This window comes from Herpetosiphon sp. (genome assembly GCF_003512625.1).
GTDB lineage: Bacteria > Chloroflexota > Chloroflexia > Chloroflexales > Herpetosiphonaceae > Herpetosiphon > Herpetosiphon aurantiacus.
The window spans coordinates 1-48,247 of the sequence record NZ_DOPT01000109.1 but is presented as its reverse complement, the minus strand read 5'-3'; the positions used below and the strand labels follow the sequence as shown (position 1 = coordinate 48,247).

Below are 48,247 nucleotides of genomic sequence, written 5' to 3'. Positions count from 1 at the left end.
TGTACGGATCAGGTACATCGTCGGTGAATCCATCCACATCGTCGGTATGGTCAGTCGGGTGTTCTAGCCTTGATTAAACACCGATAACTGCATCGCCGATGATGTCCCTGATCCATGTGACGATGTACCTGATCAGCACAGCATGCCAATCGACGCTGAATCCAACCCCATGATTGTTAAAACCTACCCTTGTGAGGTCATGGATCAGGGGTCAGAAGCCTATAGCCTAATTACTCCGGGGGCTTCGTGCCCTTCGTGGATCAAAACTGACCCCTGACCTCTAGCCCCTGATCCCTATGCTATGTTCTATGCTCTTTGCTCTATGTTCTGCATAATCTACCACTAGACTATGATTTTATGGCATAATAGGGCTACTCCACGTTTGAGCAGCGACATCGACCAGTAGCAGCATTTCCCCCATGCTTGTGGAAAGGCTACCACCCCACGTATCCGCAGCGGTCTGACACTATCAAGAATTAGGGGGTTTGATATGGCCTCAATCGGACGGATTGGTCGGAATGTTTCGAGTTTGCCTCGCCCAGACGAATATCCACCATCAAGTATCACCTTTGATTTTATGTCAATGGTCTTTGCAGCGTGGTGGCTGATTGGCTTGTTCGCTGATGGCGCAGCCCATGCTGCTAACGCCGTGGATACCTTCTTCACCCCATGGCACTTGATTCTCTACTCAGGCTTTTTGGCGGTAGCCTTGTGGATCGGTGGGCTGCAACTGCGCAATATGTACAAAGGCTATACACTTTGGCGAGCCTTGCCGCGTGGCTATTTGCTGGCACTCGTGGGCATCATTTTATTTGCGATTGCCGCCCCACTTGATTTTATTTGGCATGATGTGTTTGGCTTTGAGTTGCGGCTTGATGCTTTGCTCAGCCCGCCGCACTTGATGCTAATTTCTGGCGCGATGTTATTTGGAACCGCTCCATTGCGCACCGCCTGGATTCGCATGCAGCAAGGCGAAAAATTAGCAGGCTGGAGGGGCGGATTAGCGCCAATGGTGATGTCGCTGTTTTTTCTCATGGTCACGACTGCCTTTATGACTCAATATGCCCATCCTTTGGCCTCACCCAAATGGCTCTCATTGCCCTATGTTGGTGCACCAGAAATTGAGATGTATCGGGCTGACCTGTGGGGCATCGCCTCAGCCCATATCAGCACCTTCGTCTTAATTAGCATTTTGCTGCTATCGTTGCGTTTCTGGCCCTTACCATTTGGCTCGATCACGCTGCTGGTCGGTGGCAGTATGTTCTTGCTGTGGGCGATGCGGGCCTCCCGCGTTATGCAATATTGGCCTGTTTTAGTGTGGGCCGTGGTGATTGGCCTTGCTGCCGATTGCGCTATGCACTATTGGAAGATCGATCGTCATAATCGCTTAGGCATTCGCTTGTTATGTAGTTTATTGCCCGCTGGCTTCTTCCTAGGCTATTACCTAATTATTATGGCTGGGCCTGGCCTCACCTGGATTACCCATATGTGGACAGGCATGATTTTCGAGGTAGCAATTGTTGGCTTGATTCTGAGTTTCTTGGTGGCTCCACCCTACGAAGCACCGAGCAAAGCTGCCTAAATCAATCGGTTAGAAAGTTCAAACGCACTCCATTCGTCGATGGAGTGCGTTTAATTTAAGTGTAGGAAAACTAGGCTCAATAGCACCTTTTGGTTTACTTAGCGTTTACCTTTTGGCTATCGCCGATTGTTGAATCTATGCTACTATTGGCATATCTTATGACAAGGCGGTCGAGCCATTCTTGCAATTAGCATCCAAGCTGCTAGCTCTTTATCGCCGCCGCACTATCAACCTCAAGGAGGCCAAGAATGGCAACGGTCGGCCCAACCAAAACCACTGCATCACGGCTGAATCCGGCCCCTACGGGCTATCCGCCATTCAGCAAGCGCCTTGATGTTTTGTGCATCGTCTTCAGCATTTGGCTACTGATTGGCCTGTTTATTGATGGTTTGGCCCATGCCGAGCAATTGATCGATACGTTTTTCTCGCCGTGGCATGCCGTGCTTTATTCGGGTTTTCTGGGCATTACAACCGTGATTGGCACAGTCCAAATTCGCAATATGTACCGCCAATACCCGCTCACCAAAGCACTGCCGCAAGGCTATTTCCCCGCACTGCTTGGGATTATCCTCTTTTCGTTTGCGGCTCCACTCGATTTGATGTGGCATGAATGGTTTGGTTTTGAGTTACGGCTTGATGCCTTATTCAGCCCACCGCATTTGATGATTATCAGCGGCGCGATGTTGTTTGGCACTGCTCCGTTACGCACTGCCTGGCTCCAAACCCAAGCGGGCGCAAATCTGCGGGGCTGGCGTGATTTGGGCACAATGGTGATGTCACTGTTTTTCTTGATGGCTGCCGTCAGTTTCTTTACCCAATATGCTAGCCCCATTGTGAATGCGCCATTTCTCTCCGAACCGTACCTTGAATCAACCATGTCGAATATTGATATGCGCGGCATCAGCACTGGCATTATCACCACGCTGGTGTTGATTGGAATTTTGCTGCTCTCGCTGCGTTTCTGGCCCTTACCATTCGGGGCAATGACGTTATTAATTGGTGGCAGCACTGGCCTGATTTGGTTTGTCCACAATCAAAGTTCGCAAGCCTATTGGCCAGTGGTCGTTTGGGCAGCAATTGTCGGCTTGCTCGCTGATATTGCAATGCATACGTGGCAGATCAATCAACAGCGACCCTTGGCGGTGCGCTTGGTCTGTAGCCTGCTGCCAGCAAGCTTGTTTCTTGGTTACTACTTGATCATTATGGCTAGTATGGGTCTAAACTGGATTACCCATATGTGGACTGGCATGGTCTTTGAGGTGGCTATTTTGGGCTTTTGCTTGAGCTTAATCGCGATTCCACCCTATTCGAAGAACATAGCACATAGAACATAAACCATATTTGATTTGGCGATTGGCTTTATAAGTATAACCTTTCGAGCCAATTGCCCTCTATAATTTATACTCTCTATGCTTGCTTACTCTACATCTTTTAAAGTACGCGAAGCCAAGGTCAATAAAAACAAGCCATAGCCAACCAGAATCGCCATATTCGTCCAAATCACACTGCTCGTAGGGGTTTTACCAATGATTTCTTGAATTGCATCGTTGGCATAAAACAATGGGAAGGCATGACCCAGCCAATTGGCCCATGTTGGCAGTTGTTCAGGATTAATCAACAAGCCCGAAAGAAACACCGACGGCAAGATAATCATCGGAATAAAGGGGAAAACTTGGCCTTCATGCCGCGCAAACGTCGAGATAAACATCCCGAGCATCACTGAGGTAATCGCCAGCAGCCAAATTACCCCAAACAACATCGCCAAATCGCCCCACGCATAACTCAAATCGAATAACCACAAAGCTTGCGCCAAGGCAATTGCCGCCTGGAAAGTGGCGAGCAGAATATAACCCAGCACATAGCCACCAATAATTTCAATGCGCCGAAAGCCGTTGATAAACATACGTTCTAAAGTTCCGGCGGTGCGCTCTTGCACCAACACAATTGCACAGAGCAAAAATGCCAAAAAATGCACCATAAAGGCCGTGATCGGCATAATGTAGCGGGCATTATTAAAGCCCTTGGGCATGGTATCAAAGAAAATTTTCAACAGATAAATAATCAACAACGGAGCCATAACCGACAAGCCAAGTAACCGCTTGTCATGGCGAAGTTGGGTTAATACCCGTTTGGCAACAACTAAAATTCGGCTCATTGCGATACCTCGCTTTTTTGTAGCATGCGCAGCACAATCGTTTCCAACGAATCGGGGTGCAAGGTCAAAGCTTGGATCGTTGGATTCAGGCCATAGCTGTGCAAGGTTTCGGCTAAAGCGTTGGGTGTGCTGGCAATCTGCTGTTCGCTGGTTTGCTCAGCCTGTTTGATAGTTAATCGGGTTTGGCCATGCTCCAAAATCGCTTGCGGCGTATCAACAATCAAAATTTTGCCAGTTTGTTGAATAGCGAGGCGGTCGCAGAGCAAAGCTTCATCCATCAGGTGCGTGCTGATAAATAAGGTTGTGCCAGCGTTGGCTAATTCGCGAAAGAGCTGCCACGAACGCACCTTAAGATGCGGATCGACTGCCGCAGTCGGTTCATCGAGAAAAAGCATGCGTGGTTTGTGCAACAGAGCGCAGGCTAACGAAACCCGTTTTTTCATCCCGCCCGAAAAACCATAGACTGGATGATCAGCGCGGCTGGTTAATTCGGTAAATTCAAGTGCTTCCTGAATCCGTTGCTCCAACGCGGGCACGCCGTGAGCACTGCCAAAAAATCGTAAATTTTCGCGGGCCGAGAGATCTTCATACAGTGCGACACCCTGCGGCATATAGCCAATCAAGGCGCGGAGCTTGGCTTGATCGCGCAATGGGTTAAGACCAAGCACCTGCCATTCACCGCTATTGGGCTTGAGTGCACCAACCAAAGCCTTAATCAAGGTGGATTTACCTGCGCCGTTCGAGCCAAGCAAACCAAAAATCATGCCTTCAGGGACGGTCAAATCGACACCTTGAAGGGCTTGGACATTGCCGTAGCGTTTGGTGAGTCCCCGAACTTCAACTGCGTTCATGGGTTTACTCCTCTGGCTTAAGTCCATTCAGAAAAATATCAATAACCGTGGCAATATGTTCGTCATCGGTTAATCCATCGGCCTGCAAACTTGGCAAAATCACTTTGCTCAACATTTGGGGCATGAGCATCCCCAAAAAAGCTCGGGTGCTGGCGCGGGTATCGTGCTGGCGCATGCGGCCAAGCTGAATTTGATGAACCAAGTAGCGCTCAAGAAATTGCTTGATCTGCGGCACAATCTGTTGATTAAGCAACTCGGTTGGGTTGCGGCCCAGTAGCATTTCGCCCAAGAGCACCCGCATCATTTGCACAGTATGCGGATTATCACCTGCTTGCAGGTAGCCTTTGGCCAACATGCCCAGCAATTGCCGTGGCTGCTGATCGAACAACCCATCAAGTGATTGCATCTGTTGAAGCAGCGGCAGTTGGCCTTGCATCACGGCTTCCAGCAAAGCATCTTTATTTGGAAAGTACCAATAGATCAAGGCAGGCGACTGAATCTTGGCCCGTGCTGCAATCGATTTGATCGTAGCTCCGCGAAAGCCTTTTTCAGCAAATTCGGCTCGCGCCGCCTCCAGAATTGCCTCGCGCCGCTCACGTTGTTCATCAGTCATACCATACCCCAAAAACTTGATTGAACGTTCAATCAAGAGTATAACTAAACCAAGTTTGACTGTCAAGGGGGATTTTTGGGCAAACAAAAACGCGATCAACCAAGTTAAGTTGATCGCGTTTTTAGTCAGGCTTCGTTTATTTGCTCGCCCATGGTATCCAAACATCATACTCGTTTGTAACCGCTGTCGTGGTCACAGTTGGCAGATTGGTGGGGGTTGGCGAGTTGGTTGGTGTATTGGTCGCCGTGTTGGTTGGCGTATTGGTTGGCGTGTTGGTTGGCGTATTCGTCGCCGTGTTGGTTGGTGTATTGGTCGCCGTGTTGGTTGGCGTGTTGGTTGGTGTATTGGTTGGTGTATTGGTTGGCGTATTGGTTGGCGTGTTGGTTGGCGTATTCGTCGCCGTGTTGGTTGGTGTATTGGTCGCCGTGTTGGTTGGCGTATTTGTTGCGGTTGCTATAGCGGTTGGGGTTGGAGTTGGCGTACCGCCGCCAGTAGCTTCACGCAATGGGCCAGCGACTGACAAGCCATAGGCTTGGCTAGAAATAGGTACATTATGGGCAGTAACTTCAATCTGATATGCACCAATTTGGGGATTATTAATGATCACACCTTCGGTATTATTCGTGCGATCGCCAGTGCTCTGATTATTGCCATAATAGCGCGTACCATCAGGCCCAATCAACACCAAATCAAGATCGTTAACCAATTGTTGGGTGGCTGCCAACGAAGCTGGTGGATCAGTCCAGTTGAGCATAACTCGCAGCGGTTGGGTATTGGTCAACACGGTTAGGGGTTGGCTGGCAGTATGGTTATAGCTTACCATCTGGCCTGTATTCAAGCCAGTCGTCTGATCGGCAACCCACAAATGATAGGGCGCTGGTTTGGTAATAAAACTCAAATTGCTACGCCCCCAACCAGCCACACTATTGGGGCGGTTGTAAGGAATTTCTTGAGTTGCACCAGTACCATATTGGCCGGGCGCAATATCAACGGTCGTATTCAGAACAATTGATTTGATGACTGCGGCACTAGGATTAGGCAAGCCTTGGATACCCAGCCACTGGCGGATGAGGGCAACCGTACCAGCAACCAACGGAGTGGACATCGACGTACCACCCGAATAAAGGTAATTGGCATTGGTTTCATGAACACCCCATAAGGCACCAGCCCCACTGCCATATGAGCGAGTTGAAAGAATATTCGTGCCAGGGGCAACCAAATCAGGCTTGATCCGGCCATCATCAGTTGGCCCACGTGATGAGAATGCCGCTATCCCATTAGCATCATCAGAAAGAGTATCCGTGTTAATTGGCGCGGTGGCAAAGCAAAAACTCAATAAAAGCCAAGGCACACCCGTATAACCACCCGTTGGGCGCGGGCTTTCACTAGCCCCAACCGTAATCACATTCTTGGCAGTCCCAGGTGCGAGCAACGAGTCCGGGTCAACAACGCCATTACCACCAGTACAAAAGATTGCTTGGCTCGGGGTTCCATCGACCCCACTATTACCAGCCCCAAACAACATTGTATAATCGGGGTGTTCCCACAAAAACTGGTCGGTGCGTTGCGCATTATAGGGGTAGCCCCCAAATGCAGCTTCTGTATCACTGACTGGCCCGGTTGCATCGCCCCAGCTATTGCTATGAATCCGTGCTCCAGCATCATAGGCTTGCTGATACATTGGGTAGAGGTCGGTTGGCAAGCCAATAATATCGCCGGTCGCAGTTGCTTCAAACGCTTGGACAACCAACTTGGCCTCAGGCGCAATCCCTGCCATCGAGTTGGTATAGGTATGGGTAGCTGGGTTTGAGCCAGAAAGTGCGCCGTTACCAGCAATCGAGCCAGCAACGTGCGTGCCATGGCCATGGTTATCATCCCAATGCCCCCCAGCCGAGAGCACTTGGGTCGCAAGAATCCGATTGGTAAAATCGTTGTTGAGGGTTGTCAAGGAGCCAGTATCCAAACCTGTGTCAGTGTAGGCCACAATTTGATTTTGGCCATACAACTGCCGATCAGTCCAAACAGGCTCAACTTGCTGAACTTGCCGCGCATATTGGTCGAATAATTTCGGCGTACTCGCCACTTCGATCCAGCGCACTTCATTAATTTGGGCCAACTGAATCAGTTGATCGATCGTGCTAATGGCATCAAGCTTCAAGCCTTGGGCTTTGACTGCTTGTTCAGCAGTGGTCAGTTGGTTATCCCAACCAATCGTCTGCAACGCCAAACCTTGATACGCACCAGTGCGCATCAGTTTCAACAACCCAGGATGAAACTTATCGGCCAACGTCCAATCGCCACGCGCATAAAAACCATCAATTCGGCTGGCAGCAGCTTGTTGGGCAGCTGAGCCACGAACTAAATAGGCGTAATCAGGGAGATACTCAATAATGCTCAACCCCGTAGCTTCAAGTGCTTGCCGCTGCTTGAGCAACACAGGCCCACTAAATTGAATAACCGCATACCCCCCAACTGTCTGCAATAATGGATCAGCCTGGTTGGCTTGATTAACCACTTTGAGATCGATCGTGCCGCGTTGTAAATACAACTTGGGTGGAATTGTGGTGCTAGGTGGTTTGCTAGCAGCACCGCCGAAGCTTAGCAAGACTAAGCTCATCAGTAAAAGACCATGAAATAATCGCATGCCGACCTCCAAGTGGTTGTGGTAGGGGTGTGCCCCGAGAGAACTATGAATATTGCACACCGTTGAGGGAAAATCAATTATATAATTATAAAAAATTTTTACTCAAATTGCTAGGGGGTAATTTGAGTAAAGGTAAAGGATGAAGAGCGAGGGTTCAGGGGCTAGGGATCAGGGGTCAGGAAGTGAGTGGGTTAGGTTTTAACGCAGCGGCGCAGAGGATGATAGGGGTTAGCTGTTGGGGGCCAGGGGTCAGAACTTTGGAATAAGCAGCCTTCGCGATCTTCGTATCCTTCGCGGTTTCAGCTTTCGTGTGAATTTATATCTTGCGAGGTTTAATCTGGGTCAAGTAACCTATCCCAACCAAGCAGAGAACGTGCTATCATAGGCGCACAATTCTACCCAGCCAATCTAGATAGGTTGCATCGTATTATGACATCTGCGCCATCAACTGGCACGACCTCGCTGCGTCGCCAAACCAAAATTGTGCTAGGAGCCAGCCTCGTGCTGCTGGTAGCGGTACTCATTTTTCCGCTGCGTATCTTGTTGCTCCAATCGTTTGCCGAGCTAGAAACAACCTCAATGCAAACCGACCTTGATCGGGTGTTGAATGCTTTGCAGTTTGAGCAAAATCGCCTCGACACGGCCTTGGTTTCATGGTCAACCTGGGATGATACGTATGCCTTTATCGAGGCTCCCGATGCTGATTACATTAGCAACAATGCTGGCGATGATGTTTTCGCGACCTATAAATTTAATATTATGGCCTTTCTCAACCAGCAACAAGCCTTGGTGTATGGACGAATGGCCGAGGCAGATACATTTAATGATTTACCAGCAAACTTTTTGCCATTTGTGCAGCAAATTCCGCAACTAACGACGTTTAGTGACCCCAGCCAACGTAATTTAGGCATTGTACGTTTTCAAGAGCGCATTGTCTTGGTTGCTGCCCGCCCGATTATTGATAGCCAAGGCCAAGGGCCAATTCGCGGCACAGTGATTTTTGGGCGCTATCTTGATCAACAGGTGCTTAATGATTTAGCTGCGGTCACTCTATTTCCTTTCAGCTTGGAAGATGTGCTGAATCCACCAAGCGATCTGACAAGCAGCATTCAGCAATTGAGTGATGTCAATCCCCGCCAAATCATCCCAATCGATGAGCATGCCTTGCGTGGCTTACAGCAAATCAACGATCTCCAAGGCAACCCAGCCCTGATTATCAACATTATTCGGCCACGCACAATCTACAACCAAGGCCATCATGCCTTGCAGTTTGTAGTAATTTTGACCTTTCTGGTAACCGCAGTTGGTGGCTTTGTGTTGTACTTTTTGCTCAATCGAGTGGTCATCAGCCGTGTGTTGCGCTTGAGCAGCGAAATCAAACACGTTGCCAATAATCTGAATGAACGGGTAGCAGTGGTGGGCAACGATGAGGTTGCGGGTTTGGCGACCAGCATTAATCAAACCTTGAATGTGCTCGAACAAGCGCAACGAGCAACCGCAGCCGCTGAAGCCGAGCGCAACCAACTGCAAGCGAATACCCTGGCAGCCCAAACTGAACAACTAGCACTCCAAGAGCAATTAATCAAAGCCCAAGAATTTGTAATCGCCGAACAAGCTACACCGTTGATTCCCTTCCGCGATGATATGTTGGTGATGCCCTTGGTCGGCGCGATCGATCAGGCACGGGCTAACCACATTTTGGGCACATTATTGCAAGGAGTTGAGCAACAACGCGCTCGGATCGCGATCATCGATATTACTGGAGTCGCTCAAATTGATGGCTTTACCGCCGAAATGTTGCTCAAGGCCGCCAAGGCTGTGCGCTTGCTTGGTGCTCAATTGGTGCTAACCGGCCTCAGCCCAGAGATTGCTCAATCGTTAGTTGCCTTCGGCCAGCAGTTGAACCAACTTACTACATTTAGCAGCTTGCAGGCAGGCATTGCTTGGAGTATTCGGCGCTAAATTCGCTCTTCTCAACCAATTTTGGCCATGCTATGATGGGGAACAGTGTTGTTCCCCATTATTAATGCTTGCCCCAAGCCAACCAAGGAGCAGAAACATGGCCGATTATCATGTTCCGCAAGCAGATCAAACCCACGCCAGTTTTGCTTGCCCTGAGTGTGGTAGCAAAAAACAGTCAATGCAACCGTTGCTGACATCTGGTATTCACATGTTCCGTTATTTTGTTCAGTGCATTGACTGTGGCTACGAATATACCTACAAAAAGCCCTTGCCCAATTTGAATCGTCAATTGCGCAAGGACCCTTTAGCATGGTTTATGTTAGCGGCAATGCTATTGCTTTTGGCCTTTATGCTCTTTGGTTAGCGTCGTAGCAAGCGCAAGCCGTTGGCAACCACCAACAAGGTGCTCCCTTCATGGCCAACCACGCCCAACGGCAAGGCAATATTGCCAAACAAGGCTGAAGCAATCAGCACCACAATCACGCCGCCAGCAAAGGCAATATTTTGCCAAACAATCCGTTGGGTGCGGCGGCCAAGCCGTAACGCTTCAGCCAATTTCAGCAAATCGTCGCTCAGCAACAACACATCGGCGCTTTGCACGGCTACATCAGTACCAGCAACGCCCATTGCCACACCAAGTTGGGCCGTGGCCAAGGCTGGGGCATCATTCACGCCATCGCCAACCATCGCAACTGGGCCATAGCGTTGTTGTAATTCTTCGATGATCTGGGCTTTATCGCCAGGCAACAGTTCGGCACGCACATCATCAATGCCAATTTGGCTGGCCACATGCTGTGCTACGGCTTGATTATCACCAGTCAACAGCACCACTCGTTCAACACCCGCAGCGTGCAGCGCGGCAATCGCTTGCTTGGCATCAGGCCGAATCGTATCAGCCAAGGCAATTAAGCCCCAGGCTTGTTCGGTTGTGCCAACCCCGATCACGGTTGCGCCTTGAGCTTCGAGTTTGGCAGCTTGGGCTAGCACAGCCTCACCCCACAAACGGGGCCGACCAACTTGCACCAATTCGCCATGCACATCCGCTTGGGCACCCATCCCAGTGATCGATTGGAAATCAACCGCAGTTGGGACATTCAGTTTCTGATCTTGAGCATGGGCGACAATCGCTTTGGCCAAGGGATGTTCTGAGAAGGCTTCGACCGCTGCTGCGGCGATTAGCCATTGTTCCGTTGGGCGTTGACCAAGATCCACAGTTTGCATCACGCTCAATTGGCCTGTGGTCAGCGTACCAGTTTTATCCAAGGCCACGACCTTAATTTTAGCGGCAGCTTCAAGATAGCGCCCACCTTTGAACAACATCCCGTGGCGGGCAGCATTGGCCATGGCCGAAAGCATCGCCGCTGGAATTGAAATCACCAAGGCACAGGGCGAGGCCACAACCATCAGTGCCATTGCGCGGTAGAGCGTGGTTTTAACGCTCCAATCGAGAAATAGCAAGGGAATCGCAATCGCCAACAAGGTCATCACGACGACAGCATAGGCATAATATTGACCAATCACCCGATCGGTAAAATCTTGGGCTTTGGCTTTTTGACTGCGAGCTTCAGCTACGGTCTCGATAATTCGCGCCAAGGTCGTATCGCCAACTGCTACTGTTACTTCAATGGTGAGAGCGCCAGTAGTATTGAGAGTACCAGCAAATACCTTGCTCCCCGCGCCTTTATCAACTGGCACTGATTCGCCAGTAATTGCGGCTTCGTTAATTGATGAAGCGCCGATCCGCACAATCCCATCAACTGGAATCCGTTCGCCAGGCCGTACCAATACCCGATCGCCAATCGCTAAATCAGCCACGGCCACGACTTGTTGCGTACCATCAGCAGCGATCAGGGTTGCTTGGTCGGGAGCCATCTCCAGCAGGGCATTGACGGCCCGATGAGTGCGACCCATGGCATAGGTTTCAAGCGTATTGGAAAGCGCAAACAAAAACATCAAAATTGCGCCTTCGCGCGGCTGACCAACTGCCGCCGCCCCGATTGCGGCCACAATCATCAAGAAATTAACATCGAATTCGCGTTGGCGCAGGCTTTCCCAGGCATTGCCCAGCGGAAACCAGCCGCCGCTGGCAAACGCTACCACATACAACAGCCAAGGCAACCATGTTGGCACGCCCGCAAAACTCCCCGCAACCCAGCCCAAACCTGTAGCGATCAAACAAATCGCGGTCAGGCGCATCATCCATGGCAATGCTGCGAGTTCATCAAGCTCAGCTTGGGCCTCAGCATGCAGGTGGCGGCTATTAACACTTGTGGTAGTCATGATACCTGCTCCTTAGCAATGAGAATCATTCTAAATTGCTGATAAAAAAATTTCGGCTATTAAACCTGTTTTATTAGTTTTATTTAGAATCATTCTAAATTGAGTGTAAATAAAAAGTGCCGAAGCACTCTTTACTGATTTAATTTTTACAACGTTCGCAACGCCCGTAGACCACCACATTGGCCGCTTCAAAGGTCGCTCCGGCGGTTGAGGCGATCTGCGCCAGCATCAAATCAAGCTGTGGTGCATGACAATCGATAATCGCGCCGCATTGTGAACAGACAAAGTTCATATGCGGAGTTGTATCGAGATCATAGCGGGTATGCTCATCGGTATTCAACGGCATCGACTGAATAACCCCCAGCTTTTCCAAGGTTGTAATCGTGTTATAAACTGTGGCCTGACCAATGCCATGCTGCTTAACGACTTCGACAATCTCGGCAGCAGTAGGATGACCGCCATGGCGAGCCAATGCCCAACAAACCGCCTCGCGCTGCGGCGTTGGCCGATAGCCATGATGTTCCAATTCGCGTAATAGGCGACGCGCCCGCTCTTCAGGTTGCATAATTGCCATTGTGCTTCAACCTTAGAATGATTCTAACTACTATTCTAGCATCAGGATTCATTTTTAGCAATATTTACGGGTAACGTCAAGTTAAGCTTCGACAACAATTGATCAATATTTTGGTTCAGAACCTTAGTCATGCCCCACGCTTGAGAGCAGCATAGACAAAAACCCACCCTACAGTCGGGACTAAGGTATTAGCAAAATCAATTCTATCAGCCATCGTAGCTGAGTACAATAGATGCATCATGGGCATTTGGGAGGGCCTGCTATGCATTATCTTTTCGATCATCCAACATGTATTCGGCGTACATCGCCTCAACATTTAGCAAGTTATGCCTATGGCGTGCGGGCAAGCTGCTCGGTGCGCCATCCGGCTGGCGATGGAGTCGATGACCCACGCTTTTTATTATTTGGCCCCCAACGTGGCAATTATCGCCATTGGTTCGATACCTATGAAATTAAGCCCGATAATGCGCCCGATTGGTATGCCCTGACCTTTCCCAAGCCTACCAAATTAAATGTGGTTTATTGGATGCATGGCCCCATGTTTGATGATCATGGTTGGTGGACTTCGCTCCAGGTCGAATATCGCGATGCTGAGGGCGCTTGGCATAAAGTTGACGATTTGCAGATCACGCCGAATTACCATTTTAGCCCGCAACGCGGCGATCGTAAGCCCTTCAGTGCTTATGCTGCTCATTTCAATCCAGTGCGAACCAGCGCGATTCGACTGATCGGCCAGCCCAGCGGCAAGCCGCAAATTACGACCATGGCCTATCTTGCCGCCGATTGGAGCACTTGCGAAGGCATCGCCGCCCACTTGCGCCATATTCAGCAACCATTGCCCGCTATTTTTGATCTGTTACCAGCCAATACCTTGTGGGATACCTTGGCCAGCCTGCGTGATTTAACCAAAATTGCCTTTGATCTACAAACCAGCGCGGGCTTGGGACTTGACCACTTCTTGGAGCCACAGCATTATCAACGGTTTCACGAAAGCCAGCGTCAATGCTTCGCTGATGATTCGCTCTATCAATTAATTGGTCAGCATGCTGGTTGGCGCAAGCTGGGCCAAACCATCGAGCAAGCTCGCGAACAAGCCTATGAAACCAAACAACCAGTCATCGCCCAACATCATGGTGGTTTGGTCTGGCTGGTCGTGCCAGTCATTAGCAATGATCACGTTTTAGGCACAATCGAAAATCGCAATTTTATCGCCCAAGAGCCAATCGATTGGCAATGGCATCGTTGTTATGCCCAAGAATTGGGGCTGGATTGGGAGCGTTATCGCACGGCGTTGGAGCAAATTAGCACATTCAGTCAACAACAAATCAATGCCACAATCAATCATGTGCAGCAGCTGGTACGCCTAGCTCAACAATTGCTCAAAGATAGCCAAGAAATTCATACGCTGAAAAGTAGCGCCTTGGCTGCCGAGGTGTTTAGTCGCTCCAAAAGCACCTTTATGAGCATGATGAGCCATGAATTACGCACCCCGCTGAATGCCATTATTGGCTATAGCGAGCTGCTCATCGACGATCTGAGCGCAACCAACCAACAACAATCGACTGATGATGCCCGCCAAATTCGCAGCGCAGGTCGCCATTTACTGCATGTGATCGAAACAATTTTGCAGGTATCCAACTTAGAATCAGGCGCATCAAATGTACATTACGACGATGTTGATCTTGAAATGCTGACCAATTCGTTGGAACTTAGTTTGCGCACCCAATTTCAAAAACGCAGCAATCAACTTGAAATTAAGATCGATCCTAATGCCTCGTGGGTCTATTCAGATAGCTCGAAAGTGCGTCAGATTATCTTCCAACTGCTGAATAATGCCAATAAATTTACCGATCATGGTCAAGTGCGGCTAACGATTGCCCCTGATAGCCTTGACCCAGAGATGCTCGCATTCGAGGTTTGCGACACAGGTATTGGCATCGATCATGAGCATTTGCCGCTCTTATTTGCTGAATTCAGCCAACTTGATGCCTCAAGCACTCGCCGCTATGATGGCACAGGTATGGGCTTGGCGCTTTGTCGCCACTTGGCGCGGCTGCTTGGCGGCGATATTCGGGTTTGGAGCGAGCCTGGCATTGGCTCGACCTTTACCCTCGCCATCCCACGTCAAAGCGTGATGACTCCAGTTAACGACCTCTGATCATTTAGTAAAACAGTGCTATGCTATAAGGCGCAACGGGGCTACACGGAAGGATGTAGCCCTGTCATTATGCGTGGTTCCTAAGGAGGGCTTGTGGAACAGCCAAATCCTTTGCGAGCAGGTTTACGAATTGCTCGCACCCCTGAAGCATGTACTGTGGTGATTTTCGGCGCGACCGGAGATCTCACTGCCCGTAAATTATTGCCTGCACTCTACAACCTCGCCCGTGAAGGCATGGTTCCAGCAGGCTTTTCGTTGCTTGGTGTTGGCCGTCGCCCATGGAGCGACGATGATTTTCGCGCTGAAATGCGCAAAAGTGCCGAGCAATTCTCACGCGTCCAGCCAATTAATGAAGAAGTTTGGCAAACCTTTGCTGAAGGTTTGTTCTGGGTTGGCGGCGAGTTTGGCGATATCAACACCTACGAGCAAATCGCCAGTCGCCTCGAACAAATCGATCAGCAACGGGGCACTGCTGGCAATCGGCTCTTTTATTTGGCGATTCCACCATCGTGGTTTGATGATGCGATTAGCAATTTGCAAAAGGTCAATCTGACCAACCAAAGCCATGGCTGGTCGCGAATTATCGTTGAAAAGCCGTTTGGTCACGATTACAAATCGGCCCAAGAACTCAACGATCTGGTCAGTCGCGCTTTTGATGAAAGCCAAGTCTATCGAATTGACCATTATCTTGGCAAAGAAACCGTCCAAAACCTGTTGGTGGCGCGGTTTGCCAACGCCATTTTCGAGCCAATTTGGAACCGCAACTACATTGACCATGTGCAAATCACGGTCGCCGAAAGCCTTGGCATCGGCAGTCGCGCAGGGTTTTATGAGGAAGCTGGGGCATTGCGCGATATGATCACCAATCATATGATGCAATTGCTGACCCTGACCGCCATGGAACCACCAGTTGAGTTTAACGAGCATGAAGTGCGCAGCGAAAAAGTCAAAGTGCTACATGCAATTCGCCCGATGAATGCTACTGATGTTGATCAATTTGCGCTGCGTGCTCAATATGATCATGGTACAATCAATGGCGATGAAGTGCCCAGTTACTTGGCAGAGAAAGGGGTCAATCCAGCCTCACGCACACCCACATTCGTTGCACTCAAATTCGAGATCGACAATTGGCGCTGGGCGGGCGTACCATTCTACTTGCGCACTGGCAAACGGCTGGCTAAACGGGTCACCGAAATTGCGATTCAATTCAAAAAACCGCCGCTGCTGCTCTTCCCCGAAATCCGCGATGACATTGAATCGAACGTCTTAGCGCTGCGCATTCAGCCCAACGAAGGCATCACCCTCAAATTTAGCGCCAAACAACCAGGCCAACGCATGATCATCCATCCGGTTAATATGGATTTTCGCTATGGCTCATCGTTTGGGGTAGCTGCGCCCGAAGCTTACGAACGCTTGTTGCTCGATGCCATGCTCGGCGACGCAACCCTGTTTACCCGCCGCGATGAGGTCGAAGCCCAATGGGCCTTGATGACTCCCATCCTTGAGCGCTGGGAAAACGACGGCGTTGAGCACTTGCCACACTACGAGGCAGGCACGTGGGGGCCAGAGGAATCTGATCAATTTATGCAACGTGATGGCCGTGAGTGGCGCAAATTGTAGGAGGTGGCAACCATGATGGGCGAAATTTCCAATAGCCCACGTCCAGCCAATGTTGCTGAGATTGAAGATCAACTGCGCGATTTGTGGCGTGAATTGGGCGATCAGCATCGCGATGAACATTATGTGATGACCCGCGTTTGCACCATGACTGTGATTGGCTATGGTGCAAACCAAACCCTCGCCAAACGAGTACGCACGGCCTTGCCGCAAGTGTTCGGCGTGCATCCATGCCGCGCAATTTTGATCGAAACTGGCAGCGAGGCCGAAGAACTCAGCGCATGGGTCAGCACCGTTTGTCAACCAAGTAGCGAAGAACACGAGCAAGTTTGTTGCGAACAAATTACCTTCTGTGTTGGCGAGCAAATGCGGCGACGTTTGCCCGGCACAGTGCTACCTTTGGTCGTTTCCGATTTGCCCTTGTTTGTCTGGTGGCCTGGGCCGTTGCACCCTGCTAGCAATGTGCGTACCCAGTTGTTTGCTCATGCTGATCGCTGGATTATGGATTCGGCGGATTTTCTCGACCCGCTGCCCGATTTGGCGCGTTTGCACAAGATGGTTATCAGCGATCAAACCGATGCGGTCAGCGATTTGACTTGGGCACGCTTGACCCCGTGGCGCACTGCGTTTGCCCAAATTTTCGATGCAATGGCCATGCGCCCAGTGCTCGAAAACCTTAGCAACATCAAAGTAACCACCGGACGACATCAAGCAGCTGGCTTGCTGAGCATCGGCTGGATGGCAACCTGCCTTGATTGGCAGTTGATCAGCGCGAGTGGCAATAGCGAAACCTTGCTTTGCAATTTCAAACATCGCAATGGCACGGTTACGATCAGCATGCAAACCAGCGATCGAACTGGCGAGGAAGTGCCATTTATCGAAGTACAGGCCGCCAAACATAAAGCCAGTATCACCGTAGGCCGCAGCAGCAACAAACAAGCCTTGCTAGCCAATGTGCATCTTGATGGTGAAACTCGTTGTCAGATGAGCGAACTACCAAGGCCCAGCGATAGCCTGTTGCTCTTGAATGAACTAAATATGTATAGTCATGATCGAGTTTATGAACGGGCTTTAGCGATTGTCGCCGCAATTGCTCAAGCAACCGATCCCCATGGAGCACATGTATGACGCTTCAGATTGCCCCAAGCCGCGAGGAATTGATGATCCTCGCGGCTGATCGGCTAGTAGCCGAGGCTCAAACCGCCATCGCTCAACGTGGCCGCTGGACAATCGCGCTTTCGGGTGGCTCAACGCCCAAAGCGTTGTTTGAGTTATTAGCCAGCCCACGCTACATTAATCAGATTCTTTGGGGGCGCTGTTTTTTATTTTGGGGCGATGAGCGCTGCGTCGGGCCTGACGATCTTCAAAGCAACTATCGCATGACCAAAATCGCCTTGATCGATCATATTCCAATTCCCGTGGGTAATGTGTTGCGGATTCGCGGTGAGTTAGCGCCAGAAAGTGCCGCCAGCCTGTATGCTCATGAAATTAAACGCATTTTTGGGCTAGCTGAAGGCCAATTTCCTCAATTCGACACCATGCTGCTGGGCTTGGGCAACGATGGGCATACCGCCTCGCTCTTTCCAGCCAGCGATATTTTGGGTCGCAACGATGTGTTGGTGGCCGAAACATGGGTCGCCAAACTCAAACAATATCGCATCTCGCTGACTGCGCCTGTGATCAACAACGCCCACAGCAAAATCTTTTTAGCGGCAGGCGACGATAAAGCTGGCGTTATTCGTGAGCTAATCGAGCAGACTGGGGCGTATCAAAGCTACCCCGCCAGTTTGATCAACAACGCCGACTGGCTGATTGACCAAGCGGCGGCCAGCCAACTGCAACATTAACGGATCGTTAACAGATTTTCGTGGCACAATACTAGGCATGCACCATAGCATCGAAAGGAATGTTCATGACTGACCATCGACCAACCATTATGCTTGTGCATGCCCACCCTGATGATGAAGTGATTTCAACAGGCGGCATTGCGCTGAAATATCACGAGCAAGGAGCACGGGTCGTTTTGGTGACCTGCACCCGTGGCGAAGAAGGCGAAATTGTTGATGCTGAATTGAATACGCCTGAGAATAAAGCGCGATTGGCCGAGATTCGCGACGTAGAGTTGGCGCGAGCGATTGCCCTGCTCAATATCACCGATTTTCATCAGTTGGCCTACCGCGATTCAGGCATGATCAATACGCCTGCCAATGAGCATCCCGAATCGTTCAACAAGGCCGATTTGCAGGCTGCTACTGGTCGTTTGGTGGCCTTGGTGCGCCAATATCAACCAGATGTGTTGATTAGCTACGATGAAAATGGCAGTTATGGGCATCCCGACCACATTATGGCCCATAAAATTACGGTTGCGGCGTTTCATGCTGCTGGCGACCCCAGCCAATTTCCTGAGGCTGGGCCAGCCTGGGAACCGAAAAAACTGTATTACACCGCCTATCGCCGCTCGATTTGGCGCAAAGCGTGGGAATATATGCAAGCCCGCGGCGAAAAAACCCCGCTCGATGATCCCGAAGCAGATCTTTCGCGCTATGTTGATGATCCACGCACCACCACTGCGATTGAAATTGGCCAATATTTGCCAATTAAATTGCAATCGTTGTTGGAGCATCGCACCCAAATTGGGCCAACATGGGGCTTTTTGAGCTTGCCAGAGGAGTTACGCGGCGAGTTACTGAGCCATGAACATTTTGCCCTGATCGAATCACGAGTGAGTTTGCCTGAGCGCGAAGAATTTGAAACTGATCTTTTGCTTGGGATTCGATAATTTCCTCACCCCTAGAAAGCTCAGCTTTCAAGGGTAAGTTGTTAATAACGATTGGCATACCCTCACCCCCTAGCCCCTCTCCCGCACGCGAGGCGAGGGGGGAACCACCAAACCAAATGCCCGTCACCCGCCGCAGTGGGCGAGGGGTTGGGGTGAGGGATCTTAACCTACCCTTGTAAGCTAGCCCTCGCCCATCACCCGCACGCGAGGGGGAACCACCAAATCAAATGCCCCTCGCCCGCCGCAGTGGGCGAGGGGTTGGGGGTGAGGGAACTCAGTAACTCGCCCAGCGCTCTTTGGGCCAATAGGTAAACCATGCCTTGCCAATCACATATTCGAGCGGCAATGGCCCCCAACGGCGTGAATCGCTGCTAAATGGCCGATTATCGCCCATCACAAATACATGCCCCTCGGGCACAACCAACTCGCAATGGGTATCACAAAGCGTATCAACCTCGCCAATATAATCCTCGGTTAATTGCTGCTCGTTGACCCAAACCTTGCCCTCGCGAATTTTGATCGTATCGCCACCAACCCCAATCACCCGCTTGATATAATCTTTATCGGGCAAATCGTGGGCCGCTGGTGGAGCCAGAAACACAATAATATCACCGCGTTCAGGTGGGTGCAGCAAATAGAGGAATTTTTTGGGCAACTCAGCTTGACCAGGCCACAAACGCAGTGGGGCATTCAAATCGAGATGAGCATAGATCGCTTTGTTAACCAAAACATATTGCTTGGTTTGCATGGTTGGTTCCATGCTAGTACCTTCAATTTGAAAATTTTGAATCAAGCTGCGCAGAATCAAAAAACTCAAAATCAAGCTAGCCAGCATGTGCCATGAACGGCGTAAGCGTGGCCGTTGCAGTGCTGGAGTTGGGGTAGGCGGGGTAGGCAATGGCGCTTGTGATTGCTCCAACCAAGCAATTTCTTCGGCGCTTGGCGCAGCAACTGGCAGCGGTTGAGTCTGATCAAGCGCCAAGCGGGTGGTTTTTACTTCGGATTGCTCGAAATCGTTCATTGGCCCGTTGGTGCTGCATAACTGGGCGTTTGCACAACACCCCAATCTTCTTTAGGCCAATACGAAAGCCAAGCCTTGCCAATCACATTATCTAAGGGCAATGGCCCCCACTCGCGTGAGTCGCTGCTGTTATTGCGATTATCACCCATCACAAAAACATGGCCAGCTGGAATATCGACGCTACAGGTAGAGGCATAGCCTTTACAACTGGTTTGCGTACCAGCATCAAGATATTCCGATTCGTCGAGGAGTTGGTCGTTGACATAGACTTGACCATCGAGCAAGGTAACTTTATCGCCCTCGATCCCAATCACCCGTTTAATGTAATCTTTGTTAGGCTCGTCATGGGCCGACTCTGGAGCCAAGAATACGACAATATCGCCTTGTTGCGGCTTACGGAAGGGATAAACCACATTTTGCTCAAGATCGCCTCGGCCTGGCAAGAGTCGCAGCGGCGCATTTAGGTCAAAGTGCATATATAAAGCTTTATTAACCAAAATATATTGCTGATCGTGCATGGTTGGAAACATGCTCGAACCTTCGATGCGAAAATTCTGCAACAAGCCACGCACAATAAAAAAGACCAAAAGCACAAAAACGACCGTCTCGATAATCTCTTTGACGACCGACCAGCCGCGACGTTGGGGAACGGTTTCAGCAGCCGCTTCCTCTAAATCCAGCGGTTCTTCTGGTGGTGGAGCTGGCTCAAGCCTGGTTGGTTTTAATGGATTTGGATCATGTTGAGCAGCTTGTTCAAGCCGATCCCGTAGCGGTGTTGAACTCATTGAATTATCCTTACACCCTGAATTATGTCGCTGCGCGGCATTATAGCATACCAACTTTGGCCAAACCTGCCCTAGAAGTCTTGATTTTAATTGACCAAAATGGGGATTGATGATCTAGTATGCCGCGAAGCGCAAGTGCTGTCAATTTAAAGCAAAGCTCATACCGTCAATCAGCCCATGTTAACGATTCCAAGCCGTTTGCAGCTGATAGGCAACTGATCAACGGCTGATACACGCCAATGGTTCCTGTGGCAACGGTTTCTCTCAGCATACCATAGCCCAAACCTTTCCAAGCCGTTTTTAATCTAGTGCTAATCCTAGCCACCCCAAGCCGCAAACTCCATCATGAGATTGATATGGCTAGCCGCAAAAATGTGCTATCATCAAGGTTGGCACCACTTACGAGAACTCTGCTATGTCCCAACTACTCGACATTGAAACAACCCTCATCCGCGATGGTCGCCTCGCATCGGCAGCATGTTTGGTGGTGGCGGTTTCAGGTGGCCCGGATTCACTAGCCTTGCTGCATCGGTTGACGGCCTTGGCCACACCTTATGGCTGGCGTTTGCATGTGGCCCACCTTGATCATGGCTTGCGTGGCGAGCAATCAGCTGCCGAGGCCGCTTTTGTGGCCGAAATTGCCGCTGATTGGGGCTTAACTGCCACAATTGAGCTGCGTGATGTTGACCAAGTTGCCAAACAATATCATGTGGGCTTGCCTGCTGCGGCCCGAGCGACCCGCTATCGTTTTTTGGCTGAGGTGGCTTTGCAGCAACAAGCCGATGCGGTCGTACTCGGCCATCAATCCGATGATCAAGCAGAAACGGTGTTGTTGCATGTGTTGCGGGGCACAGGCCCGAGCGGCTTGAGCGCGATGCGACCACGCACCGAGTGGGTTGGCTGGCGAGTTACCGCAGGAATGCCCCATCAAGCAGTTGGGCCAGCTTTGATTCGTCCGATGCTCAATATTACCCGCGACGAAATTGAGGCCTATTGCGATGAACAGCAATTGGAGCCACGCCGCGACCCAACCAATAATTCATTGGAATATACGCGGGGCCGCATTCGCCATCAATTATTGCCATTGCTCGGCGAATACAATGCGAAAGTTGTTTCGGCCTTGGCGCGAACGGCCCGTTTAGCGGCGATTGAAACCGACTACATGCAAAGCGAGCTTGATCGTCAATGGCAACATTTAATTGAGTTTGAGCCAGGGGCGATTACCTTTCATCGTGAGCAATGGAACCACATGCATCCAGCGTTGCAGCGCCATGCAATTCGCCGCGCGGTTTATTTATTGCGGCCTGAGCGCGACGAATTAACATCCTCGCAGCTTGACCATGCGTTAAGTGCCATGAACAGCCTGCAACTGTTTTGCCAAATGCCGCATAATTTGGTCTTGCATCGCAAGCCACATGGTTGGACAATGACCGTAGCTACGACTATGCAGCCAACCAACGACGAACCGCAATTGAGCATCGATGAGTGGCCGCTCAATCAACAAGGCATGACTCCGTTGCCCGATGAACGTTGGCGGGTGATTATGGAGCTGATGCCCAGCCGCCCTGAATATAATCTTTCGCGCTGGCAAGGCTTGCTCGATGCCAACGCAATTCAAGGCAGATTGATGTTACGTCAACGCCGCCCAGGCGATCGCATGCGGCCCGCAGGTGGCATTGGCTCACGGCGCATCCAAGATATTATGGTTGATATGCGTTTGCCACGCGAACTGCGTGCCCAATGGCCGTTATTCGTTGATGATGTTGGGATACTTTGGATTCCTGGCTTGCTGATGGCCGAACATGCCCACCCAACGCCAGAAACAACCAACTTTTTGCTCATAACTTTGGAGGATACTCACGCCGATGCATCCTGATCTTGAGCGAGTATTAATTGATACCGCAACACTCCAAAACCGAGTTCAAGCGCTTGGCACAGCAATTGCCCAAGCTACGGTTAACGCACCTGAGTTAGTGTTAGTTGGCATCTTAAAAGGTTCGTTGATCTTTATGGCCGATCTGATGCGCTCGATCGGGCGCGAGGTTTGCTACGATTGCATTGCGGTTTCGTCATATGGAGCCAGCACCGAAAGCAGCGGCGTAGTTCGTTTAAATAAAGATCTCGACCTTGATATCACTGGCAAGCATGTGATCATCGTCGAAGATATTATTGATAGTGGCCTGACATTAAAATATGTGCATGATCTGCTGTTGCGGCGCAACCCAGCCGCTTTAGAGATTTGTGCCCTACTAAATAAACCTGAACGGCGCAATGTCAATGTGCAGGTTGATTACCGTGGTTTCGACATTCCCAACGAATTTGTTGTGGGATATGGACTGGACTATGCTGAACGCTACCGCAATTTGCCCTATATTGGGGTGTTAAGCCCACGTGTTTATACACATTAACATATTGCTAATGGGCATTTCCCTTGCTAGGTAGGTAGCGCTTTGGTATAATTTTTGAAGGTCGCTGTACTCCGCATGGAGTGCAGCAAAATTTTATGAGCGTGTACGCACGTTCAGGAGATACTGCGATGGGTGAAAATCGCTTCTTACGCAACAGTTTTGTGTATTTGATCATCGTAGTGGCGGCGTTGGCGCTCTTCTATCAATACATCAATGGTAGTCCTGGCAATACCAGCGAAAAGAGCTACAGTGAAATTCTCGACTTAGCTCTCCAAGGTAAAATTGCCGAGATCGTCCAAACCGAAGGTCAAGTCGAGTTTCGGGCGACCACCAACGACGCGCCACCCACCACCTATATTTCTCGCAAGAACAGCACGACCGAAAGTATTGAAGAAATTCTTTCGCAAAAAGCCCAAGATGCTAGCAAATTAGCCGAGCTTAAAGATCCTGAGAATAAGACGGCAATTGCAGCACCGTTGGAAAACGCTGCCAAAGTTAAGTTCAACCCTAAATCGGCTCCAGCTTGGGGCGGTATTTTAGGCGCGGCCTTGACCTTCTTGCTGCCCACGCTTTTGCTGATTGGCTTTTTCGTCTTTTTCATGCGCCAAGCCCAAGGCTCCAACAACCAAGCGATGTCGTTTGGCAAGAGCAAAGCTCGCATGTTCACTGGCGACAAACCATCGGTAACCTTCGCTGATGTTGCTGGCCAAGAAGAAGCCAAACAAGACTTAACCGAAGTTGTCGAGTTTCTTAAATTTCCTGAGAAATTTGCCCAACTTGGTGCACGGATTCCACGTGGGGTTTTGATGGTTGGCCCTCCAGGTACTGGTAAAACTTTGCTCAGCCGTGCGGTTGCTGGCGAAGCAGGCGTGCCATTCTTCTCAATCAGCGGTTCGGAATTCGTGGAAATGTTCGTCGGGGTTGGCGCAAGCCGCGTGCGCGATTTGTTTGAACAAGCCAAACGCAACGCTCCTTGTATCGTCTTTATCGACGAAGTTGATGCCGTTGGTCGCCAACGCGGTGCTGGCCTTGGTGGCTCGCACGACGAACGCGAACAAACGCTTAACCAAATCTTGGTTGAAATGGACGGCTTCGATAGCAATACCAATGTGATTGTGATCGCCGCCACCAATCGCCCTGACGTGCTCGACCCAGCCTTGGTTCGCCCAGGCCGTTTCGACCGCCAAGTTGTGCTTGATGCTCCTGATATGCGCGGACGGGTCGAAGTGCTCAAGGTCCATACCAAGGGCAAACCACTCTCCGAAGATGTTAATTTGGAAGCAATTGCCAAATTAACGCCTGGCTCATCGGGTGCAGACCTCGCTAACATCGTCAACGAAGCTGCGATCTTGGCTGCACGGCGCTCGAAAAAACGCATCGCCATGCAAGAAATGCAAGATGCCACCGAACGAATTATGCTTGGTGGCCCAGAACGCCGCTCACGCGTGATGACTCCTAAGCAAAAAGAGTTGACTGCCTTCCACGAAGCTGGTCACGCGATTGTTGCTAAAGCGATGCCTGGCGCAAACCCTGTGCATAAAGTGACGATTATTCCTCGTGGGATGGCTGGTGGCTACACCTTGATGATCCCCGATGAAGATCAAAGCTATATGAGCGTTTCGCAGTTTGAAGCCCAAATTGCTGTAGCCCTTGGTGGTCGCGCCGCCGAAGAATTGGTGTTGAGCGACTTTACCACTGGCGCTTCGGGCGATATTCAACAAGTGACGCGCATGGCACGAGCGATGGTTACCCGCTATGGGATGAGTTCAGAGCTGGGGCCAATTGCCTTTGGCGAAAAAGAAGAGTTGATCTTCTTGGGCCGCGAAATCAGCGAACAACGCAACTATTCGGAAGAAACCTCACGCAAGATCGATTCGGAAGTGCGGCGTTTGGTCAGCGAAGGCCACGAACGCGCCCGCGCAATCTTGGAACGCAACCGCGAGGTGATGAACCGCATGGCCGAAGCCTTGATCGAGCATGAAAACCTCGATGGTGAGCCATTGCGCCAATTGCTCGACGAAGTGATTAAGTATAACTCCAACAATGGGGTTTATAATGACGCTTTGCCCAAGCAACGCATCTAAATCAAAGCGTAGCGAATGATCGAAGAATTGGCGCAGGCAGTAATGCTTGCGCCAATTTTTTGCCAAGCTTCTCACGCATACGCTATAATGGTCAACAAAAACTTATAATTGAGCGGCACACTGGGGTGTGCACAATTGTTAACCGTAGGAGTTATCCGATGTCAGGGCATACAAAATGGCATGAAATCCGCCGCAAAAAAGGGGTTCTTGATCAACGCCGAGGCCAACGCTGGACGAAAATCGCTCGTGATATTACGATCGCCGCCCGCGAAGGTGGTGGCAGCCCCGACATGAACTTCCGGCTGCGCTTGGCGATTGAAAAAGCCAAAGCCGATAATATGCCAGCGGATAATATTCAACGAGCAATTGATCGCGGCACTGGCGTAAGCGGTGAAGCAGCGCTCGAAGAAGTCACCTACGAAGGCTATGGCCCAGGTGGCATTGCCGTTATTGTCGATGCTGCCACTGACAATCGTAACCGCACCGTTTCGGAAATTCGCACCGCCTTTAACAAAAATGGCGGCACGCTTGGCGAAGGCGGTTCAGTCGGTTGGATGTTTGATATCAAAGGTTTGATCAGTATTGATCGGACTGAAAAAACCGACCCCGATGAAGTAACCTTGCTGGCGATCGATGCCGATGCTGATGATGTAATTGTCAACGATGATGCAATTATTGTTTACACTGAATTTAGCAAATTGGCGGCGGTGCGCGATGCGCTCAACGAGCAAGGCCTAAAAATCAGCACTGCTGAAAAAACCATGCTCGCCAAAACAATCATGGAAGCCGATGAAGCGACCACCTTCCAGATTTTGCGGCTGATGGAGCGGCTCGAAGATCTCGATGATGTCCAAAAAGTCTATAGCAACCTAGAAGTATCCGATGAATTAGCCGAAAAATATGCCGAACAAGGCTAGCTCATTGGCTGGATGCAGCCCCAACCAGCACGGTTTTAACTGTGCTGGTTTTGTTTAAATTTGTGTTATCCCCACAAAATCCCAGCCAAATAGTAAAACAGAATAGGGCGATTCTGGTATAATCAGGGACGATTATCCAAACTCTTACAGTACAGAAGTCCTATGGACAACCTACGCTACGCCTCAACTTCATGCCAAGAACACAGGGTATGAAGCTAGATCTACAGGTTAAGCATCATGGTATACAGCGCAATTGCAGCAAGGGGCGCACACTCCCGCCCCATCCAGCACTATCCAGTACTATCCGCTAGCTCACGAGGAGACGCACGATGACCGATTTTGAGTTCTGGCAAAAAGTTAAGGAAATGGGTCAGATCACATATGACTGGTGGTATCCTACGATTGCGCTTCCGGCTTTAATTTGGGCAGTTTCGGTTCTCTTCTTGGCAATCTTTGCCGCACGAAAAATTAAAAAAGTCCATAATCGCTTTTTGACCCTCTTTCTATCAACTATTCCCGTGTTGTTGATCTTTCCATCGGCCTATATCGCCCAAGCCCTTGGCAGTGCACTCAATCGGGTTGGTTATACCTTGCCGGAGAACGTCAACGATTTCGCCAGCAACGATGCACTGGTATTGGGAAATTATCTGAATGCCTTTGGCTTATGGGGCGTGTTAGGCATCACCTTTACCTTACCGTTGATCTTAAGCAGCCTCTCGCGTAGCGAAGTGCCAGTGATCAGCCCAGCTATTCGCAATGCCACCAAAACCATCACCAATATTGCTACCCGCGCTTTTGGCCGACGTGGCGGGGCTGGCGGTGGCGGACGGATTAATGCACCCTATGGCTCGATCACAATCAACAATGGCTCGCGTAAAGGCTCAATCGAAGCCTTACGCCCCGATTTTACAATTGGCGGCAAGGGTGATATTCAAGTTAGCGATGTGATTGTTTCGCGGACCCATGCCAAATTTGTGTTGGAAGATAATCAAATTGCTGTGATTGACCTTGGGAGCACCAACGGCACCTTCTTGGTACGTGATGGTCAAGGCTTTATGCTCGATAGTCAGCCGGTGCCACTTGAACATGGCGATACGATCTATCTCGGCGACCCCAACCAAGATAATGCAGTAGAAATGGTATTTGAGTTTAATACAGGAGCATAACCTCATGAAAACGTGGATTTTGCGTTGTAGCCTTGCGTTGCTGCTGCTCTCGCCAGTTTTGACGTATGCTCAAGCAGCCTATGAAGTTAAACTCACCGATGCCCAATTACTGCAAGATCGGGTGGTCAACTTCAAGATGCGGGTCACAAATACGACGACTGGCCAAGATGTGCCACCGCTGGAACCTGGCGATATTGCAATTTATCAAGATGGTCAATTGCTGACTGATTCTCAATTGGTAATGCATGTAATGACCACAGATGCAACCAACTCAGTCAGCCATACTATTCCCTTTGATAGCCAAAGTGTCTTACGCGCCTCGGGGGCAACGATTGGCTTGGTAACGGATTTAAGTGTCGCACTCGGTGATCCATTTATCGGCGAAGTCCGTACTGCTGCCGAAAGCTGGATCAACCTTGGTAACGCGGTTTCGCCCAATGACCCCGAATCAATTGGCTTGTTTATCCCTCGCTCATCGAATAGCCAATCAACGCGTCCCGCCAATGCCCCCGAATTTGATCGCGACCACAACAGAATTATTGGGGTTTTGCGCACTGAGCCACCACGCGATGGCGCAACTAATTTGTATGGGGCGATCTTAGAGGCCGTTACTGCCACTGCTGCTGAAGCCAAAAAACGCGGTACAGACAGCTATGTGGTGGTATTTGGCGATGGCTCTGTTACACCCGATAGCGCTGGCTTGTTCAGCCAAATCGTCGATCTTGCCAATAAAAACAATACGATTATTATCGCAGTAGGCATTGGCAAGACCGAAAATTTGGATAAAGCCACCAATCAACTGCCCAATTTAGCCAGCAGTACCAACGGACGCTATGTTGCAGGGAACTCAGAAGAACGGCCAGGCAATATGGATCAAGCCTATAAAGCCTTGGTCAAACCAGTTAACCGTACTGGCTACGACTTGGCATTCGTCCATACCGCACCCCGCGACGATAAACAACACACCTTCCAAGTTAAGGTGACGATTGCAGGCCAAACGTGGGAAAGCTCAACCTTACCAATACCAATTGGTGGGCTAGCCACCGAGTCTGAGTTCACCCCATTGAGCCAATTGCAAAAATTTTATCTACTGCGTGGTGTGCCCGCCGCAATTATTTTGGCAGCAGTCACAACCGCTTTAGCAACCGCCACCCGCCGTCGCCCAACTCGGATTGATCCAGGGGCTGGTAAGTAGGCTATCGGAGGAGCGACTATGCATCTTGTTGCAGGTCAACAATATGGGCGCTACGAAATTGTTGATGATCGTTTGGCCGAAGGGCTTTCCGGCCCGGTCTACCATGCGATCATCAATCACGATGATGGGCATCGTGAAGAAGTTGCGCTCAAATTTCTGACGAATAAACTTCCTCAAGTTCGTCAGTATTTTATGAATGAGGAACGTTTGCTGAAAAAAGCCGAGCACCCTCATGTGATCGGCTTTGTCCACAGTAATGTCCGTGACGAGCCGTATACGCTGGCCACGACGTTCGTTTATGCCTACAGCAATAAAGAGTTATCGAAGCAAAAAAGCGAAACTATCGCGCTGCAAATCGCCGAACAAATTGGCAGTGCTTTGGATTATCTGCATATTGCCCACCCTGATAGCCCAGTTATTCATCGTGACGTAAAGCCCGATAACATTTTGGTCGATAAAGCCACGCACGATGCGATTCTGATTGACCTCAGTGTTGCTTCGCACGAACGCTTTGCCTTGGTCGATGAACGTGGTTTTGGTACGCCGCCGTATATGGCTCCTGAGCAATATACGGGGCATGAAGTGCCAGCAACCGACCAATATGCCTTGGCCTTGGTCGTCTATTATTTCCTGACAGGCGATACAATCCCCACGATCAAACCACCTAAAATCAAGGGGATGGAATCGAATGATCCTCAAGTATATCAAGCAGCTTTGGCGATTTGGAATACTGAATTTCGCCAGCAACTGGCGGCTCAAAACGAGCGGATTCGCAAAAACTTGGCCAAACATCCCACGGCCATCGAGGTTTTCTTAAAAGCGACTGCCTTTGAGCCACACGATCGTTATAGCTCATGTGCAGCCTTCAGCATGGCGATGCACGAAGCCTTACGCAATGATGGAGCCGCCTTTGCAGCCCCAAGCATGCCCATCAGCAACTCACGGCGCTCAACCATGATCAGTATTGGGGCCATTGGTGCTCTGGTTTTAATTGCAGTGCTCTTTTTAGTCTTGGGTGGTGGCGATACGCCTGATGTCAATGGTAAAGCAACGCCAGAACAAGCAGCGATGCAACCAACCTCAACCTTACCCGAAACCCCGACTACTGGTGGTATTCCAACGGTCACAATCGAAGCGGGTATTCCAACCTCAACCTTACCACCAATAGTTTCACCAACTACTGGAGGCCGCGAGGTAACCCTGAGTCAAGGCTACATTTTGCGGGCACAACCTGGCGATGGTAGCGCGAATGCCCTTGGCAGTGGGCAAGCTCTCGAAGGCCAAAAGTTTCGGGTGCTTGATGAGAACCCCAGCACCATCAGTGGTGATCGACGCAAATGGTTCAATGTACAACGTATCAACGGTGGAGAAACAGGATGGCTACCAGAAACAGTCTTACGCTAGGCCACCAAGGAGCATTGCAATGAGTCAAGCTGCCAATCTGCCTAACCTCGTGGTCTATGGGCAAAGCGATGTTGGGCGACAACGGAATAATAACGAAGATAATTTGGCATGGCGACATGCCGATGAACGTAGTGTTGGCACAAAATTGGTCAACGGGGTAACCGAACTTTTCGCCAAAATTCGCGGCGGCGGGGCAACCGGGTTTAGTGTCAAAATCGACCATAAATTGCTGGCCAGCCACGGGCGGCTCTATGTCGTTGCCGATGGGGTCGGCGGTAATGATGATGGCGAGTTGGCCAGCCGCGCTGTTGTCGAATATACGACCAAGTTTTTCTATAATAGCGATCCCAAAAACTATAAAAGCAAACAAGATCAACTGAATGCGGCAATTCAATATGCCACCAAAATGGTCTATAAAGAGGCCGGCAATACCAATCGCGCCTCAACCTTGGTGTTAGCTTTGGTCTGGGATGAAGGCACATTCCGCAAGATTATTTTCTCGAATGTTGGCGATAGCAAAGGCTATTTGTTCCGCGCCAATAATACCGAATATGATCGCGCCGTCCAAACCAAAGATCATGTCAACGCCATGAACAAAAGCCTCTGGCAATCGATGGGCGACCCCGAGGTAACGCCTCACTTCAGCGATGAGCTAGTTTTGGGCAAAGATGATGTGATTGTACTCTGCTCAGACGGGCTTTCTGATGGGGTGCAGGCCGAGGAAATTGGCAAAATTGCCACCCGCAATGCCCCACAAAATGCGACAACTGAGTTAATTAGCCTTGCTAATGAGCGCGGCGGCCACGATAATATCACCAATGTGGTGGTACGCAACGGCCCTGCGCCCATTCAATGGGGAGCCTTAGGCGGGATTCTCGGCGTTGTGCTGTTGGTTGCTGCTCTTTTAGGCGGGATTGTCTTCATCGGCGGCGATGATGTTAACCGGACACAGGGTGGTCGCAACGCGATCATGATTCCAACCCGACCAATCATCACCATGGTCGATGGTTCGTTTGCCACGGTTACTTTACCTGCTGAAACGGCAACAGCCGAAGCCGAATTGATTCGGCAAGCAACCGAAAACCCAGTGCCAACCGATACTCTTGGGCCACAGGCAACCAGTGTGCCAGGCACAAACCCAACAGCACGGCCAGCCGCCACGGCAACCAACCGCCCAGCGGCCAATAATCCAACGCCAATTCCAGCAACCAACCCGCCAGCTGTTCAGCCAACCAATCCACCAGTGGTCATTCAACCAACCAATCCACCAGCCCCAGGCGATCGCGATGGCGATGGTGTAACTGATGACGTTGATCCATGTCCCGATGTGGCTGGACCAAACAATGGCTGTCCAGCGCCAGTTGAGCCAACCGCACCCCCAGCAGTTGTTGATACCGATGGCGATACGATTCCCGATAATGTTGATGATTGTCCAAATGAGCCTGGTGATCCGTCGCGGAATGGTTGTCCCAAGCCAGTTGAGCAGGCTACTAATACACCAAAACCGCCAACCGATACGCCACGGCCAACCGATACGCCTCAGCCAACGGCTGTGCCAACGTCACCAATTAATCCAAATGATCCACCAACACCACGTCCGTAAAAATAAATAGATAGGTAGATTTACAAGGAGTTGTCTTAATGGCTTTCAAACGTTTATTAATCCTGATCATAGTAGCGATCGGCTTTGGGCCAACTGCGAGTTTGGCCCAAACAGCCCCAAACCCACAACCAGAGCTAAAGACGATTCAACCAGTGGTAGAACAGCCAACCGGAGTCGAGGCACTGCCATTGGTTAAATGGGATGCGATTGACGTGACAGTGGTAGAAGGTCAAGATGTATGGTTGGCGCTCCGCACTGACACACCAATCGAAACCACCAGTGGAATTAAAATTGATATTCAGCTCTACACCAGCAATGCTTCAAATGGAGCTGATATCAATGACGATTTTGAGAGCGAAATCACCCTGCCTCAAACCAATCAATCACGCAATAACCAGATAACCGGCTATATCACAGGGACTTCGCAAGTATTGTATATTCAACTGCGCACCATTCCTGATACGATCATTGAGCCAAACGAAATCTTCTTTGTTGATGTGATTATCTCGAACGGGACTATTGAGTCACGCGGCAACCGTGCCACCATCACGATCGCCAAAGACGAGAAATTCTACCCGGCCTTTGCCAATTGGCAAGGCTGCCAAGATGTCAATGAACCAGCCAATAATACCGCCGCTGGCAGTGGCATCTTAGCCATCTCGGGTGGCGCATGCACAAGTGATTTTGTTGGCGAAAATGCTGGTACTAGTAGTGCTGTTGACTATTATCGGCTCAGTTCAGCAACCAATGGAAACCTAAGTTTACGCCTAAAAAATACGACACCTGACCAACATAATTTCAATCTTTATCTATACAAATACAACCCAAGCACCACCCGCTATGATCTGGTTGCTCAATCAACCAATGATAATCAAGTGGATGATCTGATCAATCTTGCGATTGTAGCCAATACAAGTAACGACAACGGGCTGTATCTGGCTGCCGCCTATTGGGCTACTTCAACTGGCGATAAAACTCCAACCTATGAATTAACTGCAACAATGCAGTAGGTTTAATGCCCTAAGCCCAAGCCCCTCGCCTGCCCAGCAGACGAGGGGCAATCCCAATCTGCTACGACAATGAGCAAGGGCAGGGGTGAGCGGCTAAAGCAGCTAGTTTTACCAACCATCAATGGCAGGGAGGATCATCAGGTATGCGCAGGCTCACTCAATTTGCTCTTTTTCTTGGATTAATTTGTTTGTTTTCTACTGCTAGTTATGCTAACCCCAATGTGCCTACTGCCGCAACCCTCGCTTGGAGTAGCACCTTTGCTTCAACTGCCGAGGGCATTGATGTGTGGCTGCGGATTAATGTGGTCGGGGCCGCACCAACCGATAATGTCAACCTGTCATTTATTTATCAAACTTTTGGGCAAACAGCACAAGCCTCTCATGACTATGAACAAACCGCTTGGCCAAATGGCACAAAAGGGACAATTACGGGCAATAAGCGGGTTGCTTATATCAAAATCAACATCAAAAGGAATGATTACTTTGAGCCAACCGAGACCTTCCAAGTTGAATTACGCTCAGATGCAGCCAACACTGTTATTACTGGGCCAGCCCGAGTAATGGTGACGATAAGCCGAGCACGGCTGATGAATCCAATCGCTGGTATTCTGGAATCATGTTTGAATGGCGGCGAACCCAATAATGATTTTCCCGTATCGGCAGGCCAAATTGCCATAAATGGCGGTTGGTGCAACACTACCTTTGATAAGGAAACGGTTAATGCCTTTGATTACTATCATTTGGTGCAATCGACCGCTGGGAGTATAACCATTCGGCTTGAAAACACCACCCCTGATCAACACGACATTGATCTTTATCTTTTCTATCGTGATGGTCAGGGCGATTACCAGAACTACCGCCAATCAATTAATGGCAATCAACAAGCTGAATATATTGAGGCTCCGCTTGCCGCCTATACCAATTATCTGATTGGCGTGCATTGGGTCAGCGGTAGTGGCAGTAAAATTCCAACCTATCGCCTTAGCGTTTCTCGTTAAGCTCATTTGGCATTGGCAGCTCAGTTGTGGCCTAGTCATTGAGCGGCTCACATCAGCATAATTCAGATTGGGTTAGGCAGTTATCCAATCAACCAATACCACCCTGATCGACGTTTTCTTTCTATATAGGAGTATCAGTACTTATGAAATTTGCGCGAATACTCATTCTACTGTTATTAATCCATGGTATTTTGCCACAAGCAAGCTTTGCCAACCCCGATGCACCAACCGCTGCAACGCTCGCATGGAGCAGTGCCTATGCTTCAACCGCTGAGGGCATTGATGTGTGGCTGCGAATTAATGTGGTTGGGGCGGCCCCAACCGATGATGTCAATCTTAAATTTATCTACCAAACATTTCAGCAAACAGCAGAATATAATCACGACTATGAACCAACCAATTGGCCAAGTGGCACCAAAGGGGCAATTGTTGGCAATAATCGGGTAGCCTATATCAAAATTCACATCAAAAAGAATGATTACCCAGAGCCAACTGAGACCTTTCAAGTTGAATTACGCTCAGATGCAGCAAACACCGTCATCTCTGGGCCAGCCCGAGTAACCGTCACAATTCGCCGCTCACGGCTGATGAATCCAATCGCTGGGATTATGGAATCATGTGTGAATGGCGGCGAACCCAATAATGACTTTCCCGCATCAGCGGGCCAAATTGCGGTGAATGGCGGTTGGTGTAACACCAGCTTTGAAACAGAAGCTGTTCGTGATGTCGATTATTATCATGTGGAACAATCGACGGCTGGGAATATCACAATTCGGCTTGAAAACACCACCCCTGATCAACATGACCTTAACATTTATCTATATTACCGTGATGTGCAAGAGGGCTACAAATTATATTTACAATCTACCAATCCCGGTCAGCAGGCCGAGGTGATTAGTAATGCCCCGATTGCGGCGAATACCAACTATTTGATTGCCGTGTATTGGGCTAGTGATACTGGCGATAAAATACCCACCTATCGCTTAAGTGTCTCACGCTAATGGCGGTTGTTCAGGCTAAGCACAACCCTTGAAAACACCAGGGTTGTGCTTAGCTTCCATCATAACCCATACTCATACGTCGATTCTAGCAACAAGGATTTTTAGGTTATGCACTACAAACGTTGGTCATTGTTCCTCTTAATTCTGCTTAGTTGCGTAGCGTTCCCAAGCGCTCAGGCCGAAGAGGCAAGCCCGCAAGCAGTAACGGTATCGTGGGAACGCACGAATGTTCAAACCACCGAAGGCATAAATGTTTGGCTTAAAGTCGTCGTCAATGGCGCACTCAGCGACGAAAGCCTCAGCCTCAATCTACGCTACCAAACCTTTAACGGGACAGCAATTGCTGGGACTGATTACTCACCAACCACAGGGACTGGCAATGCCTTCACAATCACCGGATTACGTCGCTATGCCTTGATTAATATCGGGATTTTGCAAAACGCAGTGGCCGAACCCTACGAAACCTTCCAAGTAGAGTTGCGCTCGGAAAATGCGAATGTTGCCGTAGCTGGCCCAGCGCGGGTCACGATTGGAATCAATCGTAGCCGCTTGTTTAGCCCTGTCGTCGGGCAGCTTCAACCATGCATTAATGTTGGTGAGCCAGCCAATAACGCCTCAACGACCGCCGGATTCATCGCGCTGGCTGGGGGCTGGTGTCAAGGCGACTTTATTGGCGAGGTTCCGAGTAATTTCGATTACTATCAATTTAAGCTTGCGGTTGGGGGTAAAGTAACGATTCAGCTCGAAAATATCACCCCTGATCAACACGATTTTAACTTGTATTTATACTATCGTGATGGCAACGGCCAGTTTCAACCCTATGTTCAATCAGGCAATCCTGGCCAAAGCGCTGAATTATTGAGCAATATTCCGATTGCCGCCAACACCACCTATCTGATCAATATTATTTGGGCGGCCAAAACTGGCGACAAAACCCCAATTTATCGGTTTAGCGCCCAATACCAACCTTAATCATCAGCAGGTAGCCATCGCTCAGATCGTTCTAGCTGCCGCTTGTCAAGGCTGACGAATGGTGTGATAATGGGGCAGCAACGAAGTTGTCGAAAAATATTAATCTTTGGTACTGAAGAGAGCGGTCTTCCCGCTGTTTTCGTTGTAGGATGCTGCTATGGAGTCGTTTGAACATACACAGTTGGGCGAGTATAGCTTGCAGGATGAAATAGGCCGCGGCGGGATGGCACTCGTCTATCGGGCGCATCACCCCGATTATGGCTCGGTAGCATTTAAAGTGCTACCCCCCTATTTTGCCCACGATACCGACACGCTCCGACGATTCATGCTCGAGGCACGGGCAATTCGTGAACTGCACCACCCACATATTGTGCAGCTCTACGAAGCCAGTGATATTCCTGACCCAAATAATAGTCGTCAACGCATCCATTACATTGCAATGGAGTTTATTGGCGGTGGCACACTCAGCGAACGCTTACATACGCAACCACGCCAACAACTCAATCCAACGATTGAGATGGGCTTGCATATTGGTTCGGCCCTCGATTACGCTCACCGCAAGCAGTTTATTCACCGCGATATTAAGCCAAGCAATATTCTGTATCGCCACGATGGTCATGCAGTTTTGGCCGACTTTGGGATTGCCCGGGTCAGCAATGAAGCCCGTATGACCAAAACTGGTGGTTTTGCTGGGACGGTAGCCTACACCGCGCCCGAAATTGCTGAAGGCCAAATTGCCGATGCCCGCTCCGATATTTATGCCTTAGGCTTGATTCTCTATGAAGCCTTGGCAGGCAAAAACCCATATGCCAACATGCATGCCAATATTGCTGTTGCATTAAGCAAAATTATTAGCACACCTCTGCCGCCATTACGCGAATTGGCTCCGCATGTGCCACCACTGACCGCCCAAATTATCGAGCGGGCAACCGCCAAAGACCCGGAACGACGCTTTGAGAATATGTCTGATTTTGTTGAAGCCCTCAAACAGGCAAAGTTTGGGCGATCAGCAACCAAACCTGATGTGCAGTTGAATGCCCATGGCAAACCCATGATTCCAATTGCCCGACCAAGTGGCAGTCGGACTGAACGTAGTTCTGAAGGCGATTCAACCCGCACCCAGGTGTTTAACCCAGTGGTTGGGGCTGCCAGCGCCGCTAATGTTGCAATCTCAAAGCCAAACCAAGGTTTGGCCGGCCCAGCAAGTGGCGCAAACATGGCCTTGCCTGTTGAAGGAAGCCAAATTTATACGCCACCAGCAGGCAGTGGCCCTAACAGCCGCATCAATCAGCCCTTGAGTGGCGTAAATCAACCCTTACCAATGGGAGCCAACTCACAGGCCAATGTGGCGTTACCCAACGACGGGACCCAAATCTATACCCCTGAGCCAGTTGGCGCACTCAGTGGAACCAATATGGCACTCACTGGCGAGAGCACGCAAATGTATGCACCAGTGTCAGGAGTAAACCAACCCTTATCAGGGGTGAATCAACCACTCACTGGCCAAAATCCAGTGCGTGGGCCAAGTTCACGGCCTAATCGCACCGTCAATGCACGGCCCATTGAGGTTGCCCGGCCTGGCACGGCGGTCAATCAAAATCTTGGCCCTAGCTCACAACCAAATCTCGGTTTTGACGGCGGCTCAGGCACATTTGCGGTTAATCGGCCAAATAACAATAAAAAGAAGGCCTTGATCGCAGGCATCGGCGGCGGTATTCTCGGCCTGATATTAATTGGCGTGTATATGCTATCAAGCAGCAACACTGTCAATCCCAACGATACCAATGGTACGACAAACGCCGTGCAATTTACCACCGATGGCAGTGCTACAGCCACCAGTGCAAGCACCAGCAATGGCAATGGCACACCTGTTGGTACTCAGCCAGCGGTTGTGGTTGATCCAGGTGTTGCAACCAGTACCTTGGCTCCAACACCTGAAAATAGCCCAACGCCTGAACCAACCGATACACCTGTAGCCACGGCAACCTCCAATGCAGTTGTTGTAGCAACGACGCGTCCGCAAGCAACGAATCGCCCACGCCCAACTAATACGCCAAGCCAGCAACAAGCATCTCCTGTCCCACCAACCAATACACCACCACCAGCCGATAGTGATGGCGATGGCGTGCCCGATGAAGTTGATGGCTGTCCTGGTGTGGCTGGGCCAAATAATGGTTGTCCAATACCAACCGAAGTTCCACAGCCAACACCAATCCCTGACTCGGACGGTGATACAATTCCCGATAACGTCGATAATTGTCCCAATGAGCCTGGTGATCCAGCTCGGGGCGGGTGTCCAAAACCACCAGCAACCAATACACCACGGCCAACCGAAAAACCAACACCACCGCCGATTAATCCATAATGTTGTCGGACGATCAGGAGCAAAAGAGCGCACCCACCAGTGCGCTCTGTCTATGATCACAAGCTATGTTTAGCATTAGGTGGCCCTCTATGCAAAACTTAAGTAATCTTCAACTTGGGGAGTATCATCTAGCTGAGCAGATCGGCCAAGGCGGTATGGCGGTTGTCTATAAGGCTGAACATCCACAGTTTGGCACAACCGCATTTAAAGTCTTGCCTTCAATGCTGATCCATGTCGGCGAATTGTTAACCCGTTTTCTCAACGAGGCTGACGCTGTGCGGATTTTACATCACCCGCATATTGTCCAATCGTATGAGACCGGAGCAGTGCCCCATCCCCAACTAGACGAGGAGGTCTATTTTATTGCGCTCGAATACATCGAGAATGGTTCGTTATTGGAGCGCATGATCGCTAGCTCGCTCGCCGTCGAAGATGTGATCAAAATGGGCATCGATATTGGCTATGCCTTGGAATATGCTCATAGCAAGGGGATTATTCACCGCGATATCAAGCCCAGCAATATCTTATTTCGCAACAATGGTCAAGCCGTTTTAGCCGATTTTGGCATCGCCAGCACGGCCCAATATATTCGGCTCACCAAAACCGGCAATGTCACTGGCACAATCGCCTACATGGCCCCAGAAATTATGCAAGAAGTGCCAGCCTCGCCACGCTCGGACCTCTACTCGCTGGCCTTGGTGCTCTATGAAACCTTGACCAATTCACGGCCTTTTGGCACCGATACAGCCTCACCACAGTTGGTGCAAAAAATCTTGCAAGAGCGAATTCCGCCACTGCAAGATGTTATACCGGATATTTCACCAACAATCGCCCACGTCATCGAACAAGCCTTGGCCAAACAGCCAAGCCAGCGCCAAACATCGGTTGGTGAATTTGTCAGCCAATTGCAACATGCGCTGCAACGCCGTACCCCCAGCCAATTTACCATCCCATTGCCTGAGCCATCCGAGGATCTATTGGTCGATCAGTTTACCAAGCCCCAACAACGTAAGCCCAAGGCTAAACCGATCGAGGTCAATCGACCAAATGCGGCTGCTTCATCAACGCTTGGCATTCAAGCCAGCAATGATCTCGCCAGCTCGCCACGGGCAAAATTTACGACAACCCTCCAGTTTGTGTTAATCGCAGTTGTGACCTTCTTTTTAGTCCTAGGTATTTTTTTCATTTTTCAATAATTGACCCTAGGTATTTTTCTTAATTAATTTTTGACACAATTGCCTTAACCCAAGCCATTTCAAGCCAAAAATTGCCCATTTTAGCGCTTCATCGTAAAACAGCGATGAAGCGCTTGTAGTTAACCAGCCTGCCAAGTATATTAACAGTGTAACCCGTATGGATACGGTTCAGCGGGAACAGCACCTAAACAAACCAAACCAAACCCCACATTGGTCACCGCTATCGACCAACGGAATGGCCGTTGGAAATAGTCGGTGGTGCGTCGAAACTAACACATTCATTAATTAGTGTTATGAGGAAACGCACAAAGACAGGCACGTGGCTCGGGCTGGTGGTGACTGATCACCGACGAACACCCATCTGCTGCTCGGCTATCAATGTGAAGCATTGTTATAGTTCTTGCGTGATGTGACAATAACCGTAATTTTAAGGTCAGCCGCAAGGAACGCTAGCAAGCCCAGCCCCTGCGAGGGGTCTCCTCGGCAGGCAGCCGCTTCGCTTAGCCATAACAGTTAGGAGTTTGTTTAGCTTTGAAGCTGTCGAACCGTATCCACGGGTCCTTTGGTTAGAGTGTATTGTTTGAAAAAAAGAATTGCCACCGTCTCGGAGGGGATGGTGGCAATTGCGTTTTAGGGCTTTGGCACGTAGGTAAACACGATATCGGCAAATTCTAGTTGATAATGCTCGTCAATCAGGCGAATGCTCTCTTCAGTCCAGCGTCCCGTCGCATCGCGCCGATCAGTTTGCACGTTAAACGGCAGCATAATCAAGCTCCAACGGCGTTGCCGAATGCTTTCATAGAAGCCATGAGCTGGCCAAACGCCACTCTCAATCGCTGGCCCCATCGTCGAAGGATCATCGAAAATCAAGGGTTTGCCCGCCGCAATCGCCAAGCCCGGGTTATCGAGCAATACATCGCCGGGCTTAGATTGAATATAGGGTACAAATCGCGCCAAATCGAGAATGCCAAACTCGCCCCCATACCAACTGGGGGTTTGGCGTAAACACCAGCCTTGCAGCAACAAGCCACCGATCGCCAGCGCCGTCGCTGCCCGCCGCCAACCTTGCTTACTCAAACCAAGGTTAATCAGCAAACCAGCCGCCAAGCCACCAGCCAAGCACCACGCTAGCATTGTTTCTAAAAGATGATTATGGTGCGCCCCAACTTCGCCCGCTCCATACAACGAAATTGGAGCCAGCGTGGCATACAAGGCCGCTTGGCGCATGGCATAATGTCGCCAGTACAAGCCCAAGCCCAGCAGCGCCAAGCCAACCAAAGGCAACGACCAGCCAAGCAATCGCACATATTTCCACATCAGATCAAAGCTCCACCACTCCGAGCGATGCAAGCCCCAAATGTGGCGCGTCGCCCAGCCAGCGGTCACAAGATCCAACGCGAGATAGGGCAAGCCTGCCGCCAAAACGGCAAGCGTGCCAAATTTCAGGCCTTTGCGCCAATCGTGCAGCAGCAAATTAAGCCCAACCGCCAGCGGAGCCATCGCCAAGGTTTGTTTGGCTAAAAATGCCAAGCCAAAACACACTGCCGCCCAACCAAACCAACGCCCTTCACGCCAACTAGCCAACAGCAAACCCAGCGCCGTAAAGCTCAAGGCAAACAGATCTGGCTTGAGTCGCAAGGCCCATAATTGGGCTGGTGGAAAGGCCAGCCAACACGCCCCAACCGCTAAACCGAGCAACCAAATACGGGTATGGCTAGCCACAAACAGGCTGATAATCAGGCCAATCGCCAGCATTGAGAGCAGCGAAATCCAACGGCCTGCCGTAAAAGGCCGCTCAGGGTCAAACGGCATAAACGAAAGCAGCATCGGGTGCAAAGGGGTATAGGGAGCCGAAATAAATTCTTCGGCTACAATGGGGCGATACAACGAGCGATCACGCCGAATCAGTTGGGATTCGTGCAATAAGGTGCCTTCAAGCCCATCGTCGGGGGTTTGCAAGTTCAGCACAGGCCGCCGCGCCAAGCCTCGTTCAAAAGCTGGCCACATCAAGCCCAGCATCATCACCAACAAGAATCCGCCCAAACCAAGCCGCCACCACGCCTGTTTTTGCCCTTCAGTCTGCTGTTTTTCCATCGGTTTCAATTCTTCCACAAGCCAACAAAAGCCCATGGATGATAGCAGATCCGCCAACTAACGTCTAGCAAGCTGAGCGCTCGTGCAAACTCTGTTGCAATTCGTTACGCACGCTTGGCTCGGTTTCAGTTTGCAAGGCTTGTTGCAGCAACATCACAGATGAATCATCGAAATTGCGGCCAATCGCCCAAGCGGCATGCTCACGCACAAGGCTGCTGGCATCGTGCAACAAGGGCGCTAGCAAGGGCAAAATTGCGGGGTCGCGCCAGTTGCCTGCCGCCACACAGGCGTTGCGCACTAAACGATCACGCTTGAGCCGACTAATCGCGGCCTCGCCATAGCGCTCACCAAAACCAGCAGGATCTAAGGTCAAAAGGCTGGCCAAGGGCGGAGCTGCCCGATCATGATCAATTGGAAAAAAGGCTGATTCTTGGCTTTGTACACCAAAACGCTGCCACGGACAAACATCCTGACAAACATCACAACCAACAATCCAATTGGCCATTTGCGGGCGGAGTTCACGCGCAATTGAGCCTTTATATTCAATTGTCAGGTAGGAAATGCAGCGCCGAGCATCGAGCACATGCGGTTTGGGGAAGGCCTTGGTTGGGCAGGCTTGCAAACAGCGGCTACACGAGCCACACATCGTCGGCGGGGCAGGCTGATCGTAATCAGCAAATTCGTAGGTCGTCAGAATTTCGCCCAAGAAGAAGAAGGAGCCACGCCGTGGGCTAATCAGCATGGTATTTTTGCCGATAAAGCCCAAGCCAGCCTGCTGGGCATGCGAACGCTCTAAAATCGCCCCAGTATCGACATAGACCCGCTGCTGAACTGGCTCGGCAATTTGGGCTTGCAGCCAATTCGCCAGTTCTTGTAACCGTGGGGTCATCAGATCATGGTAATCGATGCCCCAAGCATAGGCCGCAATTCGGCCACGGCTGGGGTCATTCAGCAAACTGGCAGGAATCGGCTGAGTGCGATAATCCAGCGCCACGATAATCAACGAACGCACGTTCGGCACAATCACATTCAAATCTTGGCGACGCGCTTGGCGATCAGGCCGCGCCAAATAGCCCATCTCGCCATACATTCCGGCCTCAACCCAAGCTTGATAAGCAGCTAAAGTTGGTGATGGCTTGGCAGGCGTGATACCGACCAGATTAAAACCTAATTGAGCAGCCTGTGCTCGAACTGCCTCAGCAAGATTGTTCGTCATAACTCACTTAAATCATCGGCGCTTGGAGTTTGTTCGCGTAAACGCCGCACCTCTTGGCGCAACACATCAATCGAAGTTAAAGTACCATCACTCGCCTGAAAAAACCAATGTTCCCAGCCATTGCAACTTGGTTGGCCTGTCAAAATTGTACCAAGCTTGTGAATCGATCCGCGTGTGCCATCGGACATGCGCAGCGAAGCATCAGCCAACAGCGTGGCAACCAAGTTTGGATCGCGGTTAAACCATAATTGTTGGCCCGCTTGCAACAAGCCATGCTCCAACAAATTGCCAAACGGAATCCGTGGAATCCGCCGTTTGTTGCTTGGCAAGGCTTGCAGGGCATCGGTGCTGCTAGGCGACTCAATCGCGGCAATCCGGCCTCGCGCTGCTTCAACATAGCTGGGATCACGCTCGATGCCAATGTAGTGACGCGCCAAACGTTTGGCTACCGCGCCCGTCGTGCCCGTGCCAAAAAATGGATCAAGCACCACATCACCAACATTCGAGCTTGCCAATAATACTCGATAGAGCAACGCTTCGGGCTTTTGGGTGCTATGCACTTTGTTGCCGTTGATCCGCAGGCGTTCGTTGCCAGTACACAGCGGAAATTCCCAATCGCTGCGCATTTGCTTATCGTCGTTCAAATGGCGCAAGGCATGATAATTAAAGGTATACTTCTGGCCTGGCAATTTCGCACACCAAATTAATGTCTCATGGGCATTGGTTAGGCGTACACCACGAAAATTTGGCATTGGATTACGCTTAATCCAAACAATATCGTTTAAAATCCAAAAGCCAAGGTCTTGTAAAATTGTACCAACCCGATAGATATTGTGATAACTACCAATCACCCACATTGTGCCATTATCTTTTAAAACACGCTGACATGCTTGCAGCCAAGCACGTGTAAACGCATCATAGGCAGCAAAATCACGAAATGAGTCCCAATCATCATCAACTGCATCAACATGCGTCATGTTGGGGCGTAATAAATCGCCACGCAATTGCAAATTATAGGGCGGGTCAGCGAAAATGAGGTCAACGCTGGCTGGTGGCAGTAATGGAAGAACATCACGACAATCACCTAAAAGGATTTGATCGTGGTTCAAGGTTAAATCGGCCATAAGCAGTCCTCATGCGTGATAGTAAGATCGTATCCTACCAAAGAATCAATGCATGTGGAATATGCTAAATCGTTAGCATGGGCCTAATTCAGGTGTGAGCAACGATTGTACCTAGTTAGTCAGCAACTTTGCGTTGAAACAAGCCAGCTAAAGCATTTTTGCGCGGCGCAAGCACCAATACCAGCAAAAAGATCGCTGTATGCGCCAAAACAATCGATGAGCCAGTTGGTACGCCATCGATATAGGCCGAAACGTAAATGCCAATCGTTGCCGCAATCAGCCCTTGCACTGAACCCCAAACGATCATTGACCAAAAGCGTCGCACCACCAACGAAGCGGTTGCCGCAGGCGTAACCAACATCGCCACCACCAGCACAATGCCGATGCTTTGAATTGCCACCACCACCGTGATCGCCATAATACTGAGCAGCAGATAGTGCAAAAATCCTACGGGCAAGCCTTGGGCCGCCGCCGCAGTGCGATCAAAGGTCATTAGCACTAATTCTTTGTAGAGCGCTGCAATCACCACCAGAATTAATCCGCCAACTCCCACAATCGTCCAGAGATCGCTCTGACGCACCGCCAGAATATCGCCAAGCAGCAAGCCAAATAGTTCTTTGTTGTAGCCACGATCACGCGAAAGCAGGAAAATGCCCAAGGCAAACATGCCAGCAAACAACACCCCGATGGCAGTATCAAGGCTAACTTTGGAGCGGCGAGTAATCCAGCCAACACCTAAGGCGGTAGCCACCCCAAAAATCGCCCCGCCCAAAGCAATATTCCAGCCGAGCATCGAGGCAATCACCACGCCAGGAAACGAGGCATGGGCCAAGGCATCGCCAATAAACGATAAATCTTGCAGCACCACAAATGCGCCCACGACCGAACACAGAATTCCAATCAGGATCGCGGCAAGCAGGGCGCGTTGAGTCGGCGCAAATTGTAAGGGAACCACGACACAGTTCCAAAAATCGGTACATTTCATGGGTTAGGAACCTTTTTTGAGTTGGGGATCGGTTGACAGGGGTCGGGGATCGGTATTTAGTACGCCCTCATCCCAAGCCCTCTCCCACTGATCGGGCGAAAAGTTATCAGCCTCGTCGTTCCCCCTCGCCTCGCGGGCGGGAGAGGGGGCAAGGGGGTGAGGGCATAATTTCAGCCCAATCACAACCAATCTATTAATTATTCGCTGATCCGTCGCGGTTAATCAAAGTCTGTTTTTCGGTGCAATTGCCATGATTGCAATCGAGAATAATGCGCTCGGCGCTTGGCACTAAAACCAACGAACGCCCAAACGTGGCCTCAACTACTTCGCGAGTCATAACGGCGGTCGGCGGACCATAAGCAATCAGGCATTGGTTTAAGCAGAGCAAGGCATCAAAATGATGTTCGAGATGTTGCAAATGGTGAGTCGTCACCAAGAGGGTGCGGCCTGCACTGCTCAAATCACGCAGCAGATGCAAAATCACCTCTTGCGTGGGCACATCAACGCCGCTAATTGGCTCGTCGAGCAACAAGACATCGGGTTCTTGGGCCAATGCTCGCGCCAAAAAGACTCGCTGTTGTTGACCACCCGAAAGATCAGCGATTGAACGTTCGGCAAAATCTTGCATATTGACTTGTTCAAGCGCAGCATCGGCAAGCGCATAATCGGCTTTTTTCGGGCGACGCAGCCAACCAAGCTGGCCATAACGCCCCATCAGCACAACATCGCGCACACTGGCAGGAAAGCGCCAATTGACCGCGCTAATTTGCGGCACATAGGCCACTTTGCGCGAACGCTTGGCCAAAGCTTGGCCAGCCACCAAAATTTGGCCAGTTGAAGGAATTAGGCCTAAAATTGCTTTGATCAACGAAGTTTTGCCAGCACCGTTGGGGCCAATAATCCCAATTAATTGGCTCGATTGGGCCTGAAACGAAACATCACTGAGCACCGTGCGTTGATCATACCGAATATTAAGTTGACGAACTTCAAGCGCTGGGGCCAGGCTGGTGGCCGATTGAAGCCGAATATGCGCTTGGGAAGCAACCGCTGCCATAGAAAAATCCTTCGTTAACGCAAGAAGCTATAGGCAACAGCCGCTGCTGTTCCTATAGCTACTGCCATACATCACGTGTGCGTTATTTGAGCGCAGCAACAATAGTATTCATATTGTACCGCATCATGTCGATATAGGAAGTTGCAGTATCGCTGCCTAAAGTGTCGGTATACAACACCGCAATGGTTTCAATCCCAGCTTCATCCGCCAGCAATTGGGCAGTTTTTTGGTTGAACTGCGATTCAGAGAAAATTGCCGGCACGCCGCTGGCCTTAACGCTCTCGACCAAAGCCGCTAAATCGCCAGCCGAAAGCTCGGCTTCGGGGTTATCCAACAACACGCCAGCAACTTCAAAGCCATAGTGGTGGGCAAAATACGGAAAGGCATCGTGGTTGGTCACGAGTTTGCGCCGTTCAGCCGGAATTTGGGCCGCCAAGCCTTGCAATTCTTGATCGAGCGCTTGTAATTGGCCAAGATAGGCTTCGGCATTGGCTGCATAGACATCCTTGCCACTGGGATCGATCGCACTAAGTTGGTCGCGAATCGTCAGGGTATACGACATCACATAGGTTGGGTCAAGCCAAAAGTGCGGGTTGCCTTCTTCGTGAGCATGCTCATCAGCATGTTCTTCATCAGCGTGTTCTTCTTCAGCATGTTCTTCTTCAATCACTGCAAAACCAGCAGATAATTCAATCCTTGGCTGCTCGCTGCCCCCAGCATTTTCGAACAAGGGTTCGAGCCATTCCTCAAGCGCATGGCCATTGAAAAACACAATATTGGCATCGGCAATTTTTTGGCTATCGCCAGGCGTAGCTTGATAATCTTCGGGGCCAGCGCCCAAGGGAATAATATTATCAACAAGCACCCGTTCGCCACCAACCTGCTTAATCACATCGGCCAAAATGCTCATGGTTGTAACGACGCGAATTTGGCTGACTGGCGCGGTGCTAATTGCGGTTGCCGTTGGCATGATTTGATCAGCGGTGGTGGTTTGTTGTTGGCTTTGGCTCACTTGGCTTGGCTGAACTGTGGCTGTACTTTGGCCACAACCAACCACCAATACCAGCAACAACCCTAAACTATATCGACGCATTGCATTGAAATCCTTAGCTAATTGATATTAATCTCATTATAAAAGAGATAATATCTCAATAAATGGTTTTTTGTCAAAAAAAAGCCCATTGCCTGGTGGGCAATGAGCCGATGGATATCAGCACATCGGTATCATAATACCGCAATAATGCTTAATGTGCTGAGAATTAACATCAAATAGACTGCCAATCGCCAAGTATAGAGGGAAATCGATTGGCTACTGGCTGGAACTCGCAGCATATGGGCTTCCCCCAGCACCAGCGCGAGTGCTCCAACGACACACAACATCACCATAAGTGTGATTTGCATAGGACACCTCCTTGCGGGAACTGCCGCCAGATGGATGTTGCAGCAGCTATACGCCCCAAACCAAAAAGGTGTTTCACGCTTCGGCCATGTAGCAGGCCAAGGCGCGACGCAAGGTGGGGTAGGCTTGTTGCAAATAGCCATACACGGTGTCGGGGCTAATCCCCAAAGAGCATGAGGCCTCTTGGGCAGTCATTCCTTGCAAATAACACAAATTGATCGCCATGCGTTGGCGGGTTGGCAGCGTTTCCAGTGCTGCATAAATATATTGGCTTAATTCAGCCGAAAGCGTGGCATCGCCCAAATCGCTAACACTCATTCGCTCATCGAGTTCATTCAAGTTGGTTTGGGGTCGTTGGCGACGGCGATAATCGAGCGCAGCGTTGATCGTAATACGATGCAGCCATGTGCCAAGGCTACTACGGCCTTCAAAACGATTGATGTGCTCAGCCGCGCGAATAAAACTCTCTTGCACAATATCATCAGCTTCATCATCGGAGTAAACATAGCGCCGAGCTAAGCGTTGCAGCTGTGGTGCGAAGGTTTGCAAAAAATAATTAAAGGCTGCATCGTCGCGCTGGCGCAACCCAGCAACCAGACTAGCTTCATTTAATTCTTGGTTGCTAGGTTGAAAAGCAAGCATCACAACAATCCTTCGCTAGGAATAATCAGTATTTGTAAGCCCAATTCAGCGGTGTTGCAACTTTAGCACAAGCTATTGCTAAGCCTCATAGCAAATAGCACGACTTTTGGATAGCCCCATCAGTAACATAGGTTCAGTCCAAAATAGCGCAATAGTCCTAGGTTAAAAAAGGCCTAGTTAAGTGGCTCGTAAGCCGATTCGTGATAGGCTTAATCCTATACCATTCAGTGGACTAATTGGGGATTCACTGGGCGCTACAATTTAATAGGAGGCGATGTCATGCGACGACGCATTCGTTGGCTACTGTTAATCGGTGGAGTTGTTGGCCTCGGTTTGGCGGTTGGAATCGGCTGGTGGCAACGCGATCAACCAGCAGTTAAGCTCAATCGAACG

The 48,247-nt window shown here is 50.2% G+C and carries 39 protein-coding genes; 23 read left to right on the top strand and 16 right to left on the bottom strand.

Features of this window, described 5'->3' with window-relative positions; all coding sequences use genetic code 11:
• Positions 1-490 precede the first annotated feature (490 nt).
• Complete coding sequence (locus DEF47_RS24920) at positions 491-1,582, top strand: hypothetical protein (protein WP_012190547.1); 1,092 nt, start codon at positions 491-493, stop codon at positions 1,580-1,582.
• A 248-nt stretch (positions 1,583-1,830) separates the two neighbouring features.
• Positions 1,831-2,916, top strand: coding sequence for a hypothetical protein (locus tag DEF47_RS24915; protein ID WP_012190548.1), 1,086 nt, complete (start codon positions 1,831-1,833; stop codon positions 2,914-2,916).
• 83 nt (positions 2,917-2,999) lie between these two features.
• Here DEF47_RS24915 and DEF47_RS24910 read toward each other — a convergent pair whose 3' ends face one another.
• The 4 genes from DEF47_RS24910 to DEF47_RS25300 all read right to left on the bottom strand — a co-directional run bounded on the left by DEF47_RS24910 (position 3,000) and on the right by DEF47_RS25300 (position 7,845).
• A complete protein-coding gene (locus DEF47_RS24910) occupies positions 3,000-3,737 on the bottom strand; it encodes an ABC transporter permease (RefSeq protein WP_012190549.1) in 738 nt (245 codons plus the stop codon).
• Positions 3,734-4,588, bottom strand: a complete 855-nt coding sequence (locus tag DEF47_RS24905) for an ABC transporter ATP-binding protein (RefSeq protein ID WP_012190550.1) — start codon at positions 4,586-4,588, stop codon at positions 3,734-3,736. Before DEF47_RS24905 ends, DEF47_RS24910 begins: the two co-directional genes overlap by 4 nt.
• 4 nt (positions 4,589-4,592) lie before the next feature.
• A complete protein-coding gene (locus DEF47_RS24900) occupies positions 4,593-5,201 on the bottom strand; it encodes a TetR/AcrR family transcriptional regulator (RefSeq protein ID WP_287045387.1) in 609 nt (202 codons plus the stop codon).
• A gap of 136 nt (positions 5,202-5,337) precedes the next feature.
• Positions 5,338-7,845, bottom strand: coding sequence for a S8 family serine peptidase (locus DEF47_RS25300; protein WP_012190552.1), 2,508 nt, complete (start codon positions 7,843-7,845; stop codon positions 5,338-5,340).
• Positions 7,846-8,274: 429 nt separating this feature from the next.
• On the opposite strand from DEF47_RS25300, the gene DEF47_RS24890 reads away from it, so the two are divergent.
• Complete coding sequence (locus DEF47_RS24890; RefSeq protein WP_012190553.1) at positions 8,275-9,807, top strand: CHASE4 domain-containing protein; 1,533 nt, start codon at positions 8,275-8,277, stop codon at positions 9,805-9,807.
• Between the two features lie 97 nt (positions 9,808-9,904).
• Entirely contained in the window at positions 9,905-10,171 is a 267-nt protein-coding gene (locus tag DEF47_RS24885; protein WP_041304580.1) for a hypothetical protein, read from the top strand.
• Here the strand turns inward: DEF47_RS24885 and DEF47_RS24880 are convergent.
• Both DEF47_RS24880 and DEF47_RS24875 read right to left on the bottom strand, forming a co-directional pair.
• Positions 10,168-12,087, bottom strand: coding sequence for a heavy metal translocating P-type ATPase (locus DEF47_RS24880; protein ID WP_012190555.1), 1,920 nt, complete (start codon positions 12,085-12,087; stop codon positions 10,168-10,170). The genes DEF47_RS24885 and DEF47_RS24880 overlap by 4 nt on opposite strands.
• A 139-nt stretch (positions 12,088-12,226) precedes the next feature.
• Positions 12,227-12,661: a Fur family transcriptional regulator gene (locus DEF47_RS24875; RefSeq protein ID WP_012190556.1), complete on the bottom strand. Its 435-nt coding sequence runs from the start codon at positions 12,659-12,661 to the stop codon at positions 12,227-12,229.
• Between the two features lie 262 nt (positions 12,662-12,923).
• Here DEF47_RS24875 and DEF47_RS24870 point away from each other — a divergent pair, with 262 nt between their 5' ends.
• The 5 genes from DEF47_RS24870 to DEF47_RS24850 all read left to right on the top strand — a co-directional run bounded on the left by DEF47_RS24870 (position 12,924) and on the right by DEF47_RS24850 (position 19,215).
• The gene (locus tag DEF47_RS24870) at positions 12,924-14,819 is read left to right on the top strand and encodes a sensor histidine kinase (protein ID WP_012190557.1); all 1,896 of its coding nucleotides are present in this window, start codon (positions 12,924-12,926) and stop codon (positions 14,817-14,819) included.
• Positions 14,820-14,912: 93 nt separating this feature from the next.
• Positions 14,913-16,439, top strand: coding sequence for a glucose-6-phosphate dehydrogenase (gene zwf / locus DEF47_RS24865; protein WP_012190558.1), 1,527 nt, complete (start codon positions 14,913-14,915; stop codon positions 16,437-16,439).
• Positions 16,440-16,451: 12 nt separating this feature from the next.
• Positions 16,452-17,564, top strand: coding sequence for a glucose-6-phosphate dehydrogenase assembly protein OpcA (locus DEF47_RS24860; protein WP_012190559.1), 1,113 nt, complete (start codon positions 16,452-16,454; stop codon positions 17,562-17,564).
• Entirely contained in the window at positions 17,561-18,283 is a 723-nt protein-coding gene (gene pgl, locus DEF47_RS24855; protein ID WP_012190560.1) for a 6-phosphogluconolactonase, read from the top strand. Before DEF47_RS24860 ends, pgl begins: the two co-directional genes overlap by 4 nt.
• A gap of 65 nt (positions 18,284-18,348) precedes the next feature.
• Positions 18,349-19,215: a PIG-L family deacetylase gene (locus DEF47_RS24850; RefSeq protein ID WP_012190561.1), complete on the top strand. Its 867-nt coding sequence runs from the start codon at positions 18,349-18,351 to the stop codon at positions 19,213-19,215.
• Between the two features lie 274 nt (positions 19,216-19,489).
• Here the strand turns inward: DEF47_RS24850 and lepB (DEF47_RS24845) are convergent, their stop codons facing one another.
• Together lepB (DEF47_RS24845) and lepB (DEF47_RS24840) are read right to left on the bottom strand one after the other, a co-directional pair.
• Complete coding sequence (gene lepB / locus DEF47_RS24845) at positions 19,490-20,236, bottom strand: signal peptidase I (RefSeq protein WP_012190562.1); 747 nt, start codon at positions 20,234-20,236, stop codon at positions 19,490-19,492.
• Positions 20,233-21,021: a signal peptidase I gene (gene lepB / locus DEF47_RS24840; protein WP_012190563.1), complete on the bottom strand. Its 789-nt coding sequence runs from the start codon at positions 21,019-21,021 to the stop codon at positions 20,233-20,235. Before lepB (DEF47_RS24840) ends, lepB (DEF47_RS24845) begins: the two co-directional genes overlap by 4 nt.
• Positions 21,022-21,436: 415 nt before the next feature.
• Here lepB (DEF47_RS24840) and tilS point away from each other — a divergent pair, with 415 nt between their 5' ends.
• The 14 genes from tilS (at position 21,437) to DEF47_RS24770 (ending at position 39,340) form a co-directional block, all read left to right on the top strand.
• On the top strand, positions 21,437-22,897 hold the full coding sequence (gene tilS, locus DEF47_RS24835; RefSeq protein ID WP_012190564.1) for a tRNA lysidine(34) synthetase TilS: 1,461 nt from the start codon (positions 21,437-21,439) through the stop codon (positions 22,895-22,897).
• Positions 22,887-23,429, top strand: coding sequence for a hypoxanthine phosphoribosyltransferase (gene hpt, locus DEF47_RS24830; protein WP_012190565.1), 543 nt, complete (start codon positions 22,887-22,889; stop codon positions 23,427-23,429). Before tilS ends, hpt begins: the two co-directional genes overlap by 11 nt.
• Before the next feature lie 128 nt (positions 23,430-23,557).
• Positions 23,558-25,513, top strand: coding sequence for an ATP-dependent zinc metalloprotease FtsH (ftsH, locus tag DEF47_RS24825; RefSeq protein WP_012190566.1), 1,956 nt, complete (start codon positions 23,558-23,560; stop codon positions 25,511-25,513).
• A 158-nt stretch (positions 25,514-25,671) separates the two neighbouring features.
• Positions 25,672-26,430 carry a YebC/PmpR family DNA-binding transcriptional regulator gene (locus DEF47_RS24820; RefSeq protein WP_012190567.1) on the top strand — a complete coding sequence of 253 codons (759 nt, stop codon included), beginning with the start codon at positions 25,672-25,674 and terminating at the stop codon, positions 26,428-26,430.
• Positions 26,431-26,759: 329 nt separating this feature from the next.
• On the top strand, positions 26,760-27,596 hold the full coding sequence (locus DEF47_RS24815; RefSeq protein ID WP_012190568.1) for an FHA domain-containing protein: 837 nt from the start codon (positions 26,760-26,762) through the stop codon (positions 27,594-27,596).
• A 4-nt stretch (positions 27,597-27,600) separates the two neighbouring features.
• Positions 27,601-28,791: a vWA domain-containing protein gene (locus DEF47_RS24810; protein WP_012190569.1), complete on the top strand. Its 1,191-nt coding sequence runs from the start codon at positions 27,601-27,603 to the stop codon at positions 28,789-28,791.
• A gap of 18 nt (positions 28,792-28,809) precedes the next feature.
• Positions 28,810-30,195: a serine/threonine protein kinase gene (locus tag DEF47_RS24805; protein WP_012190570.1), complete on the top strand. Its 1,386-nt coding sequence runs from the start codon at positions 28,810-28,812 to the stop codon at positions 30,193-30,195.
• Between the two features lie 19 nt (positions 30,196-30,214).
• Positions 30,215-31,798 carry a PP2C family protein-serine/threonine phosphatase gene (locus tag DEF47_RS24800; RefSeq protein ID WP_012190571.1) on the top strand — a complete coding sequence of 528 codons (1,584 nt, stop codon included), beginning with the start codon at positions 30,215-30,217 and terminating at the stop codon, positions 31,796-31,798.
• A gap of 38 nt (positions 31,799-31,836) precedes the next feature.
• The gene (locus tag DEF47_RS24795; protein WP_012190572.1) at positions 31,837-32,808 is read left to right on the top strand and encodes a hypothetical protein; all 972 of its coding nucleotides are present in this window, start codon (positions 31,837-31,839) and stop codon (positions 32,806-32,808) included.
• A 188-nt stretch (positions 32,809-32,996) separates the two neighbouring features.
• On the top strand, positions 32,997-33,806 hold the full coding sequence (locus DEF47_RS24790) for a hypothetical protein (protein ID WP_287045386.1): 810 nt from the start codon (positions 32,997-32,999) through the stop codon (positions 33,804-33,806).
• A 143-nt stretch (positions 33,807-33,949) separates the two neighbouring features.
• Entirely contained in the window at positions 33,950-34,807 is an 858-nt protein-coding gene (locus tag DEF47_RS24785; protein ID WP_012190574.1) for a hypothetical protein, read from the top strand.
• A gap of 108 nt (positions 34,808-34,915) precedes the next feature.
• A complete protein-coding gene (locus tag DEF47_RS24780) occupies positions 34,916-35,779 on the top strand; it encodes a pre-peptidase C-terminal domain-containing protein (protein WP_012190575.1) in 864 nt (287 codons plus the stop codon).
• 157 nt (positions 35,780-35,936) lie between these two features.
• A complete protein-coding gene (locus DEF47_RS24775) occupies positions 35,937-38,144 on the top strand; it encodes a serine/threonine-protein kinase (RefSeq protein WP_012190576.1) in 2,208 nt (735 codons plus the stop codon).
• Positions 38,145-38,233: 89 nt separating this feature from the next.
• Positions 38,234-39,340 (top strand): serine/threonine-protein kinase, encoded by a 1,107-nt coding sequence (locus DEF47_RS24770; protein WP_012190577.1) that lies wholly within the window; start codon positions 38,234-38,236, stop codon positions 39,338-39,340.
• 630 nt (positions 39,341-39,970) lie between these two features.
• Here the strand turns inward: DEF47_RS24770 and DEF47_RS24765 are convergent.
• The 8 genes from DEF47_RS24765 to DEF47_RS24725 all read right to left on the bottom strand — a co-directional run bounded on the left by DEF47_RS24765 (position 39,971) and on the right by DEF47_RS24725 (position 47,854).
• Positions 39,971-41,434, bottom strand: a complete 1,464-nt coding sequence (locus tag DEF47_RS24765) for a glycosyltransferase family protein (protein ID WP_287045385.1) — start codon at positions 41,432-41,434, stop codon at positions 39,971-39,973.
• Positions 41,435-41,498: 64 nt separating this feature from the next.
• Positions 41,499-42,650 (bottom strand): tRNA epoxyqueuosine(34) reductase QueG, encoded by a 1,152-nt coding sequence (gene queG, locus DEF47_RS24760; RefSeq protein ID WP_012190579.1) that lies wholly within the window; start codon positions 42,648-42,650, stop codon positions 41,499-41,501.
• Positions 42,647-43,774, bottom strand: a complete 1,128-nt coding sequence (locus DEF47_RS25230) for a site-specific DNA-methyltransferase (RefSeq protein WP_012190580.1) — start codon at positions 43,772-43,774, stop codon at positions 42,647-42,649. Before DEF47_RS25230 ends, queG begins: the two co-directional genes overlap by 4 nt.
• Before the next feature lie 115 nt (positions 43,775-43,889).
• Complete coding sequence (locus tag DEF47_RS24745; RefSeq protein ID WP_012190581.1) at positions 43,890-44,759, bottom strand: metal ABC transporter permease; 870 nt, start codon at positions 44,757-44,759, stop codon at positions 43,890-43,892.
• Between the two features lie 193 nt (positions 44,760-44,952).
• The gene (locus DEF47_RS24740; RefSeq protein ID WP_012190582.1) at positions 44,953-45,813 is read right to left on the bottom strand and encodes a metal ABC transporter ATP-binding protein; all 861 of its coding nucleotides are present in this window, start codon (positions 45,811-45,813) and stop codon (positions 44,953-44,955) included.
• 82 nt (positions 45,814-45,895) lie between these two features.
• Complete coding sequence (locus tag DEF47_RS24735; RefSeq protein ID WP_012190583.1) at positions 45,896-46,906, bottom strand: metal ABC transporter substrate-binding protein; 1,011 nt, start codon at positions 46,904-46,906, stop codon at positions 45,896-45,898.
• A gap of 131 nt (positions 46,907-47,037) precedes the next feature.
• On the bottom strand, positions 47,038-47,214 hold the full coding sequence (locus DEF47_RS24730) for a hypothetical protein (protein ID WP_287045384.1): 177 nt from the start codon (positions 47,212-47,214) through the stop codon (positions 47,038-47,040).
• Positions 47,215-47,287: 73 nt separating this feature from the next.
• Positions 47,288-47,854 carry an RNA polymerase sigma factor gene (locus DEF47_RS24725; protein WP_012190584.1) on the bottom strand — a complete coding sequence of 189 codons (567 nt, stop codon included), beginning with the start codon at positions 47,852-47,854 and terminating at the stop codon, positions 47,288-47,290.
• Between the last annotated feature and the right edge of the window lie 393 nt (positions 47,855-48,247).

Coding starts and splice junctions, on each gene's coding strand:
- DEF47_RS24920 (WP_012190547.1), top strand. CDS start 491: ATGGCCTCAATCGGACGGATTGGTCGGAATGTTTCGAGTTTGCCTCGC.
- DEF47_RS24885 (WP_041304580.1), top strand. CDS start 9,905: ATGGCCGATTATCATGTTCCGCAAGCAGATCAAACCCACGCCAGTTTT.
- DEF47_RS24815 (WP_012190568.1), top strand. CDS start 26,760: ATGACCGATTTTGAGTTCTGGCAAAAAGTTAAGGAAATGGGTCAGATC.
- DEF47_RS24785 (WP_012190574.1), top strand. CDS start 33,950: ATGAAATTTGCGCGAATACTCATTCTACTGTTATTAATCCATGGTATT.
- DEF47_RS24875 (WP_012190556.1), bottom strand. CDS start 12,661: ATGGCAATTATGCAACCTGAAGAGCGGGCGCGTCGCCTATTACGCGAA.
- DEF47_RS24735 (WP_012190583.1), bottom strand. CDS start 46,906: ATGCGTCGATATAGTTTAGGGTTGTTGCTGGTATTGGTGGTTGGTTGT.
- pgl (WP_012190560.1), top strand. CDS start 17,561: ATGACGCTTCAGATTGCCCCAAGCCGCGAGGAATTGATGATCCTCGCG.
- DEF47_RS24765 (WP_287045385.1), bottom strand. CDS start 41,434: ATGGAAAAACAGCAGACTGAAGGGCAAAAACAGGCGTGGTGGCGGCTT.
- DEF47_RS24820 (WP_012190567.1), top strand. CDS start 25,672: ATGTCAGGGCATACAAAATGGCATGAAATCCGCCGCAAAAAAGGGGTT.
- DEF47_RS24780 (WP_012190575.1), top strand. CDS start 34,916: ATGCACTACAAACGTTGGTCATTGTTCCTCTTAATTCTGCTTAGTTGC.
- DEF47_RS24805 (WP_012190570.1), top strand. CDS start 28,810: ATGCATCTTGTTGCAGGTCAACAATATGGGCGCTACGAAATTGTTGAT.
- lepB (WP_012190563.1), bottom strand. CDS start 21,021: ATGAGTTCAACACCGCTACGGGATCGGCTTGAACAAGCTGCTCAACAT.
- DEF47_RS24745 (WP_012190581.1), bottom strand. CDS start 44,759: ATGAAATGTACCGATTTTTGGAACTGTGTCGTGGTTCCCTTACAATTT.
- lepB (WP_012190562.1), bottom strand. CDS start 20,236: ATGAACGATTTCGAGCAATCCGAAGTAAAAACCACCCGCTTGGCGCTT.
- DEF47_RS24880 (WP_012190555.1), bottom strand. CDS start 12,087: ATGACTACCACAAGTGTTAATAGCCGCCACCTGCATGCTGAGGCCCAA.
- DEF47_RS24800 (WP_012190571.1), top strand. CDS start 30,215: ATGAGTCAAGCTGCCAATCTGCCTAACCTCGTGGTCTATGGGCAAAGC.
- DEF47_RS24905 (WP_012190550.1), bottom strand. CDS start 4,588: ATGAACGCAGTTGAAGTTCGGGGACTCACCAAACGCTACGGCAATGTC.
- DEF47_RS24910 (WP_012190549.1), bottom strand. CDS start 3,737: ATGAGCCGAATTTTAGTTGTTGCCAAACGGGTATTAACCCAACTTCGC.
- DEF47_RS25230 (WP_012190580.1), bottom strand. CDS start 43,774: ATGGCCGATTTAACCTTGAACCACGATCAAATCCTTTTAGGTGATTGT.
- DEF47_RS24890 (WP_012190553.1), top strand. CDS start 8,275: ATGACATCTGCGCCATCAACTGGCACGACCTCGCTGCGTCGCCAAACC.
- DEF47_RS24900 (WP_287045387.1), bottom strand. CDS start 5,201: ATGACTGATGAACAACGTGAGCGGCGCGAGGCAATTCTGGAGGCGGCG.
- DEF47_RS24870 (WP_012190557.1), top strand. CDS start 12,924: ATGCATTATCTTTTCGATCATCCAACATGTATTCGGCGTACATCGCCT.
- DEF47_RS24915 (WP_012190548.1), top strand. CDS start 1,831: ATGGCAACGGTCGGCCCAACCAAAACCACTGCATCACGGCTGAATCCG.
- DEF47_RS24810 (WP_012190569.1), top strand. CDS start 27,601: ATGAAAACGTGGATTTTGCGTTGTAGCCTTGCGTTGCTGCTGCTCTCG.
- DEF47_RS24795 (WP_012190572.1), top strand. CDS start 31,837: ATGGCTTTCAAACGTTTATTAATCCTGATCATAGTAGCGATCGGCTTT.
- DEF47_RS25300 (WP_012190552.1), bottom strand. CDS start 7,845: ATGCGATTATTTCATGGTCTTTTACTGATGAGCTTAGTCTTGCTAAGC.
- tilS (WP_012190564.1), top strand. CDS start 21,437: ATGTCCCAACTACTCGACATTGAAACAACCCTCATCCGCGATGGTCGC.
- DEF47_RS24775 (WP_012190576.1), top strand. CDS start 35,937: ATGGAGTCGTTTGAACATACACAGTTGGGCGAGTATAGCTTGCAGGAT.
- DEF47_RS24725 (WP_012190584.1), bottom strand. CDS start 47,854: ATGCTTGCTTTTCAACCTAGCAACCAAGAATTAAATGAAGCTAGTCTG.
- DEF47_RS24730 (WP_287045384.1), bottom strand. CDS start 47,214: ATGCAAATCACACTTATGGTGATGTTGTGTGTCGTTGGAGCACTCGCG.
- DEF47_RS24860 (WP_012190559.1), top strand. CDS start 16,452: ATGATGGGCGAAATTTCCAATAGCCCACGTCCAGCCAATGTTGCTGAG.
- DEF47_RS24770 (WP_012190577.1), top strand. CDS start 38,234: ATGCAAAACTTAAGTAATCTTCAACTTGGGGAGTATCATCTAGCTGAG.
- ftsH (WP_012190566.1), top strand. CDS start 23,558: ATGGGTGAAAATCGCTTCTTACGCAACAGTTTTGTGTATTTGATCATC.
- queG (WP_012190579.1), bottom strand. CDS start 42,650: ATGACGAACAATCTTGCTGAGGCAGTTCGAGCACAGGCTGCTCAATTA.
- DEF47_RS24850 (WP_012190561.1), top strand. CDS start 18,349: ATGACTGACCATCGACCAACCATTATGCTTGTGCATGCCCACCCTGAT.
- hpt (WP_012190565.1), top strand. CDS start 22,887: ATGCATCCTGATCTTGAGCGAGTATTAATTGATACCGCAACACTCCAA.
- DEF47_RS24740 (WP_012190582.1), bottom strand. CDS start 45,813: ATGGCAGCGGTTGCTTCCCAAGCGCATATTCGGCTTCAATCGGCCACC.